The 41,424-nt window shown below is 72.4% G+C and carries 38 protein-coding genes and 1 pseudogene; 24 read left to right on the top strand and 15 right to left on the bottom strand.

The genetic code is table 11. The annotated features are described in order from the left end of the window. Nucleotides 1-167: 167 nt before the first annotated feature. Nucleotides 168-1,415 (top strand): MFS transporter, encoded by a 1,248-nt coding sequence (locus tag ACWDN5_RS29200; RefSeq protein WP_449678529.1) that lies wholly within the window; start codon nucleotides 168-170, stop codon nucleotides 1,413-1,415. On the opposite strand, the gene ACWDN5_RS29195 is transcribed toward ACWDN5_RS29200, so the two are convergent. Continuing rightward, nucleotides 1,412-2,437, bottom strand: coding sequence for a Shedu anti-phage system protein SduA domain-containing protein (locus tag ACWDN5_RS29195; protein WP_449678528.1), 1,026 nt, complete (start codon nucleotides 2,435-2,437; stop codon nucleotides 1,412-1,414). The two genes, ACWDN5_RS29200 and ACWDN5_RS29195, sit on opposite strands and share 4 nt — an antisense overlap. 297 nt (nucleotides 2,438-2,734) lie before the next feature. Between ACWDN5_RS29195 and ACWDN5_RS29190 the strand changes: the two genes are divergently transcribed. The 9 genes from ACWDN5_RS29190 (at nucleotide 2,735) to ACWDN5_RS29150 (ending at nucleotide 10,956) form a co-directional block, all read left to right on the top strand. Further along, a complete protein-coding gene (locus tag ACWDN5_RS29190) occupies nucleotides 2,735-3,715 on the top strand; it encodes an ABC transporter substrate-binding protein (RefSeq protein WP_449678527.1) in 981 nt (326 codons plus the stop codon). Between the two features lie 225 nt (nucleotides 3,716-3,940). Continuing rightward, nucleotides 3,941-4,732: an ABC transporter ATP-binding protein gene (locus tag ACWDN5_RS29185; RefSeq protein ID WP_449678526.1), complete on the top strand. Its 792-nt coding sequence runs from the start codon at nucleotides 3,941-3,943 to the stop codon at nucleotides 4,730-4,732. Continuing rightward, nucleotides 4,725-5,432, top strand: coding sequence for an ABC transporter ATP-binding protein (locus ACWDN5_RS29180; RefSeq protein ID WP_449678525.1), 708 nt, complete (start codon nucleotides 4,725-4,727; stop codon nucleotides 5,430-5,432). The genes ACWDN5_RS29185 and ACWDN5_RS29180 overlap by 8 nt, the downstream gene beginning before the upstream one ends. Nucleotides 5,433-5,461: 29 nt before the next feature. Continuing rightward, nucleotides 5,462-6,313 (top strand): branched-chain amino acid ABC transporter permease, encoded by an 852-nt coding sequence (locus tag ACWDN5_RS29175; protein ID WP_310975910.1) that lies wholly within the window; start codon nucleotides 5,462-5,464, stop codon nucleotides 6,311-6,313. Beyond that, on the top strand, nucleotides 6,310-7,380 hold the full coding sequence (locus ACWDN5_RS29170; protein WP_310975911.1) for a branched-chain amino acid ABC transporter permease: 1,071 nt from the start codon (nucleotides 6,310-6,312) through the stop codon (nucleotides 7,378-7,380). Before ACWDN5_RS29175 ends, ACWDN5_RS29170 begins: the two co-directional genes overlap by 4 nt. After that, nucleotides 7,367-8,680, top strand: coding sequence for an ABC transporter substrate-binding protein (locus tag ACWDN5_RS29165; RefSeq protein ID WP_310975912.1), 1,314 nt, complete (start codon nucleotides 7,367-7,369; stop codon nucleotides 8,678-8,680). Before ACWDN5_RS29170 ends, ACWDN5_RS29165 begins: the two co-directional genes overlap by 14 nt. A 59-nt stretch (nucleotides 8,681-8,739) precedes the next feature. Further along, complete coding sequence (locus tag ACWDN5_RS29160; protein WP_310975913.1) at nucleotides 8,740-9,306, top strand: TetR/AcrR family transcriptional regulator; 567 nt, start codon at nucleotides 8,740-8,742, stop codon at nucleotides 9,304-9,306. Then, nucleotides 9,306-9,740 (top strand): HPF/RaiA family ribosome-associated protein, encoded by a 435-nt coding sequence (locus ACWDN5_RS29155; protein WP_449678524.1) that lies wholly within the window; start codon nucleotides 9,306-9,308, stop codon nucleotides 9,738-9,740. Before ACWDN5_RS29160 ends, ACWDN5_RS29155 begins: the two co-directional genes overlap by 1 nt. Before the next feature lie 172 nt (nucleotides 9,741-9,912). Beyond that, nucleotides 9,913-10,956, top strand: a complete 1,044-nt coding sequence (locus tag ACWDN5_RS29150; RefSeq protein ID WP_449678531.1) for an MFS transporter — start codon at nucleotides 9,913-9,915, stop codon at nucleotides 10,954-10,956. Here the strand turns inward: ACWDN5_RS29150 and ACWDN5_RS29145 are convergent. From ACWDN5_RS29145 to ACWDN5_RS29135, 3 genes are all read right to left on the bottom strand, one after another. After that, a complete protein-coding gene (locus tag ACWDN5_RS29145; protein WP_310975916.1) occupies nucleotides 10,929-11,126 on the bottom strand; it encodes a hypothetical protein in 198 nt (65 codons plus the stop codon). The two genes, ACWDN5_RS29150 and ACWDN5_RS29145, sit on opposite strands and share 28 nt — an antisense overlap. Before the next feature lie 71 nt (nucleotides 11,127-11,197). Next, nucleotides 11,198-11,854, bottom strand: coding sequence for a response regulator transcription factor (locus tag ACWDN5_RS29140; RefSeq protein ID WP_310975917.1), 657 nt, complete (start codon nucleotides 11,852-11,854; stop codon nucleotides 11,198-11,200). Beyond that, nucleotides 11,842-13,041: a sensor histidine kinase gene (locus ACWDN5_RS29135; RefSeq protein ID WP_449678523.1), complete on the bottom strand. Its 1,200-nt coding sequence runs from the start codon at nucleotides 13,039-13,041 to the stop codon at nucleotides 11,842-11,844. Before ACWDN5_RS29135 ends, ACWDN5_RS29140 begins: the two co-directional genes overlap by 13 nt. Before the next feature lie 124 nt (nucleotides 13,042-13,165). On the opposite strand from ACWDN5_RS29135, the gene ACWDN5_RS29130 reads away from it, so the two are divergent. Next, complete coding sequence (locus ACWDN5_RS29130; protein ID WP_310975919.1) at nucleotides 13,166-13,900, top strand: ABC transporter ATP-binding protein; 735 nt, start codon at nucleotides 13,166-13,168, stop codon at nucleotides 13,898-13,900. After that, a complete protein-coding gene (locus ACWDN5_RS29125) occupies nucleotides 13,894-16,434 on the top strand; it encodes an ABC transporter permease (protein ID WP_449678522.1) in 2,541 nt (846 codons plus the stop codon). Before ACWDN5_RS29130 ends, ACWDN5_RS29125 begins: the two co-directional genes overlap by 7 nt. A 43-nt stretch (nucleotides 16,435-16,477) precedes the next feature. Here the strand turns inward: ACWDN5_RS29125 and ACWDN5_RS29120 are convergent, their stop codons facing one another. Next, nucleotides 16,478-16,804: a hypothetical protein gene (locus ACWDN5_RS29120; RefSeq protein WP_310975921.1), complete on the bottom strand. Its 327-nt coding sequence runs from the start codon at nucleotides 16,802-16,804 to the stop codon at nucleotides 16,478-16,480. A 206-nt stretch (nucleotides 16,805-17,010) separates the two neighbouring features. Between ACWDN5_RS29120 and ACWDN5_RS29115 the strand changes: the two genes are divergently transcribed. The 7 genes and pseudogenes from ACWDN5_RS29115 to ACWDN5_RS29085 all read left to right on the top strand — a co-directional run bounded on the left by ACWDN5_RS29115 (nucleotide 17,011) and on the right by ACWDN5_RS29085 (nucleotide 24,690). Then, nucleotides 17,011-17,676: a glycoside hydrolase family 11 protein gene (locus ACWDN5_RS29115; protein ID WP_310975922.1), complete on the top strand. Its 666-nt coding sequence runs from the start codon at nucleotides 17,011-17,013 to the stop codon at nucleotides 17,674-17,676. A 2-nt stretch (nucleotides 17,677-17,678) separates the two neighbouring features. Beyond that, nucleotides 17,679-18,344: a polysaccharide deacetylase family protein gene (locus ACWDN5_RS29110; RefSeq protein WP_449678521.1), complete on the top strand. Its 666-nt coding sequence runs from the start codon at nucleotides 17,679-17,681 to the stop codon at nucleotides 18,342-18,344. A 132-nt stretch (nucleotides 18,345-18,476) separates the two neighbouring features. Beyond that, nucleotides 18,477-19,130, top strand: a complete 654-nt coding sequence (locus tag ACWDN5_RS29105) for a response regulator (protein WP_449678520.1) — start codon at nucleotides 18,477-18,479, stop codon at nucleotides 19,128-19,130. 40 nt (nucleotides 19,131-19,170) lie between these two features. Continuing rightward, nucleotides 19,171-19,293, top strand: a pseudogene (locus ACWDN5_RS29100) (IS5/IS1182 family transposase); the annotation flags it as partial. Nucleotides 19,294-19,665: 372 nt separating this feature from the next. Then, complete coding sequence (locus tag ACWDN5_RS29095) at nucleotides 19,666-20,562, top strand: ABC transporter ATP-binding protein (protein ID WP_449678530.1); 897 nt, start codon at nucleotides 19,666-19,668, stop codon at nucleotides 20,560-20,562. Continuing rightward, a complete protein-coding gene (locus ACWDN5_RS29090) occupies nucleotides 20,559-21,941 on the top strand; it encodes an ABC transporter permease (protein WP_449678519.1) in 1,383 nt (460 codons plus the stop codon). The genes ACWDN5_RS29095 and ACWDN5_RS29090 overlap by 4 nt, the downstream gene beginning before the upstream one ends. Before the next feature lie 4 nt (nucleotides 21,942-21,945). Further along, nucleotides 21,946-24,690, top strand: coding sequence for an alkaline phosphatase family protein (locus ACWDN5_RS29085; protein ID WP_449678518.1), 2,745 nt, complete (start codon nucleotides 21,946-21,948; stop codon nucleotides 24,688-24,690). Nucleotides 24,691-25,406: 716 nt separating this feature from the next. Here the strand turns inward: ACWDN5_RS29085 and ACWDN5_RS29080 are convergent. Together ACWDN5_RS29080 and ACWDN5_RS29075 are read right to left on the bottom strand one after the other, a co-directional pair. Next, nucleotides 25,407-26,012 (bottom strand): GNAT family N-acetyltransferase, encoded by a 606-nt coding sequence (locus tag ACWDN5_RS29080; protein ID WP_310975931.1) that lies wholly within the window; start codon nucleotides 26,010-26,012, stop codon nucleotides 25,407-25,409. Nucleotides 26,013-26,034: 22 nt separating this feature from the next. Next, nucleotides 26,035-26,355 carry a hypothetical protein gene (locus ACWDN5_RS29075; RefSeq protein WP_449678517.1) on the bottom strand — a complete coding sequence of 107 codons (321 nt, stop codon included), beginning with the start codon at nucleotides 26,353-26,355 and terminating at the stop codon, nucleotides 26,035-26,037. A gap of 212 nt (nucleotides 26,356-26,567) precedes the next feature. Between ACWDN5_RS29075 and ACWDN5_RS29070 the strand changes: the two genes are divergently transcribed. Continuing rightward, nucleotides 26,568-27,059: a carboxymuconolactone decarboxylase family protein gene (locus tag ACWDN5_RS29070; RefSeq protein WP_310975933.1), complete on the top strand. Its 492-nt coding sequence runs from the start codon at nucleotides 26,568-26,570 to the stop codon at nucleotides 27,057-27,059. Here the strand turns inward: ACWDN5_RS29070 and ACWDN5_RS29065 are convergent. Both ACWDN5_RS29065 and ACWDN5_RS29060 read right to left on the bottom strand, forming a co-directional pair. After that, nucleotides 27,017-28,348, bottom strand: coding sequence for an MDR family MFS transporter (locus ACWDN5_RS29065; RefSeq protein WP_449678516.1), 1,332 nt, complete (start codon nucleotides 28,346-28,348; stop codon nucleotides 27,017-27,019). The genes ACWDN5_RS29070 and ACWDN5_RS29065 overlap by 43 nt on opposite strands. A gap of 38 nt (nucleotides 28,349-28,386) precedes the next feature. Continuing rightward, the gene (locus tag ACWDN5_RS29060) at nucleotides 28,387-29,841 is read right to left on the bottom strand and encodes an aldehyde dehydrogenase (RefSeq protein WP_449678515.1); all 1,455 of its coding nucleotides are present in this window, start codon (nucleotides 29,839-29,841) and stop codon (nucleotides 28,387-28,389) included. Between the two features lie 82 nt (nucleotides 29,842-29,923). On the opposite strand from ACWDN5_RS29060, the gene ACWDN5_RS29055 reads away from it, so the two are divergent. Next, nucleotides 29,924-30,481, top strand: coding sequence for a TetR/AcrR family transcriptional regulator (locus tag ACWDN5_RS29055; protein ID WP_310975936.1), 558 nt, complete (start codon nucleotides 29,924-29,926; stop codon nucleotides 30,479-30,481). A gap of 30 nt (nucleotides 30,482-30,511) precedes the next feature. On the opposite strand, the gene ACWDN5_RS29050 is transcribed toward ACWDN5_RS29055, so the two are convergent. The 4 genes from ACWDN5_RS29050 to ACWDN5_RS29035 all read right to left on the bottom strand — a co-directional run bounded on the left by ACWDN5_RS29050 (nucleotide 30,512) and on the right by ACWDN5_RS29035 (nucleotide 34,596). Then, on the bottom strand, nucleotides 30,512-32,098 hold the full coding sequence (locus ACWDN5_RS29050) for a glycoside hydrolase family 15 protein (RefSeq protein ID WP_449678514.1): 1,587 nt from the start codon (nucleotides 32,096-32,098) through the stop codon (nucleotides 30,512-30,514). An 85-nt stretch (nucleotides 32,099-32,183) separates the two neighbouring features. After that, nucleotides 32,184-32,903, bottom strand: a complete 720-nt coding sequence (locus ACWDN5_RS29045; RefSeq protein ID WP_310967668.1) for a hypothetical protein — start codon at nucleotides 32,901-32,903, stop codon at nucleotides 32,184-32,186. After that, nucleotides 32,900-34,081, bottom strand: a complete 1,182-nt coding sequence (eccE, locus tag ACWDN5_RS29040; protein ID WP_310967666.1) for a type VII secretion protein EccE — start codon at nucleotides 34,079-34,081, stop codon at nucleotides 32,900-32,902. The genes ACWDN5_RS29045 and eccE overlap by 4 nt, the downstream gene beginning before the upstream one ends. Beyond that, on the bottom strand, nucleotides 34,015-34,596 hold the full coding sequence (locus tag ACWDN5_RS29035; protein WP_449678513.1) for a hypothetical protein: 582 nt from the start codon (nucleotides 34,594-34,596) through the stop codon (nucleotides 34,015-34,017). The genes eccE and ACWDN5_RS29035 overlap by 67 nt, the downstream gene beginning before the upstream one ends. A gap of 253 nt (nucleotides 34,597-34,849) precedes the next feature. On the opposite strand from ACWDN5_RS29035, the gene eccB reads away from it, so the two are divergent. The 3 genes from eccB (at nucleotide 34,850) to ACWDN5_RS29020 (ending at nucleotide 37,990) form a co-directional block, all read left to right on the top strand. Beyond that, complete coding sequence (eccB, locus tag ACWDN5_RS29030) at nucleotides 34,850-36,484, top strand: type VII secretion protein EccB (protein WP_449678512.1); 1,635 nt, start codon at nucleotides 34,850-34,852, stop codon at nucleotides 36,482-36,484. 64 nt (nucleotides 36,485-36,548) lie between these two features. Then, on the top strand, nucleotides 36,549-36,866 hold the full coding sequence (locus ACWDN5_RS29025) for a hypothetical protein (RefSeq protein ID WP_310967661.1): 318 nt from the start codon (nucleotides 36,549-36,551) through the stop codon (nucleotides 36,864-36,866). Continuing rightward, on the top strand, nucleotides 36,863-37,990 hold the full coding sequence (locus ACWDN5_RS29020; RefSeq protein WP_310967660.1) for a WXG100 family type VII secretion target: 1,128 nt from the start codon (nucleotides 36,863-36,865) through the stop codon (nucleotides 37,988-37,990). The genes ACWDN5_RS29025 and ACWDN5_RS29020 overlap by 4 nt, the downstream gene beginning before the upstream one ends. A gap of 184 nt (nucleotides 37,991-38,174) precedes the next feature. Here ACWDN5_RS29020 and mycP read toward each other — a convergent pair whose 3' ends face one another. Both mycP and eccD read right to left on the bottom strand, forming a co-directional pair. Next, nucleotides 38,175-39,752 carry a type VII secretion-associated serine protease mycosin gene (gene mycP, locus ACWDN5_RS29015; protein WP_449678511.1) on the bottom strand — a complete coding sequence of 526 codons (1,578 nt, stop codon included), beginning with the start codon at nucleotides 39,750-39,752 and terminating at the stop codon, nucleotides 38,175-38,177. A gap of 20 nt (nucleotides 39,753-39,772) precedes the next feature. Next, complete coding sequence (gene eccD, locus ACWDN5_RS29010; protein WP_310967657.1) at nucleotides 39,773-41,137, bottom strand: type VII secretion integral membrane protein EccD; 1,365 nt, start codon at nucleotides 41,135-41,137, stop codon at nucleotides 39,773-39,775. Nucleotides 41,138-41,424 lie beyond the last annotated feature (287 nt).

The following is a 41,424-nucleotide window of genomic DNA, read 5'->3' as shown; positions in this document are numbered from 1 at the left end:
GAGCCGGGCCCGCAAGCTTGCGTAGTCGGCCCGCTCTGCGCGGTGGGTTGCGGGCCCGGCTCAAAGCGATTTTCACGGCCTCAGGCGACGGGATGACCACCCAGCTCCTCCGATGACAAGCTTCCTGCTGCTCACCCGTCATGTATAAGCACTGTTACAATCTCTCCGTGTCTCTGGCCCGCGCCTTCGTCGATCTCGGTCCGCTCCGTGCCTCGCCGCCCTTTCGGCGGCTTTGGCTGGGGCGGGTCTTCTCCGGCTTTGGCTCGCAGATGACCCTTGTTGCCGTCATGTTCCAGGTCTGGGAACTGACTCGGAGCACCCTGTGGACCGGGGCCGTGGGGCTTGCGCAAGCTCTGCCCATTGTCGTCTTCGGTCTGTTCAGCGGGTCGCTTGTGGACCGGGTTGATCGGCGGAAGGTTGCCCTCGTTGCCACCACCGGGCAGGCCGTCTGCTCCATTCTCCTTGCCGTGCAGGGGTTTCTGGGGGACGTTCCGGTTGTTGCGGTGCTGGCACTGGTCGCCGCCCAGTCGTGCTTTGTCGCCTGTGGTGGGCCGGCCGCCCGGACCTTCGTTCCGCGGCTGCTGCCGCCCGGCCAGCTGGCCGCCGGGCTCGCTCTGAACCGGATCGCCTTCCAAAGCGCCATGCTGCTCGGCCCCGCGCTCGGCGGGCTCGTTCTCGGGTGGGTCGGCGTCGGTGGCTGCTACGTCGTCGACGCTCTCACCTTCTGCCTCGCCTTCTACGGCGTCTTCGGCCTGCCCGCGATGCGGCCCGATGGCGAGCCGTCGCGGCCGGGGCTTCGGGGGGTGGTCGATGGGCTTGCCTTCCTCGTGCGGACGCCCGTTGTGCGCGGGGCGTTGCTCACCGATCTCGCCGCCACCGTCCTCTCCATGCCGATCAGCCTGTTCCCGCTCGTCAACGCCGAACGCTTCGCCGGCGATCCGCGCACGCTCGGCCTGTTCCTGTCGGCCATCGCGGTCGGCGGGGTTGTTGCGTCCGTCTTCTCCGGGACCTTCACGCGGCTGCCTCGGCCAGGCCGCGTGATGCTCGCCGGGTCGGCCCTGTGGGGAGCCGCGCTGACCGGGTTCGGCCTGGCGCCGGACCGGTGGCTCGGCCTCGCCTGCCTCGTCCTCGCCGGGGCGGCCGACACGGTCTCCGTGGTCTCGCGCAGTGCGCTCGTCCAGCTGGCCACGCCGGACGCGCTGCTCGGCCGGGTCGCGGCCGCCGAGCAGATCGTCGGCCAGGCCGGTCCGGACGTCGGCAACCTGCGCGGTGGGCTCGTCGCGGGCGCCGTTTCGGGAACCTTCGCGCTGGTCAGCGGCGGGGTGCTGTGCGTGCTGGCGGTGGTGCTCGTCGGCGCGGTGACGCCCGGCCTGCGCCGCTTCTCGACCCCCGCCGAGGCCGCGAACAGCGGTTAGCCCGGCGACGGCGCCAGTTCCAGCGCCTTCTCCGCGCCCTGGATGAGGTCGGCGTAGGTGATCACCTCGACGCGCCCGAGGTGCGCGTTGTACGTCCGGAGCGTGTCGGGGACGTGCTCGCGGGCCTTGGGGTCCGGCACGTGCTGCGGGTCGCCGATGACCACCGTGGCGAACGCGCGGCGGCATTCGATGCCGAGTTTCTCCTTGATCGTGGTGCGTTCTTCGTCGAATTCGCGCAGGTAGTTGATGCTCTGGCCGACCGCCTTGTTCACTTCGGGGCCGACGACGAAGTAGTTCCGGTGGGGGATGACGAGATCCGGGACGCAGGCCCGTTTCAGTTCGACGACGTGGAGCGCGCCGTCGGCGCGGATCAGCGGGACGTCGAGCTGGGTCATCACCGTCAGGTGCCGCCGCTTCGCCTTGTCGACGAACTTTCCACCGAACATCCACCAGCTTTCCTCGAGGATCTTCTGGAATTCGTTCTCCTTGGCCGCCGGGTCCCGGACGACTTCCGAAAGCGCCGTGATGACGTCCCGCTGCTTCGCGGCCTGGATGCCGTCGAGCAGCACCTGCCCGGCGCCGTGCGCGGCCAGGACTCCGGCCGCGTTCGGGGCGTCCGCCAGCGCTTCCGCCAATTGGGCCAATTGGCCCGCGTCCGCTTCGCCCGTCTGGACCTTACGGATGACGGCGGCGAGCGGGACGTCCGGCGCGGGGGTCTCGAAACGGCCCGAGAGGAACCGGTGCAGTTCGGCGATGTCGGCGTCCTCGCACGTCCACCCGCTCGCGCCGGGCCGCAGGTCGAACCCGGAGAAATCGGGTCGCGGTGTCCAGGAATTGACCACCAGGATCAGCTGCCCGTCGCCGCTTTGTTCGGGAACGTAATAGAGGGTCGCGGTTTTGTAGACGTTTTCGCCCCGGTGGACGACCGTGGATTCGACGTGCCGGTAGCCGGGGGGTGTCGATTCTTCGATCCGCCTGATCAACTCGTCGGCGGGATCCGGTTCGCCGGGTGAGGAGGTCACGCCAGGCAGTCGCGCCGCCACTCGGTGGCGTTACGACGATCAGCGCAACCCGAGGTCACTACCTGCGGTGGCAAGATCACGAAACCCGGTCGTGTGACGACGGTTTCTTTCCGGCCCTCCTGACCGTCCTGTCAGTAGGTTACCCGTTCGCCTTCTTGTCACTCTTTCGCGTGAACCTGACGGGACATATTTCTCGGCAACGCATTTGCGGCCCGGGAAATCGTCATCTACAGTCCCGCTGATCACGGCCGAACGAGCCGTATTCCGTGGTCCCCATAATTCTCTCCGAGGAGTGGCATGCTTCATCGCGCCTCGACACGCCGGCTCGCCGTGCTCGCCCTGGCTTTCGCCGTCCTGCTGACCGGGTGCAGCCAGCTCAAGGGCTCCTCCGCTCCCGGTGACGTCGAAAAGCCGTCGATCCGGGTCGCGATCCTCACCACCGTCGACCTCGCGCCGCTCTGGCTGGCCCAGGAGGGCGGGTACTTCAAGGCCGAGGGCCTCGAGGTGCAGACGGACGTCGGCGCCAGCGGGCAGGAGACGCTCAGCCGGATGACGAGCGGCCAGGACGACCTCGCGCTGTCCACCTACACCCTGTTCTTCCTGGCCAAGAGCAGTGGCTCCGCGGACGTGAAGCTGGTGACCGACGGGACGTCGGCGAGCCCGCGCAGCAACGAGGTCGTCACCGTGCCGAACTCGCCGGTCAAGACGGTGACCGACCTCCAGGGCAAGCGGATCGCCATCAGCTCGAAGAACGCCGCTTCGGACGTGCTGACCCGGTCGGTGATGCGCGACCACGGCGTCGACCCCGGCAAGGTGCAGTGGGTGCCGATGCCGCTGTCGGAGATGAGCGGCGCGCTGGCGCAGGGGAAGGTCGACGCGGCCTACCAGCCGGAACCGTTCCTCACCCAGGCCGCCCGGACCGCGGGCGCGTTCCCGGTCATCGACGCCGCCAGCGGCAGCACCCAGAACTTCCCGCTCACCGGCTACGGCGCCACCGCCAAGTGGGTCCAGGACCACCCGAAGACGATGCGGGCGTTCCAGCGCGCGATGCTCAACGCCACCCGTGCCGCGGTCGACCGGGCCCGGATCGAACCGCTGGTCGTCCGCAACGCCAAGGTCGACCAGGACATCGCCAGCCTGATGGTGATGCCCGCCTTCGGGTCGAGCCTGGACGCCCGCCGCATCCAGCGGGTGCCGGACCTGCTGCAGCAGCTGGGTGTGGTCCAGACGAAGCTCGACGCCTCTTCGATGATCGCCCCGCAGACCGGCACCGGCTGAGCCGGCGACCGGTCGCCGGAGGGCGGGTGCGCATCGCGCACCCGCCCTCTTTTCGTCTGTGGCCAAGGGTTTCCGCAAAGGCTGTTATCCCGAAATTTTCAGACCACCGGGTGCCCGTCCGGTTTCGGTGATTCGCACCTTGACACGACCGCCGCCGCAGCCCAGTCTCTTCATACCGACCGCGCGGTACGACGTTGTCCACATGGTGGGATAGGAGAGTCATCGATGGCGCTTCCCGGCGAAGACCTGCTCGTGGTCGACGGCCTCACCGTGCGCTTCGGCGGTCTCACCGCCCTGCACGACGTCCACCTGAGCGTCGACGCCGGCACCGTCGTCGGGGTCATCGGGCCCAACGGCGCGGGCAAGACGACGCTGTTCAACGTCGTCTGCGGCTTCGTACGGCCCCAGGCGGGCCGGGTGCTGTGGCGGGGGCGCCCGCTCGTCCGGCACCGCCCGGAGCACCTCGCGCGGCTCGGGATCGTCCGGACGCTGCAAGGCCTCGGGCTCTTCCCCGGCCTGACGGTCCTCGAGAACGTGATGGCCGGCGCGGGCCGGCACGCCCGGACCGGCGCGTTGCCGGCCCTCGTCGGCGCCGGCCGCTCGGCCCGCGACGAAGCCGAGCTGGCCGGGCGGGCCCGGGAAACCCTGGGCGAACTCGGGATCGCCGACCTCGCCGGCCGGCTGCCCGGCGTGCTGCCCTACGGCGTGCGGAAACGGGTGGCGCTCGCGCGGGCCCTGGTGGCCGAACCCGACCTGCTGCTGCTCGACGAGCCCGCGAGCGGGCTGTCGTCCGCCGAGCTCGTCGAGCTCTCGACGCTGATCCTCTCGCTGCGGCGGCAGATGGCGGTGGTGCTGGTGGAACACCACATGGACCTGGTCATGCAGGTCTGCGACCAGGTGGTGGTGCTGAACTTCGGCGAGGTGATCGCGACCGGGCCGCCGGCGCTGATCCAGGCCGACCCCCGCGTGGCCGAGGCCTACCTCGGCGACCCCGCCGAGGAGGCGTCCGGTGCTTGAGATCGAAGACCTGTCCGTGGCCTACGGCGCGGTCCGCGCGCTCGACGGCGTCGGCATCACCGTCGAACGCGGCGGGATCACCGCCGTGCTCGGTGCGAACGGGGCCGGGAAGACCACCCTGCTGCGCACCATCAGCGGCCTGCACCCCGCCCGCGGCGGTCGGATCGCCTGGGACAAGAAGGACCTCACCGGGCTGGCGCCGGACCGGATCGCCCGCGGCGGGGTGGCGCACGTGCCCGAAGGCGGCGGCGTCATCACCGAGCTGACCGTCGACGAGAACCTCCGGCTGGGCGCGCTGTGGCGGCGGGACCGCGCCGACCGGGCCGCCGCCCGCCGAGAGATGTACGAGCTTTTCCCGGCCCTGGAAGAACGTTCGGCGAAACCCGCCTCGACGCTCTCCGGCGGCGAACGGCAGATGCTCGCCATCGGCCGGGCCCTGATGAGCCGGCCGTCGCTGCTGCTGCTCGACGAACCTTCGCTCGGCCTCGCGCCGCTGATCACCGCCCGGATCATGGGCATCCTGCGCGACCTGCGGGCCTCCACCGGGCTCACCGTCGTGCTCGTCGAGCAGAACGCGCACTCCGCGCTGTCCATCGCCGACCGCGGGTACGTCCTCGCGCTCGGCCGGGTGGTGGCCGTCGACACCGCGGCGGAACTGCTGGCCGACGACGGCCTCCGCCACGCCTACCTGGGTTTCTGACCGTCCTAATTGGAGGTGAACGGTCCGGTATGCAGGACTTCTTCGACCTGACCCTCGGCGGGATCTCGGCCGGCGCGGTGTACGCGGCGCTCGGGCTCGCCCTGGTCATCATCTACCGGGCCACCCGGGTGGTGAACTTCGCGCAACCCGCCCTCGCCCTGATCTCCACCTACCTCGCCTACTCGGTGACGAAGGCGACCGGCAGCTACTGGCTCGGGTTCGCCGTCGCGATCGTCGCCGGGACGCTGCTGGGCGTCGCCACCGAACGGCTGCTCATCCGGCCGCTGCGGCACCGCTCCGAGCTCAGCTCGATCATCGTCACGCTCGGGCTGCTGCTGGTGCTGCAGGCGGTCGCGGGCATGATCTGGTCCAACGAGCCGCTGGCGTTCCCGTACGCCTTCGACTTCCGCGGCCGGTTCTCCGCCAACGACCTGTTCGTGGTGCTCGTCGTCGTCGCCATCGCCGCGCTGGTGCTGGTGGTGTTCAAGTACACGCCGCTGGGCCTGCGGATGCGGGCGGCCGCGTTCGCCCCCGAAGTGGCGCGCACCCTCGGCGTCCGGGTCGGGCTGATGCTCACCGCCGGCTGGGGACTGGCCGCGGCCGTCGGCTCGCTGGCCGGGCTGCTGGCCACCCCGCCGTTCCTCTTCCCGAACGTGCTGGACGGCGTCTTCGTGTACGCGCTCACCGCGGCGGTGCTCGGCGGCCTCGACAACCCCTTGGGCACCATCGCCGGCGGGTTCGTCCTCGGCGTCGGACTGTCCTATGTGTCCGGCTACTTCGGACCGGAGATGGTGACGATCGCCGCGCTCGCCATCCTGGTGGTCGTGCTGACGCTGCGGCCCAGCGGACTGTTCGGCCGGGCCAAGGTGAGGCGGGTATGAGCGTGCGCACCGAACCACCCGAGGTCCTGGTGGCCGCCGAGAAGAAACGCCGGACGATGCCGCCGCTGCTCGTCCACGCGCTCGCCGCGCTGGGCGCGTTCGCGGTGGTCGTGCTGCTGACCCTGGTCACCGACGAGTTCACCAACCTGCGCCTCGCGACCATCGGGTACTACCTGGTCGCGGTGGCCGGGCTGACCCTGCTGACCGGCCTCACCGGGCAGGTGTCGCTGGGGCACGGCGCGTTCATGTTCATCGGCGCCTACACGGTGGCGCTGCTGGTGAAGCACGTGCCGTCGTTCCCGTTGTGGGCCGACCTGCTGCTGGCCGCGGCCGCCGGCGGGCTCGCCGGGCTGCTGGCCGGCGCGGCGGCGGCCCGGCTGCGCGGCCCCTACCTCGCCGGGGCGACCCTGGCGCTGGCCGTCGGGCTGCCCGCGCTGACCCGGAAGTTCCCCGACTTCCTGGGCGGCAGCAACGGGCTGAACTTCACCGTCCACAGCAGACCGGCCGGTGTCGGCGTCCCGGAACTGCGCTGGCAGACCTGGATCGTCTGGCTCAGCGTGCTGCTCGCGCTGGTGCTGGTGGTGAACATCGTCCGCGGCCGGCTCGGCCGGGACTTCCGCGCGGTCCGCGACGACGAGGTCGCCGCCGCGCTGAGCGGGATCGCCGTCGGCCGCACGAAGATCCTCGCCTTCCTGGTCAGCGCGGTGTGCGGTGGGCTCGCCGGTGGCCTGCAGGCGTTCCTGCTGGGCACCGCCGCACCCGGCTCGTTCACGCCCGCGCTGTCGCTGAGCCTGCTGGCCGCGGTGGTGCTGGGCGGGCTCGGGTCCCTGTGGGGCGCGCTGTGGGGCGCCGTCGCGCTCGTGTACTTCCAGGCCTGGTCCGAGGATCTCGCCGACGTCCTGCACCTGAACACCGACGTGGCCAACAACCTCCCGCTCGCGGTGTACGGCGTGATCCTCATCGTCGTCGTGCTCGCCTTCCCGCGCGGCATCCAGGGCGGTTTCCGGAAGCTGCGCGGACTTCTCCGCCGACCCGCCGAAAAGAAGGAGAACCATGAGAACCACTAGGTACGGCGCGGGGTTCCTCGCCCTCGCCCTGACGCTGACCGCGTGCGGCGGCGCGGGGGAAAGCGACGGCGGCGGGCAGCAGGCCGCCGATTCGGCGGTCGGCGTGACGAAGGACGCCGTCGTCATCGGCACCCACCAGCCGCTCACCGGCCCGGCCGCGCCCGGCTACAGCAAGATCTCCGTCGGGGCCCGCGCGGTCTACCAGGCGATCAACGACGGCGGCGGGATCAACGGCCGCAAGATCGACTACAAGGTGGAGGACGACGGCTACAACCCGACGAAGACCGTCGAGGTCGTCAAGAAGCTCGTGCTGCAGGACAAGGTCTTCGCGATCGTCGGTGGCCTGGGGACGCCGACGCACTCGAAGGTCGTCGAGTATTTGAACTCCGAAGGCGTCCCGGACCTGCTGGTGTCCTCGGGCGCGCTCGCCTGGGACAACCCGCAGAAGGCGCCGATGACCTTCGGGTACCAGGTGGACTACACCCGCGAAGGCAAGATCCAGGGCAAGTACGTCAAGGACACCTTCGCGGGCAAGAAGGTCGGCTACTTCACGCAGAACGACGACGTCGGCCGCGACACCCAGGCCGGGCTCGACCAGTTCGTCAAGGACCAGGTCGTCGCCAAGCAGGGCTACGACAGCGCGAACACCGACGTCACGCCGCAGCTGTCCGCGCTCAAGGCGGCCGGGGCCGAGGTCGTGGTTTGCGCGTGCATCCCGGCGTTCACCGCGCTGTCCATCCTGGCCGCGGCGAAGATCGGGTACAAGCCGCAGTTCGTGGTCAGCAGCATCGGCGCGGACCCGGCGACGCTGTCCGGGCTGCTGCAGGACTTCGCCAAGCGCGGCGGCGCCAGCGTCTCCAGCGGGCAGCTGCTGGCCGGCCTGATCGGCACCGGGTACCTGCCCGACGTCGCCCAGACGTCGGACCCGTGGGTCGCCTACTTCAAGGGCATCCACGACAAGTACATCGCGAAGGAGCCCTTCACCAACACGGTGCTGTTCGGCATGGTGCAGGCCTACACGTTCGGGCAGGCGCTCAAGGCGGCCGGGCCGGACCCGACGCGGCAGAAGGTCGTCGACGCGATGAGCTCCGGCGCGCTGAAGGGGCCGGGCTTGACCCCGTTCGGGTTTTCGAAGGACTCGCACGCCGGCTACACGGGCGCGTACGTGTTCAAGATCAACCCGGACACCACGACGACGGTGCTCCAGCCACCGGCCGTCACCGACCGGGGGACGGGCGCGATCACGCCGTACTCCGGTGAGCGGGCCACTCCCGAGCAGGTCAACCTGGTGAGCAAGTGACGTCCGGGCCGGCTCGTGGGTGCCACGGGCCGGCCCGTCCGCTCACATAGGGTGGCGACATGAGTGTCAGGGAGAAGGTCGTGCGGGCGGCGGTGCGGCTGTTCGCCGAGAAGGGCTTCGAGGCGACGACGGTCCGCGAGATCGTCGAGGAAGCCGGCGTCACCAAGGGCGGGCTGTACCACTACTTCGAGTCCAAGGACGACCTGCTCTTCGAGATCTACGCGGCGATGCTGCGGATGCAGACGCGGCGGATGGTGACGATCGCCGAGTCGGACCTGCCGCTGCCCGAGCGGCTGCACGCGATCATCGCCGACGTCGTGGTCACGAGCATCGCCGACCTCGACGCGGCGACGGTGTTCTTCCAGTCGTTCCCGCTGCTGGAGAAGTCCAAGCAGGTCCAGGTGCGCGCGGAGCGGCGGACGTACCACGAGCGGGTGCGCGACCTGGTCGCCGAGGGGCAGCTGTCCGGGGTCTTCCGCGCGGACGTCCCGGCCGACCTGGTGATCAACTACCACTTCGGCGCGATCCACCGGCTGGGGATGTGGTACCACCCGGAGGGGGAGCTCTCGGGGGAGCAGGTGGGGAAGCACTTCGCGGACCTGATGCTGCGCAGCCTCCGTCCATAGTGGACCGGTTTGACTTCGCCGCCGCCGTGGTACTGATCGGGATCATCGTTGTCTCGCCGAGGAGGGTGCTCGTGCAGATCCAGGTCAACACCGACCACAACGTCCACGGTGGCGAACGGCTGGCCGCCTACGTGACCACCGACCTGGAACAGGGCCTGTCCCGGTTCGGCGGGTGGCTGACCCGGGTGGAGGTGCACCTCAGCGAAGACGGCGGCGCCGAGACGGAAGACAAGAAGTGCGTGATCGAGGCCCGGCCCAGCGGCAAGCAGCCGGTGGCGGTCACCCACCACGCGGCCACGGTAGACGACGCCTACGCCGGGGCGACGCACAAGCTGGTGCGCGTGCTGGATTCCCGGTACGAACGCGCCCACGACCACAAGGGCAGTGACAGCATCCGGCACATGCCCGCGCCGGAAGACCCCGTGATCGGCTAGTCTCGAAGCCGTGTCGAGCCCCGAAGCGTCCAGGACCGGGCTGCCGGTCTTCCCGGCGGCCCGATAACCCCCCGTTCCCGGGTTGCCGGGTGACCACGAAATCGTCCTGCCGATCTCGTGATCTCCTGGAGCTTCCGTGCCCCTGTACCTCCTCGCCCTGGCCGTGTTCGCCATGGGCACGTCCGAATTCATGCTGGCCGGGCTGGTGCCCGGCATCGCCGCCGCCTTCGCCGTCCCGGCGGCGCAGGCGGGGTACCTGACCTCCGCCTTCGCCGCCGGGATGGTCGCCGGCGCACCGCTGATGGCGGCCCTGTCCCGGTCCTGGCGGCGGCGGACGGCACTGCTGTGCTTCCTGGCGCTCTTCGCGCTGACCCACGTCGTGGGCGGGCTGACGACGTCGTTCGCCGTCCTGCTCGCCACGCGGGTGCTGGCCGCGGTGGCGAACGCCGGATTCCTCGCCGTGGCCCTGACCGCGGCGACCGGTTTCGCGCGCCCCGGCCGCGCGCTCGCCGTCCTGCTGAGCGGCACGACGGTGGCGTGCGTCGCCGGAGTGCCCGGTGGAGCGCTGCTGGACGCGGCGTTCGGCTGGCGGTCGGCGTTCTGGGCGGTGGCGGCACTGTGCCTGCCCGCGTTCGCCGCGGTGTGGTCGATTCCGGACACCGTGGCGGGCGAGCGGCCGGTCGGGTTGCGGGCCGAGCTGGCGGAGTTGCGACCGCTGGCCGGGGTGCTCGCCGTCGCGGCGCTGGTCAACGCGGCCACGTTCGGGGTCTTCACCTACCTGGCGCCGGTGGCCGCCGGTGTCGCTCCGGTACCGGTGGTGCTCGGTGCGTTCGGGGTGGGGTGCTTCGCCGGGATCACCGCGGCCGGGCGGCTCGCCGACCGGTGGCCCGCACGGGTGGTGCCGGCCGGTGGGCCGCTGCTGCTCGCCGGGTGGCTCGCGGCGGCCCTGGCCGGGCCGGTCCCGGCGGTGCTCGTCACGCTCGCGTTCACGCAAGGCGCGTTGTCGTTCGCGGTCGGGGGCACGGTGATCGCCCGGATCCTGCTGCTGGCGGAGGGCGCTCCGACGATGAAGGGGTCCTACGCGACCGCTGCGCTGAACGTCGGCGCCACGGCCGGCCCCGCGCTGGCCGGGGCGGTGGCGAACCCCTTCTGGCCCGCGGCGGCGCTGGTGGCGGGGGCGCTCGCGACCTACGCCTGCCTGCGCCGCCGGACGTAGTGGGTGACCAGGCCCGCGATCGCCGCGACCGCGATACCGCCCGCGATCGTCCGGGGCAGCAGATCCAGCCCCACGAGGAGGCCGCCGGCGTTGACCGTGGCACTGATCACCAGCACCAGCCACAGCAGGACCGGGGTGGAGGGACGCGTCGAAACGTTGTCGTTGTTCATGACGCCAACGCTAAAGAACCGCCGCCACCACGGAAATGCCGTGCGCACCCGGATGCGGGGTAGTGCCTGCGCTACCCCGCATCCCGGCCGAGGTACGCCAGCACCGCCAGCACCCGGCGGTGCCCGGCGCCCTCGTCGGACGGCAGGCCCAGCTTCGCGAAGATGTTCCGGATGTGCTTCAACACCGCGCCGTCGCTGACGACCAGCAGCTCCGCGATGGTGCCGTTGTTGTAACCCTCGGCCATCAGCGCCAGCACTTCACGCTCCCGCGCGGTCAACGCCGCCAAGGGATCGGCCGCGCGCCGGCGGGCCATCAGCTGGGCGATCACCTCCGGGTCCATCGCCGTGCCGCCCTTCGCCACCCGCTCGAGGGCGTCCAGGAACCGCTCGACCTTGCCGACGCGCTCCTTGAGCAGGTAACCCACCCCGCCGACGCCGTCGGCCAGCAGCTCGACCGCGTAGCTCGTCTCCACGTGGGCCGACAGCACCAGCACCGGCAGCGCCGGGTGGATCTCGCGGGCCCGGACGGCCGCGCGCAGGCCCTCGTCGCGGTGGGTCGGGGGCATGCGGACGTCCATCACGACCGCGTCGGGCCGGTCGCCCTCGACGAACGCCAGGAAGTCCTCGGCGTTGTCGACCGCCGCCGCCACTTCGATGCCCGCCGTCTTCAACAGCAGGGCGAGGCCTTCGCGCAGCAGCGCGTCGTCCTCCGCGATCACGACCCGCATGGCAGCTCCACTCGCAGCACGGTCGGCCCACCGGGTGGGCTGGTCAGGGTGAGGGTTCCGTCGAAGGCTTCGGCGCGGCGCCGGATGCCGGCCAGCCCGCTGCCGTCCGACTCGACCGCGCCGCCGCGGCCGTCGTCGCGGATTTCCAAGTACAGCAACGACGCCGTGCCGCCGAGCCGGATGTCCACTTTGGACGCGTCGGCGTGCTTGGTGACGTTGGCCAGCGCCTCGGCGACGACGAAGTACGCCGCGGCCTCGACCGCGGCCGGGCGGCCCGCCTCGTACTCGACGTCGACCGCGGCGGGCACCGGGCAGCGCTCGGCGAGCGCCCGCACCGCCCCGGCCAGGCCGCGTTCGCTCAGCAGCGGCGGGTAGATGCTGCGGACGACCGTGCGCAGCTCGGCCAGCGCGTCGGTCGCGGTGTCCTGGGCCTTGACCAGCAGGTCGCGCGCGGTCGCCGGGTCCCGGTCGTACAGCTGCCCGGCGATGCCCAGCTGCAGCACGACCGCCGCGATCCGGGCCTGCGTGCCGTCGTGCAGGTCACGCTCGATGCGCCGCAGCTCGGCGCCGTGGGCCTCCAGCGCCGCCGCCCGGGTCGCGGTCAGCTCGGCGACCCGGTCCGCCAGCACGACGCCGGGCGCGGGCCGCAGCAGCCGCTGCGCGAGCCCCGCCTTCCACCGGGCGATGCGCGGCATCAGGAGGAACAACGCCAGCATCGCGACCCCGCTGAGCACGCTCAGCCCCGCCGTGGGCCACGAGTTCACGACCACGCCGAGCTGGCCTTCGATGCCGCCGGGCACCCACGGCCAGACGACGGCGAAGACGAACTGCTGGAGCGCGCTCACCGGCAGGCCGAACGACAGCACACCCAGGATCGTCCCGGTCGCCGCGTGGAGGCCGAGCCACGCGAGGTCGCGGCGGGTCGCCGGGTCCTTCAGCGGGGAGCCGTCGCGGTACGGCTCGGGGATCGGCTCGCCGAGGTGGCGCGCGGCCTGGCGGCGATCCACCCCGACCGGCCACCGGGACAGCCGGATCATCGGCGCCAGCGACGGGATCCCGACGCCGAACGGGCACAGCAGGACCACGGCGAACAGCCCGGTCAGGGCGAACATCGACAGCAGCGACGTGCCGGCGCCGACCACGAGGTAACGAACCGCCGACCAGCACTCGCGCAAGCGGGTCGTCACGGCCACAGTGTCCCACCCCACCCCCGGGGTAGTGCTGGCGCTACCCCGCATCCACCTCCCCACAGGATCGATCCGCCGTCCGCGCCGCCCTAGTTTTCCTTGGGAGAGAACGAAGGGGATCGCAATGACGACAGCGAATGCGCTGGAACTGACCGGGGTGCGGAAGGTGTACGGCTCCGGTGACGGCGCCGTCACCGCGCTCGACGGCGTGTCGGCGGAAGTGGCCCGGGGGACGTTCACCGCCGTGATGGGCCCGTCCGGCTCGGGCAAGAGCACCTTCCTGCACTGCGCGGCCGGCCTCGACCGGCCGACGTCGGGGCGCGTGCTGCTCGGCGGCACCGAAATCGGCCGGCTCAAGGAACGCCAGCTGACCGAGCTGCGGCGCACCCGGATCGGGTTCGTCTTCCAGGCCTACAACCTGCTGCCGTCGCTGAACGTGCTGCAGAACATCACCCTGCCGCTGCGGCTGGCCGGCACCAAACCGGACCCGCAGTGGCTGCGGCAGGTCGTCGACGGCGTCGGGATCGCGAACCGGCTGGAGCACCGCCCGGCCGAGCTGTCCGGCGGGCAGCAGCAGCGCGTCGCGATCGCGCGGGCCCTGGTCACCCGGCCCGAGGTCGTGCTGGCCGACGAGCCGACCGGCGCCCTCGACACCCGCACCGGGCGGCAGGTCCTGGACCTGCTCCGCGCGATCGTCGAGCAGATGGGCCAGACCGTGCTGATGGTCACCCACGACCCGGTCGCGGCCTCCGCCGCGCACGGCGTGCTCTTCCTGGCCGACGGCAAGCTGGCCGGCCACCTCCCGCACCCCACCCCCGAGCGGGTCGCGGAGCGGATGACGCACCTCGGGGAGTGGTGAGCGTGCTGGACCTCGCCTGGCAGACGATCCGGAGCCGCCTCGGCGGGTTCGCCGGCGCCTTCATCGCCATCCTCTGCGGCACCGCCCTGGTCGCCGCCTGCGGCATCCTCATGGAATCCGGCCTGCGCGCCGGCGTCCCCACCCAGCGCTACGCCGCCGCGGCCGTCGTCGTCGGCGGAGCCCAGTCCGTGCGCCCGCCCGGCGCCGACGTCCTGTCCTCCGAGCAGGTCGGCGAGCAGCCGCCGGTCCCGGCGGCACTGGCCGGGCGGATCGCCGCGGTCCCCGGCGTGCGCGCGGCCGTGGCCGAGCAGAGCTTCCCGGCCCAGGTCGTCACCCGCGACGGCCGGGTGCTCGCCGACCGCGAGTCACTGGGCCACAACTGGGACGCGGCCGTGCTGGCACCGTTCACCCTGCGCGGCGGAACCGCGCCCGCCACCGCGGACGAGGTCGTGCTGGACGCCGACCTCGCCCGCCGGGCCGACGTCGGCGTCGGCGGCCAGGTGCGGATCACCACCCGGTCCGGGCCGGCGCCGTTCAAGGTGAGCGGCGTCGTCGACGGCACCGCGCGCCAAGCCGCCCTGTTCTTCACCCCCGGCCGGGCCGCCGAGCTGGCCGGCCGCCCCGGCCAGGTGCACGCGATCGGCGTCCTCGCCGACCCCGGCGTGGCGCCGGAGACGCTCGCCGACCGGGTGCGGGCGGTCACCGGCGGCGCCGAGGTGACCACCGGCGTCGAGCGCAGCAGCATCGAGTTCCTCGACGTCAGCCAGACCCGGGTGCTGCTGCTGGCCATCGCCGGCTCGTTCGGCGGGTTCGCGCTGCTGGTCGCGGTGTTCGTGGTGGCGAGCACCCTCGCCCTGACCATCAACCAGCGCCGCCGGGAGTTCGCCCTGCTGCGTGCGGTCGCGGCCACCCCGCGGCAGATCCGCAAGCTCATCGGCACCGAGACGACGCTGATCGCGCTCGTCGCCGGCGTGCTGGGCAGCCTGCTGGGCCTGGCGGTCGCCGGTGGCCTGCGGGACGCGTTCGCCGCGATCGGCGTGATCCCGGCCGACTTCGGGCTGGCGATCAGCCCGCTCCCGCCGGCGGCGGCGGTCCTGCTCGGCCTGGGCGCGGCCCGGCTGGCGGCCTGGGCGGCCTCGCGGCGGCCGTCGTCGATCCGGCCCGTCGAAGCGCTCGGCGAGGCCGCGGTGGAACGCCGTGAGCTGGGCCGCGGCCGGCTGCTCACCGGCTGGGCCCTGGTGCTGGCCGGCGTCGGCGGCGCGCTCGTCCCGCTGTTCCTGCGCGGCGACATCGCCGCCGCGATCTCGACGATGTCCACCCTCGTCGTCGTCATCGGGCTGGCCGTGGTCGGCCCGCAGGTGACCGGGCTGGTCACCCGGTTCCTGGCCCCGGTGCTCGCGCGGGTCTGGCGGATCAGCGGGTACCTCGCCGGGGCGAACGCCCACGCCAACGCCCGGCGCGTCGCCGCGGCGGTGACCCCGCTGATGCTGGCCGTGGCGTTCGCGCTCGCCACCTTCTACGGGCCGACCGCGACCGCGGCGGCGGCCCAGCAGGAGTCGGCGCGGTCGACGACCGCCGACTACGTGCTCACCGCACCGGGTGGGCTCTCGCCCGAGGTGGCCGCGGCGGCCGGCCGGGTACCCGGGGTCGCGGCGGCGACGCCGGTGGTCCGCACGTCGGTGATCACCGCGACGCCGGTCGGCGACGGCGTGGAGGTCCAGCGGACCCCCGCGCAGGGCCTGGCGGGCGACCGGGCCGGGGCCGCGCTCGAGCTGGGCGTCGACGCCGGCCGGCTCGCCGACCTGACCGGGGACACCGTGGCGCTGAGCCGGGCGGAAGCGGACTGGCTGGAGAAGAAGCTCGGCGACGAGGTCGAGTTCTACTTCGGTGACGGCGTCCCGGCGAAGCTGCGGCTGGTCGCCACCTACACGCACGACCTGGCGTTCGGCGACTTCGTGCTGCCGGTCGCGCTGGCCCGCGAGCACATCGGCGGCCGGCTGGACGATTCGGTGCTGATCCGGCGGCAGCCCGGCGCCGACGCGGGCGCGGTCGCCTCGGCGCTGAGTGCGTTGCCCTACCCGGGACTGGTGGTGGCCCCGGCGTCCGTCATCACCGCGCCGGAAGGCGGCGAGCGGCAGGCGCAGTTCTACCTGAACCTGGTCGCGGCCGGCGTCATCGTCGGGTACCTCGCGATTTCGGTGGCCAACACGCTGGTCTTGACGACCGCGCAGCGCGGCCGCGAGTTCGCGTTGCTGCGGCTGGTCGGCACGACCCGCCGCCAGGTGACCCGGATGATGCGGCTCGAAGCACTGGCCACGGTCGGGATCGCGATCGTGCTGGGCACGCTGGTGGCCCTGGTCCCCTTGGCGCTGCTCAACTTCGGGCTGCGGGGCAACCCGGTCCCGGCCGGTCCGCTCACCGTCTACTTCGGAATCGTCGCCGGTGCGGCCGCGCTCGGGATGGTGGCGATCGGGGTGGCGACGTCGGTGGCGCTGCGGGCCCGGCCGATCGACGCGATCGGCGTCCGCGAGTAAGGGGGAGCGGGGTGAGCCGGAGCCGGCTCACCCCGCCCGGGTGTCAGCAGGCCGTGTGGGTGTCCACGCCCTCGAAGGAAGTCACCAGGTACTGGGTCGTCTGCCCGAGCAGCACCGAGGTGCCCGCGGCCACGCACTTCTCGCCCTGCTTGGCGCGGACGCCGCCGCCGTAGGCCAGCCCCCACACCTCGATCTTCGTGGCGGCGGAACCGCAGTTGCCCCAGTGGTAATCCCGCGCGGACGGGCCGGACGCGCCCGGTGTCCAGTAGTTGCCGCAGGTGACCGACTCCGTCGCGGACGCCGGGCCCGCCGTGACCGGCAGTGCCGTCGCGACGATTCCGAGCGCGGCCGCGGCCGCAATTCGTTTCATGTGAACCCCCCGTGGTGAATGAGAACGGTGCGGGGCCAACGCTAGCGCTTTCCGGAAGCGGGAAACCCCCTGTAATTCCTAGGGGTTGACGCGAGGTGCGCCCCGCGCGATCATCGAAACTTTCCGAAAGTTATTGCCCGACCAGCGGGACCGCTCGCATGCTTTTCCCATCCTGGCTCGCCTGCCAGCCTCGACGAGGAGGAAGCATGCTCACCAAGAAACGCGGCCGCAGCAGGGTGTTCGCCGGCGGCGCCGTCCTTGCGCTGATCGCCGCATTCCTGCCCGGAACCGCCTGGGCCGACACGGTCATCACGTCCAACCGGACGGGCACCGACAACGGGTACTACTACTCGTTCTGGACCGCCGGCGGCGGCTCGGTCTCCATGACGCTCTCCTCCGGTGGCAACTACCGGACCAACTGGAGCAACGTCAACAACTTCGTCGCCGGCAAGGGGTGGAGCAACGGCAGCCGCCGGACGGTGAACTACTCCGGCAGCTTCAACCCCTCCGGCAACAGCTACCTGGCCCTCTACGGCTGGACGTCCAACCCGCTCGTCGAGTACTACATCGTCGACAACTGGGGCAGCTGGCGGCCGACCGGGACGTACAAGGGCACCGTCACCAGCGACGGCGGCACGTACGACATCTACCAGACGACCCGCTACAACGCGCCGTCCGTCGAAGGCAACAAGACGTTCAACCAGTACTGGAGCGTGCGCCAGCAGCGGCGGACCGGCGGCAGCATCACCACCGGCAACCACTTCGACGCGTGGGGCCGGGCCGGCATGCGGCTGGGCAGCTTCAACTACTACATGATCCTGGCGACGGAGGGCTACCAGAGCAGCGGCAACTCGAACATCACGGTGGGCTGACCATGCGCCGGTCGATCACCATTCTGGCCACGGCGGCCCTCGCCGTGGCGGGCACCATCGCCGTCACGCCGGCGGCCCAGGCGGCCGCGTGCACCGGGTACGTGGGCCTGACGTTCGACGACGGGCCGTCGAACGCCCACACCCCGGCCATCCTGAACGCGTTGCGCCAGAACGGGTTGCGGGCGACGATGTTCAACGAGGGCCAGTACGCGGCCGCCTACCCGGCGCAGGTCCGCGCCCAGACGAGCGCGGGCATGTGGGTGGGCAACCACAGTTACACGCACCCGCACCTGACCCAGCAGAGCCAGGCGCAGGTGGATTCCGAGATTTCCCGGACCCAGCAGGCGATTTCGGCCGGGGGCGGCGGCACGCCCCGGCTGTTCCGCCCGCCGTACGGGGAAACGAACGCGACGGTCCAGTCGGTGGCGGCCAAGTACGGGCTCCGCCAGGTCATCTGGGACGTCGACTCGGGCGACTGGAACAACGCGAGCGTCAGCGCGATCGTCGCGGCCAACGCCCGGCTCACGAACGGCCAGGTCATCCTGATGCACGAATGGCCGGCCAACACCCTCTCCGCCATCCCGCAGATCGCCCGCACGCTGGCGAGCCGCGGGCTGTGCGCGGGGATGATCTCGCCGCAGACGGGGCGGGCGGTCGCCCCGGCCTGAGGCGTGCGGAGGGCGGCGCGGCGCTTGCACCCCGCCGCGCCGCCCTCCGAACCTCCACAGTGGATTCTCCGGCCGCCGTCCGGTGGTAGCCTGCCTCCCGGTGCCGGGAGGGGGATCATGGGGGAGCCGCGGGTGATCAGGGTGGTCGTGGTGGACGACCAGCAGGCCGTCCGCGAAGGCCTGGTCGCGCTCATGGGCCTGCTCGACGACGTCGAGGTGGCCGGTGCGGCGGCCGACGGCGCCGAAGCACTCGCCCTGCTGCGGCGGCTCGACCGGATCGACGCGGTGCTGATGGACCTCACGATGCCGGTCATGAGCGGCGTCGAAGCGACCGAGCGGATCGTCCGCGACCACCCCGAGGTCGCCGTCCTGGTCCTGACGACGTACGCGGACGACGGATCGATCGCCGGCGCCCTGGCGGCGGGCGCGCGCGGCTACCTGACGAAGGACGCGGGCCGCAACGAGATCGGGGCCGCGCTGCGGGCGGTGGTCGCCGGCCAGCTGACCTTCGGCGCCGGCGTGTCCGGCCGCGTGGCGTCCGCGTTGTCGGGCCGGGGAGCCGGGAAGGACCGCTTGCCGGACGGGCTGACCGCGCGCGAGGCCGAGGTCCTCGGCCTGATCGCGGCGGGCTTGAGCAACGGCCAGATCGCCGCCGAGCTCGTCATCGCCGAGGCGACGGTGAAGACGCACATCAACAACGCGTTCGCGAAGATCGGCGTGCGCAACCGGATCGAAGCCCTGCGGTACGCGGTGCAGCACGGTCTGGGCCGCGGGTTCCCGGCTTAGGGGGCAGTTCAGAACGAGCCGGCGTGTCGTCTTTTTCGTGCGGCCGGGTTTCAGAACACGCCGACTTCATCCCGGCCGTGGGTACGACCAAGACAACTACCGCCGACTGCTCCGGTCCCGCGGCGTCACCCCAGTCATCGCCCGCCGCAGCACCGAGCACGGCCCTCAGCGGCAACCCGGCTCACCGGCCCAGTTTCTTCAGGATGATCGCCACCACGCCCAGCAGCAGGACGAGCAGCAGAATTCCGCCGCCGATGACGGCGAAGCGGAGGAACAGGAACCCGAGCACTTCGTTCATGGCTTTCCTTTCCGGGTGTTTCCGACGGAAAGGAAGTTAGGGCGGCACCCGGGTGGAGCGGGACCATCCGGCGGTGGAGATCCGGGTGGATCCCCGCCAGGCAAGGCGTTGGTTAACTCGGACATTTCACCGGCCCGGTGACGGCCGGTCGGGCGGCGTTCCCGTGGCGTTCACTTCGGTAGCCCGCCCCCGTCATTTGCGGTGCCTAAGTTTCTCCGCGTGGACGCACCCTTGGCCGTGAAAGCCCGTGGGATCACCAAGTGCTTCGGTGACGTCGTCGCGCTCGACGGCATCGACTTCGACGTCGCGCCGGGGCGGATCCACGGCCTGGCCGGCCCGAACGGGGCCGGCAAGACGACGCTGCTCGGCCTGCTGCTGAGCCTGGCGGTCGCCGACGAAGGCCGGCTGGAGATCCTGGGGACGCCGGTCGGCCGGGCGCTCACCGCCCCCGCCGGTGTCGCGGGGTTCGTGGACGGGCCGGGCCTGTACCCGTCGCTCACCGCGCGGCAGAACCTGGCGGCGCTGGCCAAGCTGGGCGGCCACGCCGTCGGCGACGTCCTCGAGCAGGTCGGGCTGGCCGATGTCGCCGACGACCGGGTCCGCGGCTTCTCCCTCGGCATGCGCCAGCGGCTCGGCCTCGCGGCGGCGCTGCTCACCTCCCCGAAGCTGCTGGTGCTCGACGAGCCGGCCAACGGCCTGGACCCCGCGGGCAAGAAGCACGTCCACGGCGTCCTGGAGCGGCTGGCGGCGGCCGGGACGGCGGTGGTGCTGTCGAGCCACCGGATGGACGACCTCGAGGCGCTGTGCGCGGAGGTGACGATCCTCGCGACCGGCCGCGTGGTGTTCACCGGCCCGCTCGCCAAGCTCTCCGCGGAGAACGGCGAGCTGGCCTACCGGCTGCGGACCTCGGACCCGGCCGCCGCCCGCCGGGTGATCGATGAGACGCGCAGGATCCGGCTGGTCGAGGCGCCCCGGGACACCGACGGGGTGGTCGTGCGCGCACTCGTACCCGCGCTGGACGAACTCGTCCTGCGGCTGGGACGCGACGGAGTCGCGGTGCGCGAGCTCGCGCCGGTGGTTTCGCCGCTGGAAGCAGCGTTCCTCGCACTGACCGAGGAAGGGAGCGGCCGATGACCGCAGCCGCCCGCCGTCCCGAACTCACCCGGCCGGAGGCCACCCCGATGCCCGTCGCCACCCCAGCCCGGCCCGTCCCTCTCGCCCGCGTCTACCGCTTCGAGCTCGTCAAGCTCTTCACCACCTGGCGCATCCGCCTGCTCGTCCTCGCCTGCTGGCTGGCCCCCGCGGTCTTCGTCGCCGCCGTCAGCGAACAGAGCTCCCTGCCCGTCGACACCCTCTTCGGCCGCTGGATGAACGCCACCGGGTGGGCCGGGCCGCTCGTCATGCTCGGCTTCGCCGGCACCTACGCCCTTCCGCTGCTCACCTCCGTCGTCGCCGGGGACGTCTTCGCCGCCGAAGACCGCCTCGGCACCTGGCGGCACCTGCTCGTCGCCGTGCGGTCCGCGCGGCGGCTGTTCGCCGCGAAAGCGCTGGCGAGCCTCACCGTCCTGCTCGTGCTCGTGGCGGGAATGGCCGTCTCCAGCACCGCCGGCGGCCTGCTCACCGCCGGGAACCGGGCCCTCGTCGGCTTCGACGGGCACCTGCTCACCCCCGGTGCCGCCGCCGCGAACGTCCTCCTCGCCTGGGTGAGCGTGCTCGCCCCGACCCTGGCGCTCGCCGGGATCGGGCTGCTCGGGTCCGTCCTCTGGGGACGGTCGCCGATGGGCCTGCTCCTGCCCGCCGTCGTCGCCCTCGCCATGGCGCTCGCCCAGCTGCTGCCGCTGCCCGTCGCCGTCCGGCTCGCCCTGCCCAGCTACGCCTTCATCGCGTGGAACTGCCTCTTCACCGATCCCGCCCAGCTCGGGCCGCTGCTGGTCGCCGCCGGGGTCAGCCTGGCCTGGGCCGTGGCCGCGACGGCGCTCGCGTACCTGCTCTTCCTGCGCCGCGACTTCACGAACGCCGAGCACGGCGGCCGCCGGTCGCTCGCCGCCATCCCGCTGGTCGCGCTCTTCGGTGTCACCGCCGGGATCGTCGCGGCGGCGACACCCGCGCTGGGCTCCGGGATCACCCAGGACAAGGTGCAGCAGTCGGTCGCCACCGCGTTCGCGCACCTCTACCGCCTGCAGGCCGCCCAGCTGAACCGCCCCGACGTCACCGAAGCACAGCTGGCGGCCACGGCCGCGTGCACCAAGGGTGACGGCCTGGTCGACGCCGAAGGCCCCGGCAACGACTGGCGCTGCGTCGTCACCTGGCACCTGCCCGGCGTCGCCGCCACCGGGTCGGCGGTCTACCAGCTGGACGTCACCGCGGACGGCCGGTACGTCGCCGACGGCGACGGGCCGAAGGAGGTCAACGGCTACTTCCAGGTGCGGACCCCCGACGGGGACCAGCCCAACCCGCTCTGGCAGTTCGACGCCAACGTCGAGCTGCTCGCCTCGACCAACCCGAAGGGATGAACCCATGCAGGTAACACGCCGCAGGCGGCGGGCCGGGAAGGACGGCCGGGCCGCGCGCCGGTTCCGGTACGCGACGGCGGGGTCGGCCACGCTCGTGCTCGTCGCCACCGGCACCGGGGTCGGTGTCGCGTCGACGCAGCAGTTCGGCGACGACCAGGTCGGCCAGGTCACCGGGGACGGCCGGGTCGTCGCCGCCGACCAGTACCTCGACCCGATCGGCGACCGGCTCGTCGTGAACAACGGCAAGATCATGGCGTCCTCGGTGAGCCCCGACGGCAGCCACCTCGCCGCGCTGACCACCGACGGCGGGGTCGCGCTCACCGTCGTCGACCTGAAGAACTGGAAGGTGCAGCAGCTCGTCGGCAACTCCGCGACGGCGGACCTGCGCATCGCCGGCAACGACGTCGGCCAGGAGGGCCCGTCGCACTCACCGGACGGCAAGGCGCTGTGGCTGGCCCAGACCGACGGCTACACCAAGTTCACGGTGAACCCGGACGGCACGGTCGCCGCACCCACCTCGGTCAAGATCCCGGCGGACGGCGCGAAGCACGCACTGGTCGCCCAGGCCGTCTTCTCGGCCGACGGGTCCACTGTGTACTCCGCCGTCAACGGCCAGAACCGGGTCGTCGCCCTCGACGCGGCGACCGGCGCGATCAAGCAGAGCTGGGCCGTCGGCAACGCCCCGCGTGACCTCGTCCGCATCGGCACCAAGCTCTACGTCAGCAACGAAGGCGGGCGCCCGGCCCGGCCCGGCGAGCCGACGCTGAACTCCTACAACACCCAGGTGCCGGCCAGCCGGTTCACCGGCGCCACCACCAGCGGCACGGTCAGCGTCGTCGACCTGGCGAACCCGGCCGCCGCGCCGAAGAGCATCGACGTCGGCCTGCACCCGACCGCCGTGTACGCCAAGGACGGCGCGCTGTTCGTCACCAACACCGCCAGCGACACGGTGTCGGTCATCGACACCCGCCGCGACCAGGTCGTCCAGACCATCGCGACCCAGCCGTGGCCGGAGGCGACGGTCGGCTACGAACCGGACGGCGTCACCCTCACCGGTGACGGCCACCTGCTGGTGACGCTCGGCCGCGCCAACGCCGTCGCCGTCTACCGCTACCACCGGGCGCAGGAACCGGTGAGCTACGTCGGCCTGCTGCCGACCGACTACTTCCCGACGGCGATCGCCGCGTCCGGCCAGGACGTCCTGGTCTCCAACACCCGCGGCATCGACGCCCGCCGCCCCACCACCGCGGCCGGGCACGGCACCCACGACACGACGTCGAGCCTGCAGAAGTTCCGGCTGCCGTCCGACACCGCGATCCGCGGGTACACGGCCAAGGTGTTCCGGCAGAACGGCTGGACGCCCGGCTCGGTCCAGGTGGCCCACGACAACGGCCACCGCAAGCCGGTGCCGGTCCCGGCCCGGCTCGGCGACCCGTCGACGATCAAGCACGTCTTCCTGCTGGTCAAGGAGAACCGCACCTACGACCAGGTGTTCGGCGACGACCCGCGCGGCAACGGCGACCCGTCGGTGACCCAGTTCGGCGAGAACGTCACGCCGAACCAGCACGCCCTGGAGCGTCAGTTCGGCCTCTACGACAACACCTACGACATCGGCACGAACTCCGCCGAGGGCCACAACTGGCTGATGCAGGCCGACAACCCGGAGTACACCGAGTCGTCGGCGGGGGAGTACCTGCGCAGCTACGACACCGAGGACGACGCGCTCGGCCACCAGACCTCGGGGTTCCTCTGGACCGGCGCGCAGGCGGCCGGGAAGTCGGTGCGGGACTTCGGCGAGTTCCAGCAGTTCCTGACCAAGCCCGCCGGCGCGAGCTGGCAGAACCTCTACTGCGACGCCAAGAACATGGCCGCGACCGGGGAACCGACCGCGTACCCGCTGGTGTCGTCGTCGCCGATCCCGTCGCTCAACACCGTGTCGGTGCCGGGCTTCCCGAAGTTCGACACCGCGGTGCCGGACGTCTACCGCTACCAGATCTGGAAGAACGACTTCGAAAAGAACGGGCCGGCGAACCTGAACATGTTCTGGCTGTCCAGCGACCACACCGGCGGCCCGCCGAACGCCGCCGCCCAGGTCGCCGACAACGACCTCGCGGTCGGCCGGATCGTCGACGAGATCTCGCACAGCCCGTACTGGAAGGACTCGGCGATCTTCGTCGTCGAGGACGACTCGCAGGCCGGTCTGGACCACGTCGACGGCCACCGGGCGCCGGTGCAGATCATCAGCCCGTACGCCCAGCACGGCGTCGTCGACAGCCACTACTACTCGCAGATCACGATGATCCGCACGATCGAGCAGATCCTCGGGGTCAAGCCGATGAACCAGAAGGACAGCGCGGCGACGCCGATGAGCGCGGCCTTCACGCCGAAGCCGGACTTCACGCCGTTCACCGCGCTGCCCAACCGCACGTCGCTGACGGCGGGCCTGGCCACCCAGCCGTCCTGCGGCCCGGACACCCCGGCGGCGCCGAACCCGGCCGCGGCCCCCGTGCCGTCGTCGGCGGTGCCCGCCGACAAGGAGCAGGTCGCCGCGCAGTGGCAGGAGTGGACCACGCACCAGCGCCTGACCGGGCCGAACGCCGTCGCCGACTACGCCAACCCGGCGCAGATGAACCACTTCACCTGGTACCAGACGCACGGGTGGCAGCTGCCCTACCCGGGTGAGAAGCAGGTGTACGCCCCGGAGCAGGTGCCGGGAGCGTTCCTCCCGTCCCCGGAGTCGGACGGCTGACGGCCACCGGCGGCCGAGGCGCGCTTGGCCTTGCCTCCGGCCCCGCGCGGGGTGCCCGGACAACGTGCAGCTGCTGCGCCAGAGCTCGGCCCGGTGGGTACGAGCGGACACGGTCGGCGACATCGCGGTGGACGTGATCGACGGCCCCCAGCCGCCCCACCCGACGGCACCGACCAAGGTGGCGCGGGGGCGGTACTGGCTGGCTGGGGAGGGACTTTGCGCCGGGTGGGGAAGGTGCGGACCCAATCGTGGTGGGCTTCACGCCGGCGAGTCCGCCCCCGCCTGGCCCGGTGGCGGCATTCGCGCGGTGAGGTGGCGAGGCGCCGTTCGGGAGGTCCGGTTCCGGGGTATCCGGCGGCGGTTGTCGCGCCGCCGCCGGCCGAGGGAGGGCCCGGCCAGGCGCTCGGCGGCGCTCGCGCTGCGCGGGTTGAGTTGGGGTCCGGTGACGGCATTCGGACGTGAGCCGGCGGGAACCCTGCCCGGCGATCGCCGGTCGTGCGGCCGACGGGGGAGCCCTGCCCGGCGATCGCCGGTTGCTGCCCGCGCGGCGAACCAACAGCCGCCGCCTCATGAGGCCGGGCGGGGGCCCTGTCTGGTGGTTGCTGGTCGGGTGAGCGGGCGGGGCCCTGCTCGGCGATCACCGGTCGCGCGGCCAAGCCGAGCCGAGCCGGTGCCCGCGTGCCCGCGAATCCGCGTGCCCGGGTGTCCGCTGGACCTCAGCGGGCCGGGCGCAGGTGCTCGGCTCGCCAGTGGCGTCCGCGGCGGGGCGTCCGCCAGTGCCGTCCGCGCCACGGGCGGACCGGGCCGCGCGCTGCCAGGAATGCCGGCTGGTGCTCTGCGAAGCCCGCCGCCGTCAGCCCCATCAGGACCGGGTAGCGGACCTCGCCGCGGCGCAGCTCCGTGTCGCGGGGGCGGCCCTCCTCGCGGAAGCCCAGCTCTCCGTGCAGCGCCAGCGAGGCGAAGTTGCTGCCGTTGATGCTGACTTCGCACTTGCGGTATCGGCGCAGCTCGAACATGTACGCCAGCAGCACCGTGACCGCGTCGGCGGCGTAACCGCAGCGGCGGTACTGCGGTCCGATGCCGATTCCGTAGCTGAAGTGGCCGGTGGCCGGGTCGGCCTGGATCCAGATCGACCCGACCAGCGTCCGGTTGTGCAGGGTCTCGATCGCGAAGTGGAAGTCGTCGCCCGTCGAGTCGCGGTGGGTCGCCCAGTGGCGGTAACCGCCGACCTGGCGGTCGGAACCGCGGTCGAAGCCGATCAGGGTGCGGTGATCCGCCGGGCGGACCTCCCGCAACCGCACCTTCCACCCCGCCCAGCTCATCGGCAGTGATGGTACAGCCCGGTCACCAGGAGCACTGCGTGGTCATGTCGTCGAGCCGGACGAACCTGGACGAGCCGTTCGCCCCGATGATCGCCTTGACGAACACCGGGTTGACGCCGTTGAGGTTCCACCGGGCCGTGTTGACCGCCTGGTACGCGCCGCTGCCGTCAAGCCACGGGTACGTGCTGTGCAGGAGGTGCCCGCAGCCGTTGGTGGCGAACAGCCAGCCGCTGTTCCGGCCGGAGCGGGCGGTCCCGGCCCCGACGTCGAACCCGGCCGACGCGGACCCGCCGGTCGCCACCAGCCACGAGCCCTGCGGGTTGACCTCGAAGCCGTCCTGCACCTGTGACAGGGACGCGTGCGCCACCCCGGACGTGGCGGCCGGCAGCGCGGCGACATATCGGTTCCTTTCTCGATCCGTAGCCCTCCTCCGAGCACCCGGGACCGGCCGGTGATACGTCCGGGTCGCGCCACCGGATGGACCGGGGTGTCACAAGCTCCGCCTCGCCGGTGTCTTGAGGTCGTTCCGCCCGACGACACAGTGAGGACGAAGCCATGGACACCCGCCTCGACCTGTTTTCCACCGAGACCGGCACCCGGCTGGGCAAGCGGTTCGCGAGCCTCGGCCAGGTCATCGACCGCTCGCCGCTGCCGAAGGTCACCCAGGAACTGGTCAGCCTGCGGGCCAGCCAGATCAACGGCTGCGGCTGGTGCCTCGACATGCACGCCAAAGAGGCCGCCGCGGCCGGGGAGTCGGCGGTCCGGCTCGCGCTGGTCGCCGCCTGGCGGGAGTCGACGGTCTTCACCGAGGCCGAGCGGGCCGCGCTCGCGCTGGCCGAGGAGGGCACCCGGCTCGCCGACGCCGCCGAAGGCGTGTCCGACGCGACCTGGGCCCGGGTGCGCGAGCACTACGACGACGAGCAGGTCGCCGCCTTGATCGCGCTGGTCGCCCTGATCAACGCCGCCAACCGGCTGGCCGTGATCCTGCACCAGAAGGGCGGCTCCTACGAGCCCGGGCTCTTCGCCGCTTTCGCCGAAAAGGGCTGAATCAGCGCGGCGAGGACGGTGCCGAGCACGACCACCGGCGTGAGCGCGAGGAACGCGCCGCCGAGGTGCCCGGCCACGTTCTCGCCGAGCAGGCTGCCGAAGACGGCCACCCCGAACGCCGCCCCGATCGACCGGGCGAAGGTGACCACCGCGCTCGCCGCCCCGATGTCGGCGGCCGGCACCGCGTTCTGCGCCGCCGTCAGCGCCACCATCGGGACCATGCCGATCCCGACGCCGGTGATGGCGAAGTACGCGATCAGCGCCGGCTGCGTCGTCCCCGGCGCCAGGGTGCTCAGCAACAGCAGCCCGGTGACGTTCAGCGCCATGCCGGTCACCAGGACGCCCCGCACGCGACCCGGTTCGGCGACCCACCGCCCGGCCAGCGACTGGCTGACGACCAGCCCGAGCACCAGCGGCAGCAGGTGCACCCCGGACAGCGTCGCCGAGACGCCGTCGACGACCTGCAGGTACGTCGGCAGGTAGACCAGGACGCTGAACATCGCCACGTTGGCGATGAACCCGACGGCCGCGGCCACGACGACCGTGCGCGAGGGGAAGAACGGCAGCACCGGGGCCGCCGCGCGCCGCTCGACCGGGACCACCAGTCCGATGAGGACGATCGCCCCGCCCGCGAGGGCCAGCGTGCCCGGGGACGTCCAGCCCCACCGCGGGCCGAAGGAGGTGATCAGGACCAGCGCCGTGGCCGCCCCGGCCAGCAGCAGCGCCCCGGCGTAGTCGATGCGGACGGACGTCCGCCGGGCCGTCGTGGGCAGGGCCCGCGCCGCGAGCACCACGGCCACCAGTCCGACCGGGACGTTGATCAGGAACGCCCACCGCCACGACAGGTGGTCGGTGAACAGGCCGCCGAGCAGCGGTCCGGCGATGCTGGCGACGCCGTAGACCGAGCCGAACCGGCCTTGGTGGCGCCCGCGCTCGGCGGGCGCCGCGATGTCTCCGACCAGAGCGAACGTCAGGACGATCATGCCGCCGCCGGCCAGCCCCTGCAGGGCGCGGGCGGCGATCAGCTGGGGCAGGTCCTGCGCCAGCCCGCACAGCGCGGACGCGACCAGGAACGCCGTGGTGGCCACGAGGTAGAGGCGCTTGCGTCCCAGCAGGTCGCCGAGCTTGCCCCACAGCGGCGTCGCGGCGGTCGAGGCGAGCAGGTAGGACGCGGTGATCCAGGCGATGTCCCGGAACCCGCCGAGGTCGCGGGCGATCCGGGGCAGGGCGGTGGCGACGATGGTCTGGTCCAGCGCGGCCAGCAGGACGGCGAGGATCAGCGCCGTCATCGCCGGCCGCACCGCGGGTCTGACGGGGGTGTCGAGCGTCATTTCGCGGCCGGAACGGTGATCGTCTTGTATTCGGTGTAGGTGCCGAGCCCGACGGCGCCGTACTCGCGGCCGAGGCCGCTGGCCTTGAACCCGCCGAACGGGCCGTCGAAGCCGATCGGCGCGCCGTTGATCGTGACCGTGCCGGTCCGCACCCGGCGGGCGACGGCGAGCGCGTGGGCCGGGTCCGCCGACCACACCCCGCCGGACAGGCCGTACTCGGAGTCGTTGGCGATGCGGACGGCGTCGTCCTCGTCGTCGTAGGCGATCACGACCAGGACCGGGCCGAAGATCTCCTCCTGCGCGATGCGCATCGAGTTGTCGACGTCGGCGAACAGCGTCGGCGTGACGTAGTTGCCCGTTTCCAGCCCGGCCGGGACGTCCGGGCCGCCGGTGACCAGCCGCGCGCCCTCGGAGACGCCGAGGCGGATGTACTCCAGGACCCGCTGCTGCTGGTCACGGCGGATCATCGGGCCGATGAACGTCCCGTCGTCGGCCGGGTCGCCGACACCGAGCGACTCGACCAGCTCCTTGAGCCCGGCGACGACCTCCTCGTAGCGACTGCGCGGCGCGAGAATGCGCGTCTGCGCAATGCACGATTCGGCGTTGTTGAGCAGGGATCCGAACTTGACGCCCTGGATCGCCGCGCCGAGGTCGGCGTCGGGCAGGATGATCATGGCCGACTTGCCGCCCAGCTCGAGGCTGACCCGCTTGAGCTGCTCCCCGGCCAGCGACGCGATGCGGCGCCCGGCGCGGGTGGACCCGGTGAAGGCGATCTTGTCGACGTCCGGGTGCTTCACCAGGTATTCGCTGGTCTCGCGGTCGGCGGGCAGGACGCTGATGACGCCCTCGGGCAGGCCGGCCTCGGCGAGCAGTTCCGCGAGCAGGTTCATGCTGAGCGTGTTCTCCGGCGAGACCTTCAGCACCACGGTGTTGCCGGCGAGCAGCGCGGGGATGATCTTGGCGGACGCCGAGGAGAACGGCGAGTTCCACGGGATGATCGCGGCGACCACGCCGATCGCTTCCCGGCGCACGACCGACCGGAACGGCGCGGCGGGATCCGACGGCTCCAGGGTCTCTTCCCAGCCGAACTCCTCGGCCGCCTTCAGGTAGGCGTTGGCCTGCCGGGTCAGGCCGGGCTGGCCGGCCTTGGTGAACCAGAGCGCCGAGCCGTTCTCCGCGGAGATGAGCGCCGCGATCTCGTCGGCGCGCTTTTCGCGCAGGGCGGCCAGCTTGCGGACGACGGCGATCCGCTCCGCGGGCGAGGTGCGCGGCCACGGGCCCTCGTCGAAGGCCTTCCGGGCGGCCGCGACGGCGCGGTCGACGTCCGCGGGCAGTGCCTGCGCGGCGCGGCCGAGGACGGAGTTGTCGTGCGGCGAACGGATGTCCAGCAGCTCGGTGCTGCTCGGGGCGGTCCACGTGCCGCCGATGAAGAGGTCCTGGTAGGTGACCACTGCTGCTCCCTAAGTCGATCTGTCACATCACTGTAGCACTTAAATGCCTCGCCAGTGTGACAGTTAATGCTAGGGTGGGAGAGTGAGAGCAGACGCCGCGCGAAATCTCGAACTGCTGCTGACCACGGGCGCCCGCATGCTCGCCGAAGACCCGGCCACGAGCATCGCGGCGATCGCGGCGGAGGCCGGCGTCGACCGCCGGACCGTCTACCGCCGGTTCACGAGCCGGGAGGAGCTCCTGTCCGCGGTCTACCAGGCCCGCCTGGACGCGATCGAAGCGGCGATCGAGGCGGCCCGGTTCTGGGAGGCGCCGGTGCCGGAGGCGATGGACCGGTACGTTCTGGGGGTCGTCAAGGTCAACCGCACCTGGCCGACCGAGGTGAGCCGGATGCGCTCGGACCCGGAGATCTGGGCCCGCCGCATGCGCGCGGTCGAAGAGGTCGATCGGTTCCTGAAGCGGGCCGCCGACGAGGGCTACCTGCAGCCGGGGCTGCCGGACCGCTGGCCCGGCAGCGTCCTGGGAGCACTGGTGGGTCTGTCCACAAAGGACAAACTGCCCCTGAATGACGCTCAGGCCGCGATCGTCATCGTCGGCACGTTCCTGCGGGCGTTCGGCACCGGCCGGTCGTGGCGGAGCTAGACTCCAGCCGCCGCGGGAGTCGGACACGAGCTAGGAGAGCTGGTCCTCGCCCGGAGCGTTCGTGCCGGTCTGCGACCCCGAGAGCTGCCGGGCCGTGTTGACCAGCCCGACCATGCTGAACGCCTGCGGCGTGTTGCCCACCTGGCGTCCCAGCTCGGTGTCGTACTCCTCCGACAGCAGCCCGACGTCGTTGCGCAGTCCCAAAAGCTGCTCGAACAGCGAGCGGGCCTCGTCGGGGCGGCCGGTCGCGTGGAGCGCGTCGGCGAGCCAGAAGCTGCAGGCCAGGAAGCTGCCTTCGCCGCCGGGCAGTCCGTTCACCCCGCCGTCCGCGTCGGCGTCGTAGCGGCGGACGAACCCGTCGTGGGCGAGCTCGGCCCGGATCGCGTCCACCGTCCCGCGGACCCGCGGGTCCTCCGCCGGCAGGAAGCCGACGCGCGGGATGAGCAGCAGCGCCGCGTCCAGCCCGCGCGAGCCGTAGAACTGGGTGAACGTGTTGCGGCCGGCGTCGTACCCGTGCGCGCAGACGTCCTGGTGGATCTTCTCCCGCAGCGCCCGCCAGTTCTCGACCGGGCCGTCGAGACCGTGCGCCCGCACCGTGTGCACCGCGCGGTCGACGCCGGCCCAGGCCAGCACCTTGGAGTGGACGAAGTGCCGCCGGTCGCCGCGGACCTCCCAGAGGCTGTTGTCCGGCTGGTCCCAGTGCCCTTCGAGGAAGTCGAGCAGGCCGCGCTGCAGGTCCCAGGCCGGGTGGAACGTCGGGAGCCCGGCTTCGCGGACCAGGTGCAGCCCGTCGAGGACCTCGCCCCAGACGTCGAGCTGGAACTGGTCCGCCGCGGCGTTGCCGACCCGGACCGGCGCCGAGCCTTCGTAGCCGGCCAGCCAGTCCAAAGTGGACTCCGGGAGCCGGCGGGTGCCGTCGAGGCCGTACATGATCTGCAGGTCGGCCGGGTCGCCGGCGACCGCGCGGACGAGCCATTCCCGCCAGGCGCGAGCCTCGTCGTGGTAGCCGGTGCCGATCAGGGCCTGCAGGGTGAACGTCGAATCGCGCAGCCAGCAGTAGCGGTAGTCCCAGTTGCGCGGCCCGCCGAGCTGTTCCGGCAGTGACGTCGTCGCGGCGGCGAGGATGCCGCCGGTCGGGGCGTAGGTGAGGGCCTTGAGGGTGATCAGCGCGCGCCGGACCGCGTCCGGCCACTGTCCCCGGTACCGGCAGCGGCCGATCCAGTCCGCCCAAAAGCGTTCCGTGTCGGCGAGCGCGGCCTCGGCGTCGGCGAGCCGCGGCCGCGGCCGGTAGGAGGCGTTGTGGGTGAGGACGAACGGGACGCGCTCCCCGGCGGTGACGGTGAACTCGGCGTGCGTGGCCCTGTCCTCGCCGTGCAGCGGCACCGGCGTGCGCACCCGGATCGCGTCCGGGCCGGCGACCGCGACGAACCCGCCCTCCTCCTGACGGACCCACGGGGTGACGGAACCGTAGTCGAGCCGCAGCCGCAGCAGCATGCGCATCGGCACCCGGCCGGACACGCCTTCGACGATCCGGACGACGTCGGCGGCTTCCCCGCGCGGCGGCATGAAGTCCAGGACGCGGACGGTGCCGTCGGGGGTGTCCCACTCGGTCGACATGATCAGCGAGTCGCCGCGGTACGAGCGCCGGGTCGCGGGCCCGCCGCTCGCCGGGGCGAGCCGCCAGTCATTCGCGACGGGCAGTTCAGTCGCCGCGGCGGACCGGGCCGAGGAGCTGCTGCTCCTTGCCCGTCGTCACCAGCCGCAGCGGCCGCCAGAGGTTGCGGCCCAGGGCCACCACCTGGTCGTCCTGCAACGTCGTCAGCTGGCGCATCATCTGGGGCGGCAGGCGCCAGATGCGGGCCGCCAGCTCGGCCTGGCCGGCCGGGAGGCGCTGCATCAGCACCAGGTCCGCCGCGTTGGCCGTCGCGCCCGCCTGCGGGTGCAGGTACGGGAGCACGTAGACCGTCGTCTGCCAGGGCGAGCGGGGCGGGAACAGGTCCTGCGGTGTCGGGCCGCCGTCGGTCACCACCAGCAGCGGGGCGTCCTCCGACGGCCGCGGCAGCTCGACCGGGGACAGCCGGCGGATCTGCACCAGCGGTGACGGCCGGCCGTCGCGGCTGCCCGCCGCGCGGGACAGGACCTGCCACTCGGTCGGGCGGCCGGTCGCGACCACCACCCACGCCCCGACCGCCATCGCCCGCATCGCCACCTGCCGGGCCAGGTACAGCCCGCCCACCAGCACGATCCGGGTGGGGGTCGAGCGCAGCGCCGAGATGGTCAGCGGCTCGCCCTTGAGACCCGAGCCGAGGACGATGCCGCCGCGGTCGCCCGAGGGGCTGATCGCGTCGAGCAGCGCGGGGTCCACCGTGAACTCCGGTGCCACGCCGCCGTTCTGCCCGGCGTCACGGACGCGCGAACTCATGCTGTGCCTCCGATCGGCAACGTCGCGGCGAGCGCGGACACCTGCAGCCCGCGCAGCGGCGTCAGGTCCACCCCGAGCCGTTCGGACAGGCTCTGCAGCCGCTGGTCGGCGGCGTCGAGCTCACGCGGGTTCCGCGCGCTGAGCCGGACCACGCCGCGCAGGCCGATCTTGCCCTCGTCGGACGCCGGGGAGATCGACATCGCCAGCGTCGCCGACAGCGCGCGGACGCTCGTCAGCGCGTTGAGGCTGCTGGTGACCTTGCCCTTCGGCCAGCCGGTGATGGCGTAGCTCGCGTGCCCGATGCCGGCCGCGGTCACGCCGGACCAGCGTTCCTGCAGCGTCACCTTCGTGGGTGAACCGGCGACGGAAGTGAGCTCCGCGGCCGAGATGCTCGCCCGCAGCAGCTCGTCCGGGTCGAGCGGCCGCGTCGGCACGCCCTGGGACTCCAGCGCGTTGCGCACCCGCGAGAGCGCGCCGATCAGCGCGCGGTGGGCGCCGACGACGCCGCCGCCGCGTTCCCGGATCGCCGCCGGGCACCGCCGCGGGTCGAGCCGGATCGCCACCCACGTCGTCCGCCGGGCCGCCGCGGGCAGCGGGCCCAGCACCTCCATGTAGGAGCTCAGCGCGGGCGAGTCCGACGGCAGCGCGGCGCTGCCCGGGTAGCAGTGCCAGATCATCTGGATCGAGTCGAGGACCACCCCGCGGTCCTCGAGGCAGGGCGCCAGCGCCGACAGCGGCAGGCTCGGCGCGCCGTCGGCCTGGGTGATCAGCGCCGGGGCCGGCTCGACGAGCAGCACCGCCGTCCACGTGCCGTCGTTCCAGGCGAGCCCGACCTGCTGGCGTTCGTGGTCGACGCCGTGCGCGACGACGAGGTCCGGCACGGCGATGCGCAGCAGGTTCACCCGGGCGTCGTCGGGGCCGGTGACCGTGGTCTCCTCGGCGGTCATGGCTTCGACGGTGCTCGGCGGCAGCGGCTCGGCGACCCGGTCGTGCGAGCGGAAGGTGTAGCGCAGCGTCAGGCCCACCCACTGGGTGAACCAGCGGCCGCGCCAGCGCAGCAGCGCGACGACGAGGGCGAAGCCGACGATGCCGACGCCGACCCACTTCAGCTTCATGTCGATGGCGAGCAGCACCAGGCCGATCGCGAGGCCGACTTCGAGCACGACGAGGTTGGCCACGGGCAGCGGGCCGAGGGTGACGCCGGCGGACCGTCGCCGCGCCGGCGGGGCCACCCGGGCCGGGCCGGGCGGGGGAGTGGCGGGACCGCTGTCGTCGGGCCCCTGCGGGCCGCCGGGGCCACCCGGGCCACCGCCGCCGGGACCGCCGGGACCGCCACCACCGGGACCACCAGGACCACCGCCGCTGGGGCCACCAGGGCCGCCGGGACCACCAGGGCCGCCGGGACCACCGCCACCGGGGCCGCCGGGGCCACCAGGACCGCCGCCACCCGGGCCGCTACCGCCGGGACCGCCGCCGCCAGGCCCACCGGGCCCACTCGGGCCGCCAGGCCCACCGGGCCCACTCGGGCCGCCGGGGCCGCCGGGGCCGCCCGGACGTCCGCCGGGGCCACCCGGGCCGGGACCGGGGCCGCCGGGACCGCGCGGAGGCAGTCCGGGTACGCCGCCGGGTCCACCGGGCCCGCCAGGCACTCCGCCGGGTCCGCCGGGAACGCCACCGGGTCCACCGGGACCACCCGGTCTGCCCGGCCGCGGCGGCGGGCCCGGCGGACGGCCACCGGGCGGCGGGGGCCCGGGCGGGCCAGGCGGACGTGGAGGAGTGGTGACGGACATCCGCGCTTTCTCTTCCCCTCGTGCTTGCTGCGTACCCGGAAGCCGGGTCCCGGGGTGCCCGACACTAGCTTGAGTTGGTAGAAACCCCACACCAGACGGTCCCCGTACGGCTATCCTGCGGAACCGTACCGCGACGGGGAGAGCTGTAGGTCGAGAATGCCATCAACACCCACGACTAAGTCTCAGGTCCAGGCGTATCAGTTCGTCCTGCGGCGGATGCAGTCGGCGCTGGTCCGGCGGGACGCCGTGATGCTGCACGACCCGATGCGCACCCACACGCGGGCCACGATCGTGGGGGTGGTGCTGGGCGCGCTCGGCATGATCGTCTTCGTCGTCTGGGGCCTGCTCAGCCCGGCGCCGTCGGTGCCCGAGGCCGGGAACATCGTGATCGGCGAGCAGTCCGGCACGGTCTACGTCGTGACGGGCAACCCGAAGAAGCTGATCCCGACGTTCAACCTCGCGTCGGCCCGGCTTCTCCTGCTGGCCCAGCAGAAGTCACCCGGCGCGGGAGCCGGCGGCGCGACCGCGGCACCCGCCCCGGCTCCGGCGAGCCCGGCGAGTGTGAAGAATCCCACGGTCGTTTCCGACGAGCAGCTGAAGGACATTCCGCGCGACAAACTGACCGGAATTCCGGACGGTCCGCAGCTGATCCCGACGGATTCCCAGCGAATTCCCGCGAATTGGGCCGTGTGCGACCAGGTTCAGCTCGACACGTCGCTGCCGAACCCCGACACGGGCCGCACCAACACCTACGTTTTCGGCGGGATCGCGCCGAGCGGCCTCGGCACCGAGCTGGGCGAGAACGAAGCGCTGCTGGCGAAGGCCGACAACGGGAAGACCTACCTCGTCTACCGGCTGCCGAGCTCCCGGAACCGGCCGAACGCGAACACCGTGCGCGCCGAGATCGACGTCGACAACCCGAACGACGCCGTCCGGACGGCGCTGCAGCTGCCGCCGTCGCCGCGGAAGATCACGCAGGGCCTGCTCAACGCGATCCCCGAGGTCGCGAAGCTGTCGCCGCCGAAGATCCCGAGCGGCCAGGCCCCGGCGGACTTCGACGGCCTCACCTCGGGCGACGTCTTCGCCACGCAGCAGGCCGGCCAGCGCGAGCTGAACTACTGGGCGATCACGCCGACCGGCATCCAGCGGGTCTCCAACGCCGTCGCCGACATCATCCGCGTCGCGAAGAACGGCAGCTCCAGCAGCATCCAGACGCTGGGCCTGGACAAGCTCGCCGGGGTGAAGACCCTGCAGCCGAACGACCCGGACTACATCCCGGTCGACGACTTCCCGCGCTCGGTGCCGACGATCCTCGACGCGACGAAGAACTCCTCGGTCGCGTGCCTCGGCTGGTCGCTGGTCGGCTCCGGCCCGGACCAGGACGGCCACACCTCGGTGTACGTCGACACGCAGCTGCCCGGCCAGAAGAGCACCGGCGAGAAGTTCACCCCGATGGCCGTGACGACGCCGGGCCCGAACCGGGTGCCGCTCAACGGTTTCTACCTCAAGCCCGGGTTCGCCGCGGTCGTCCAGTCCGCCACCGGCAAGGCCAGCTTCGGCAAGGGCGCGATCCAGCTGATCTCCGACCGGGGCGTCCGCTACAGCGTCCCGGACGCGCAGACCGCGGACGCGATCGGCCTGAACAACCGGCAGCCCGCGCCCGAGTCGATCATCGGGCTGCTGCCGACCGGGGCGTCGCTGAACACCCAAGACGTGCTGCGGCAGTTCGACGCGGTGCCGATCGACCCGAACGCCGGCGCGTTCCCGACGACCCAGCAGCCGGCCAACTGAGCGGAACCGCCGGGCCGCGGCGGACGTCCCACGCTCGAAGGTCCTTTTCGCGAGCGGAGGTGCCGTGGCCGGCTTGAAGATGGACGGCGTCGTCGTCGCCGGGTACGCCGAGACGGCCGAGGCCGCCGCGGACGACCTGGACGCGGCGGCTGCCGAGGTCGGCGGCGACGTCACCGGGGAGTCCTTCGGGACGCTGGGGGCGCAGATCGGCGTCGGGGAGTCGTACGGCCGCGCGGCCGGGGCGTTGCGGCGCCAGCTGGCCGACGGCGCCGAGGCGCTGCGCTCGGCCGCGGAGGCGCTGCGGCAGGTGACGGTCCGCCACGGCGGCCAGGACGCCGAAGCCGCGGAGCTGATCAAGCGGGCCGGAAGGCTCGACGGATGACGTTCGCCGAGCCGGAGGCTTCCACGGACTCCATCCCGCACCCGCTCGCGAAGCGGGCCGCCGCCCCGGTGGTCACCGCGCCCGCGGTCGCGTTCGCCCCGGACGCGGACGGCGCGGGGATCGCCGCCACCGCCGAGCCCTACCTGGCCTACCTCACCGAGGTGTCCGGCCGGCTCGGGCTGATCGACCCGGTCGAGACGTACTTCCGCCCGCTGCTCGGCCGCTGGGGCGACCTCGGTGCCGAAGCCGGCCGGTTGCGCTCGGCCGCCGCGGCGGCGGCCGAGGTGTCCGCCCGGCTCGACGACCACCTGGGCCGGCTCGACGCCGGCTGGGCGGGCCGCGACGCCGACGCGTTCGTCGGGTACATCCGGGAGATCGGTGCCGCGGGCGGTGACCTCCGCGAGGCGCTCACGACGCTCGCGGACGCCCTCGACGACCTGGTGACCACCCTGCGCCACCTGGTCGTCGACCTCGCCGACGTCCTGGTCGGTGCCGCAGACCTGATCTCCGAGACGATGATGCTGCCGAGCGGCGGCACCAAGCGCGCGCGGGCGCAGCTGGGGGAGACGCAGGACGCGGCGAAGGCGTTGTACGAGACGGCGCGAGACGTCTTGGAGGCGTTCGACCGGCTGTGCAACGGCGTCGACGACCCCGACGCGGCCACACGCAGCATCGAGATCGCGCACCGGTACCCGGAGGAGCGCTTCCACCTGCACGAGCCGGAATCCGGCACCCCTGCCCCGGCTTCCGCCGGGCCGGGCTCCGACCCCAGCTCCGACTCCAGTTCCGACGCGGTCATGACACCGTCGTCGGCGAGCGGGGACCCGGCGGAGCCCAAGCACACGGGCGCCGGCACGCCGGACGCGGCTCAGCCTGTGGAGCCGGCACCCCAGCCGGCCCCGGACAGCGCCGCGAGCCACAGCGCGTCCGGGATGCCGATGATGCCGATGATGGGCTTCGGCGCGTTCGGCGGAGGCGGTGGCGGCGGCCGCCGCCAGTCGAAGACCCGCCCGACGACGAAGCCGTCGGAATTGCTGGGCGAGCCCGATCTGGTGGCCCCGCCGGTGATCGGCGAGGACGAAAACCCCCAGCCGAAGAAGCCCCCGGCCCCACCCGCGAAGTGACGGAACCGGCAGCACCCGTGATCAGAGGGTCGACACGCGTGATTGAAGGGTCGACACGGGTGATCAGCGGGTCGACACGCGTGATCAGAGGGTCGACACGGCGAGGTTTGGCGTGTCGACCCTTCAATCACGTGTGATGCCTCCCCCATCACGCGTGATGACCCTTCAATCACGGGTGGGCGGGCTATTCGGGGCGGTTGCGGCGGATCGTGCGCATCACGAACAGGGTGATCAGCAACGCCACCAGGCCGCCGCCCGTTCCGGCCAGCGCCACGATCACCGGGGTCGGGCTGCGGTCGTTGGCCGGCGGGAGCTGGGCCAGTTGCGGGCCCGGGATCGGCGCCGGGTTCCCCACTTCCGACGGCAGGCTCTGGGTCAGCGCCGCCACCGGGTCGATGACGCCGTAGCCGACGAAGTTGTCGCGGCCGCCCGGTGCCGCCGGGTGCTGGGCGGTCTCCTTGATCCGGTTGATGATGCCCTTCGCGTCCAGCTGCGGGTACTTGGCCTTGACCAGGGCCGCGAGCCCCGCGACGTACGGCGCCGCGAAGCTCGTTCCCTGGATCGGGCTGGCCTTGTCGCCGTTCTCGAACGTGAGGTTCGCCAAGCCGTCGGAGCCTTCGGCGGGGTCGAGCGACATGATTTGCGTCCCCGGCGCCGCGACGCCGACCCACGGGCCGTGCACGCTGAACGGGGCCACGCTGCCGGTCTCGTCGATCGCCCCGACGGACAGCACGTCGTCGGCGAACCACGGCGGTGTCACGATCGTCTTCGGCTTCCGCGCGTCCGGCTGGTCGTTCTGCGGGCAGGTGTCCGTCGCGTTGCCCGCGGCGGCGATGATCACGACACCCCGCTGCGCGGCGAAGCGGGCGGCGGCCTGGACCTGCTGCTCGCCTTCGGTGATCGAGCCGGTGGCCGGGCGGCAGTTGTCGACCGACATGTTGATGATGTCGGCTTCGTTGCGCTCGGCGATGCCGCGGATGATCTCGGCCAGCGTCTTCAACGTCCCCGCGGTGCCGGCCTTTTCCAGCTGGCGCCCGCCGTTGGTCTGCCCCGGAGACGTCCGGTCGCCTTCACCGCCGCCTCCCCCGCCGCCCGGCGGCGGGCTGGTGCTGGACGACGGCGGAGGCGTGCCCCCGCTGCTGCTCGCCGACGGCGTCGGGGTCGAGGTGTCGGGCTCGTAGTTCTCGCTCAGCTGGCGGTAGGACACGATCGTGGCGTCCGGGGCGACGCCGATGAACCCGACCTCCGGGTTGTCGGGCTTGCCCGCGATGATGCCGGCGACTTCGGTGCCGTGGCCGTCGCAGTCTTCGAGGCCTTCGGGCTTCCCGTCCGGCTTCGCGACGTAGTCGCCGCCGGACTTGACCCGGTTCTGGAACCACGGGTGCTGGGTCACGCCGGTGTCGACGACCGCCACCCGCACGTTGCCCCCGGCGCTGCCGGTGGCCGCTTTGACGATCTCCTGCGCCTTGCCGATCTGCAGGTAGTCCTGGCCCCACGGCCGGTTCTTCAGCACGATGTCCCGGCCGAGCGTGCTGCGCTGGACGCAGGCCTTCGACTTCTTGTACTTCTTGTCCGGCTGCCGGGAATCCGGGATCAGCTTGCTGTCGTCGACCGGGGGCGGCGTCGCGAAGTAGCCGTCGGCCGGGGCGGCCTGGGCGTGCGCCGGGACCGCGCCCGCGACCGTGGCCAGGACGCCGATCGTGCCGGCGAGCAGGGCCGTCGTGGTGCGCCGGGCCGAGCCCAGGGGGCGTCCTGCTGACATCCGAGATTCACCCGACCCGGTCACTTGAAGTTCAGGTGCCGCAGGGTGGTGTAGAGGTCCATCACACCGAGGGCGAGGGGTAGCACGGAGGCGATGCAGATCGCCTCGATGATCTCCACCGTGCGCCGCAGCGGCGGCGAGAACCGCTGGTTCGGGAAGATCACGCCGACGACGAGCGCGCCCGCGGCGAGCAGGATCAGCAGGCCGAAGACGTACAGCAGGCGATTCTGGGCGCTCGCCGAGACCAGCCAGCCGACGGCGATCCCGGTGGCCGAGACCAGGCCCGTGGTGAGCAGGGCGATCGCCTGGCTGCCGTTGGCGTACGCGCGGGCGCGCAGCAGCAGCACGAGCGTCGCGACGACGCCGAGGATGATCCCGAACGCGCCGGGCGCGCTCGCCGCGATGATCGCCGAGACGGCCACCGTGGCACCGCAGCCGACCATCAGGCCGGTCATGTAGTTGTGCGCGATCGCCGTGCGGCGCTCGATCGCCCGGTAGTCGGGGAAGCCGGAGTCTTCCTTCAGCTCTTCGGCGTTGCTCGGGACGTGCGGCAGCGGCAGCTTCGCGAGCCAGATGGTGGCGCGCGGGAGGATCGAGATGCAGGCGAGGGCGACCGCGACGGTGCCGGCCGCGATCCCGGGCGCCGGGTGCGCGACGAGCGTGCCGAACAGGAAGGCCAGCGCGCCGAAGGTGCCCGCGGTGGCCGCGGCGATGAACGTCGTGATGCCGGCGCCGATGACCATGATGCAGACCGAGGCGACGATGATCACCAGCACCGCGCCGAGCAGCAGGTTCGCCCGCAGCGACAGCCCGGGCACGATGTAGAAGCCGCTGACGAAGGCCAGCGGCAGCCCGCCCGCCGCGGCGATCAGCACGCCGGTCGGTTCGGCCTGGTAGCCCTTGGCGAGCGTGGCCCCGATCGCGACGCAGGCGATCGCGCCGATGCCGCCGGCGATGGCCGCACCCAGCGCGCTGCCGCCGTAGAAGGAGCCGCTCATGAACAGCGCGACGGCGGCGGCGAACAGCGCCAGCCCGCCCGCGACGTGCCCGAACCGGTTCGCGGTTTCCTTGGTCCAGGGGCGGAAGCTGTCGGGGGAGGACTCGGCGATGGCGTCGACGACGTCGTCGTACAGCGGCGGCGGCGGGTTTTCGTTGCGCTTGCGCAGCTGGAGCAGCTCACCGTCGACGACGCCGAGCGAAGCCAGCGTGCGGCTCGGGTCGAGGGGGGCGTCCCCGAGCTTCGCCAGCGCCCAGCCGCCGTGGCGGGCCCCGCCGTCGGGCGCGGTCTCCTTGGCCATGTCCAGCAGCATCGGCAGCAGATCGGCCACCGCGACGTCGGCGGGCAGCGCGACGTCGATCCGGGTGGACGGTGCGACGACCGTCACCCTGCTGAAAACTGTCGTGCCCGTAGCCACTGCACTGCCCCCGCTCTGATGAGACGTCTCCCGGGGGAACTTATACCGAAGCCGCCCGCGGGCATCATCGAACGTCCGAAATTCACCGGCAACCGCAGGCCACGGCAACGTCCCCGCGCGGTGGGCCCCCCAGCTCCGTGCCGCCGTCGGATGTCGCGAATGCCACGACACTGCCCGTGAACAGGGCGTCCATCGTGAAGTCGCCGCCGAAGCTGTTCCGCTCGACGTCGACCACGTGCCGGAACGGGTTGATCCGC

It is taken from the genome of Amycolatopsis sp. NPDC003731, from assembly GCF_053586895.1.
Note: the sequence above shows the minus strand (reverse complement) of the source record. Positions and strands in the feature narration are given on the sequence as shown.

Bases quoted from the DNA above. Each gene is read 5' to 3' on its own strand.
- eccB (WP_449678512.1), top strand. From the start codon at position 34,850: ATGCCATCAACACCCACGACTAAGTCTCAGGTCCAGGCGTATCAGTTC.
- ACWDN5_RS29130 (WP_310975919.1), top strand. From the start codon at position 13,166: ATGACGACAGCGAATGCGCTGGAACTGACCGGGGTGCGGAAGGTGTAC.
- ACWDN5_RS29145 (WP_310975916.1), bottom strand. From the start codon at position 11,126: ATGAACAACGACAACGTTTCGACGCGTCCCTCCACCCCGGTCCTGCTG.
- mycP (WP_449678511.1), bottom strand. From the start codon at position 39,752: ATGTCAGCAGGACGCCCCCTGGGCTCGGCCCGGCGCACCACGACGGCC.
- ACWDN5_RS29045 (WP_310967668.1), bottom strand. From the start codon at position 32,903: ATGAGTTCGCGCGTCCGTGACGCCGGGCAGAACGGCGGCGTGGCACCG.
- ACWDN5_RS29170 (WP_310975911.1), top strand. From the start codon at position 6,310: ATGAGCGTGCGCACCGAACCACCCGAGGTCCTGGTGGCCGCCGAGAAG.
- ACWDN5_RS29185 (WP_449678526.1), top strand. From the start codon at position 3,941: ATGGCGCTTCCCGGCGAAGACCTGCTCGTGGTCGACGGCCTCACCGTG.
- ACWDN5_RS29150 (WP_449678531.1), top strand. From the start codon at position 9,913: ATGGGCACGTCCGAATTCATGCTGGCCGGGCTGGTGCCCGGCATCGCC.
- ACWDN5_RS29090 (WP_449678519.1), top strand. From the start codon at position 20,559: ATGACCGCAGCCGCCCGCCGTCCCGAACTCACCCGGCCGGAGGCCACC.
- ACWDN5_RS29115 (WP_310975922.1), top strand. From the start codon at position 17,011: ATGCTCACCAAGAAACGCGGCCGCAGCAGGGTGTTCGCCGGCGGCGCC.
- ACWDN5_RS29085 (WP_449678518.1), top strand. From the start codon at position 21,946: ATGCAGGTAACACGCCGCAGGCGGCGGGCCGGGAAGGACGGCCGGGCC.
- ACWDN5_RS29165 (WP_310975912.1), top strand. From the start codon at position 7,367: ATGAGAACCACTAGGTACGGCGCGGGGTTCCTCGCCCTCGCCCTGACG.
- ACWDN5_RS29120 (WP_310975921.1), bottom strand. From the start codon at position 16,804: ATGAAACGAATTGCGGCCGCGGCCGCGCTCGGAATCGTCGCGACGGCA.
- ACWDN5_RS29140 (WP_310975917.1), bottom strand. From the start codon at position 11,854: ATGCGGGTCGTGATCGCGGAGGACGACGCGCTGCTGCGCGAAGGCCTC.
- ACWDN5_RS29080 (WP_310975931.1), bottom strand. From the start codon at position 26,012: ATGAGCTGGGCGGGGTGGAAGGTGCGGTTGCGGGAGGTCCGCCCGGCG.
- ACWDN5_RS29160 (WP_310975913.1), top strand. From the start codon at position 8,740: ATGAGTGTCAGGGAGAAGGTCGTGCGGGCGGCGGTGCGGCTGTTCGCC.
- ACWDN5_RS29110 (WP_449678521.1), top strand. From the start codon at position 17,679: ATGCGCCGGTCGATCACCATTCTGGCCACGGCGGCCCTCGCCGTGGCG.
- ACWDN5_RS29190 (WP_449678527.1), top strand. From the start codon at position 2,735: ATGCTTCATCGCGCCTCGACACGCCGGCTCGCCGTGCTCGCCCTGGCT.
- ACWDN5_RS29070 (WP_310975933.1), top strand. From the start codon at position 26,568: ATGGACACCCGCCTCGACCTGTTTTCCACCGAGACCGGCACCCGGCTG.
- ACWDN5_RS29175 (WP_310975910.1), top strand. From the start codon at position 5,462: ATGCAGGACTTCTTCGACCTGACCCTCGGCGGGATCTCGGCCGGCGCG.
- ACWDN5_RS29050 (WP_449678514.1), bottom strand. From the start codon at position 32,098: ATGTCGACCGAGTGGGACACCCCCGACGGCACCGTCCGCGTCCTGGAC.
- ACWDN5_RS29065 (WP_449678516.1), bottom strand. From the start codon at position 28,348: ATGACGGCGCTGATCCTCGCCGTCCTGCTGGCCGCGCTGGACCAGACC.
- ACWDN5_RS29020 (WP_310967660.1), top strand. From the start codon at position 36,863: ATGACGTTCGCCGAGCCGGAGGCTTCCACGGACTCCATCCCGCACCCG.